The following is a 55,948-nucleotide window of genomic DNA, read 5'->3' on the forward strand; positions in this document are numbered from 1 at the left end:
ACCAGCGCCTGCCCGGCGAGCCCGACCAGGGCCGGATCACCCGGGCGCAGCAGCCCCGCCGCCTGCCCGGCGGCCCGGCTCCCGCCGGGCCGCCGGCCGTCAGGCGGGGCCGCTCACCCGCAGCAGGGCTTGCACTCCGTCACCTGGACGTTGTCGATCACCGGGCCGTACGCCCCGGCGACGGTGCTGGTGAAGCCCAACGTGGTGGACGAGCCCTGCGCGACGAAGGTGAACTGGCGCCCCACGTAGCCCATGGCGGTCCGGGTCCGGCCGGTGACGTCGAAGGAGAAGTCCTGGAAGTTCTGGCCGTCGATCAGCGCCCGGCCGGTCTTCAGGGCCGGCCCGCCGCCGGGGTTGCCGGCCAGCGCGTAGGTGACGGAGTAGGTGGTGCCCGGGACGGTGGTGAAGCTCTGGGTGACGGCGCCGTTGGTGCCGCCGTTGAGGTCCAGCGACTGGTCGCCCTCGGCGGCCTGCCAGAACCCCGCGCCGATCAGGTCGACGCTGCCGGCCGTCACGGTCCACGGCCCGATGGCCTGACCGGCGGTCAGATTGGTGAAGGCGTTGGCCGGGGCCTTGGGCGTCTCGAAGCTGCCGTCGTCGAAGTGGCTCAGGGCGCGGTGGCCGCCGGCGGCCTGGGCCGGGACGGCCAGGGCGGTGGCTCCGGCGACGAGCAGGGCGGCGACGGCGACTCGGGCACGCGGGAACGACATGAAGGGCCCTCCAAAGGCTGGTGGACGGATCAACCGACGATCGGTTGAGCACAGAGCGTCCGCCGTGGCGGTGATCCCTGCCAAGACCGGACGGATGGCGCCCGGTGGCGCGCGGACCGGCGCGCGGGCCCTCGCGCGCCGGTTTGGAAGGTCCCGGGCCCGCCGGACGGGGCCTCGGGGGCGCCCCGGAGGGTTCTCCACGTCCGAATGCGGTCAGGCGCACCCTCCCGCACGGGGAGTGTGACGAGCCGCGCACACCCCCCTCGCACCACGCACCCTGCCGCGCGACCGCCGGGGCCGCCGGGAACGCCGGGAAACGGCGAACACCCGAACCCCAACGCCGGCGCCGCCTCCCCGCCCGCCGTCGAGGGCCGTGGAGTTCACGCCGACGGCGCCCGTTCAGGGCGGACCGCCCACCGCACCGGTCGTTCCCGCGCGGCGCAGCGCGTCCGGCGTGTCGCCGTACCAGCGGCGCACCGCCCGGCGCAGGGCGCGGGCGTCCGCGTAGCCGCTGCGCGCCGCGATCGCGTCGACGGTGAGGTCGGTGGTCCGCAGCAGCCGGACGCAAGCGCGAGCTGGTCGCCCGGTTCGACGACGGCTCGCTGTACCTGCTCCCGGGCAACGGTGACGGCACGGTCGGCGCGAAGGTGAGGATCGCGAGCGGCTGGCAGATCTACGACACCGTCCTCGCCCCCGGTGACGTGAACGGCGACGGCAAGCCCGACCTCCTCGCCCGCGATGCCACCGGCACCCTGTGGATCCACACCGGCACCGGAACGCTCAACGGCAACGCCACCTTCGCGGCGGCGGTGAAGAGCGGCTGGGGCTTCTCCACCACCGACCTCATGATCTGATCCCCTCACGCACCCCCCTGGCGCACCCCCTCGCACGCCCCGCCGCCGCGCTCCGAGCCGCGGCGGCGGGGCGTGCCGTGCAGGCGGAGCCCCGACCGGTATGACGGACCGCCACCAACCCGGTGTGCCGGACCGGGCCGCGGGGCATCATGGACCGCACGACAGGGGCGGGGGCGATGGCGGTGCCGGTGGACCACGAGCCGTACGAGATCCGCGGGGACACAAGGGGCTCCGCCGCGTTCGGCGGCGTCGTCGCCATCGCGCTGGGCCTGGTGGTGCTCAACATGATCCTCTCCTGGGACGATCCGCCGGTCGCGGCGCTGGTGTTCTTCTGGGCCTTCTGCCTGCTCTGCGTGGCGGGCGGCCTGCTGGGCCTGGCCGCCGTCCTGCGCGGCACGCTGGTGCCCGACTTCCGGATGGACGCGGCCGGCTTCCACGCGACGGGCGCCCGCTTCCACGCCCCCTGGCCGGAGATCCAACTGCTCGAGATCGGCACCGTCGAGGTCCACCAGCTGGACTTCGAGCGGCTCCGGGACTCCGGCTACCGGCAGCGCCGGGTCTTCTGGGTGACCCGCGGCGACCTGCGGTACGAGTTCCAGATCGTCCACGAGCGCCCGCTGCCGCTCGACGAGATCCACCGGGGCGTGGCCCGCTTCGCCGGGGAGGTGCCCGTCCGGGCGCTGGAGTCGGTCGAGCGCCGCCCCCAGTGGAGCCGCCGCGCCTGACCGCCGCCCTTGACCGCCCTCGACCGCCCTCGACCGCCCCTGACCGCCGCGCCCGGCGCGGGCGGGGCGGGCGGCGCGGCGGTGCGACGGCTCCGTCGGTCATGGTGTTCTGTCGACGCGGCGCGCCCGTCGCCGGCTGAACACGCCCCGGACACCCGAAGCGAAGGACGAACCGCCGTGAACGAGCTGCACCGTCTCCACGCCGATGCCGTGCTCTTCGATCTCGACGGCACCCTGGTGGCCACCGAACACCGCAGCCGCGCCGCCTGGACCCGGCTGTTCACCGCCCACCACGTGCCCTGTGACGACGCGGTCCTGGCGACCTTCACTGGACGGCGCGGCCACGAAGCCCTCGCCGACCACCTCCACCACTTCCCGGGTCACACCGTCGACGAGCTCTTCGACGAGGCCGTCGGCTACCTCAGGGGCTCCGACAGCCCGCCGCCGTTCGCGGTCCCCGGCGCCGTCGACCTCCTCGCCGACCTGCACGCCCACGGCGTCCCCCTCGCCGTCGTCACCTCCGCCCTGCGCATCCACGCCACCGCGATGCTCGACCACGTCGGCGGCGCCGGCCTGTTCCGGGTCATCGTCACCGCCGAGGACGTCAGCGCGGGCAAGCCCGATCCGCAGGGCTACCTCGCCGCCTGCCGGGCGCTCGGCGTCCACCCGGCCGACGGCCTCGCCTTCGAGGACGCCCCGGCCGGCGTCCTCGCCGCCAAGGGCGCCGGCCTGCGCTGCGTGGCCCTCACCACCACCTACGGTCCGAGCGACCTCGCCCAGGCCGACCTGGTCGTGCCCGACCTCACCGCACTGCGCTGGACCCCGTCCGCCGAAGCGAACTGAGACCGTCCACCCCCGTCGACCACCGCTCCGTCCCGCGTCAGTGGACGGGGACGCAGATCTCGCACAGGTGCCGGGCGAGGAGGCTCGGGCGGTAGCGCTCGAGAACGGGACGCGCGGCGTCGAAGGCGAAGCCCTGGGCGGCGAGGTCGCCGAACAGCCCGCTCCAGGCCTCTGCGAGGGCCTCGGAGGTGTGCGCGACGGTGAGGACGGCGTGGCGGCCGCCGGTGAGACGGCTTTCCCCGATCTCGGGGTCCTGGAGGTCGGTGTCGTCGGAGACCAGGAGGCAGGTGTCGTAGCGGCAGGCGTGGGGCGGGGTGCGGGCGGGGTCGTCGCGGGCGATGCCCAGCACGGCGGTGTCGGTCCGCAGCAGATCGCGCTCGGCGGCCCAGGACTTGAGCTTCTCCATGTGGACCGCGTTCGCCGCGCCGTAGGGGCCGACGCGCCTCAGGTAGGCGATGCGGGATTCCGGCATGTCTTCCAGTGTGAACATTTCCTCGTTCTCCGTTCGTATGGCGCGGAGAGAACGGTAGCAACGTATAAAAATGCCTTTAAGGGCCTTTGAAATACATTTCTGGAATTGCTGCCCGTCGGCCCTGTGCGCCATGGCCCCCGCACCGCACCCACGCCCCTGACCGATCAAGGTCGGCCGTCACACATCTGTCGGACAGTCACATCAGTTGCTACAGTCCCTCCTTGCAGTGACACAGCACGTGCACCGAACCCCCACGCAATCCACCAGAGAATGTGGAGAACAGCCATGGGTTCGCTCCCTCGCCGCATTGCCGCCGTCACCCTCACCACGGCGGCCCTGCTCGGCCTCGCGGGTACCGCCACCAGCGCGTCGGCCACCACGATCAGGTACTTCAAGGCCTACGGCGTCAACCCGTCCGTCGCCGCCCCCCGGGCCTGGGCCGCCGCCCACGCCGCGGGGTTCACCGATGACCAGTGCAGCCAGGAGAACGAGGTGATCTCGCCCGGATACTGGCAGGTCATCGTCACCTGCGTGCGCTGACCGCCCGCACCGCCCGCGCCACCTGCTCCGCCCGCGCCACCTGCTCCGCCCGCACCACCCTGCTCCGCCCGCGAGGCAGCCGACGACCGTCGGCTGCCTCGTCGGCATTTCCCCCCGGCCCGCCCGGCCCGCCCTGCCTGCCGGCGCCGGTCGTGGCCGGTGGCCGGATCTGACAGAACCCCGGCATTGCGGCCATGGCGCGTGCGGCGGAAGGATCGCCGTATGCCCGAACCGCGCGCCGTCGTCATCGCGGCCTTCCCCGGAGTCGAACTCCTTGAGGTGACCGGCCCGGCGGAGGTCTTCTCCGTCGCCTCCCGCCTGCTGGAAGGTCACGCACCCGCCTACCGGGTCGAGATCGCCGCCGTGCGGAGCGGCCCGCTGCCCACCGCCGCCGGGATCAGCCTGGTCGCCGAGCGGTCGCTGGCCGAGCTGCGCCCGGGCGTGGACACCCTCCTGGTGGCCGGCGCCATGGAGAACGACGGCGGCCGCTACCGGGCCGTCGTCGATCCCGAGGTCGTCGCATGGCTGGCCACCGAGGCCCCGGCCGCACGGCGCGTCGGCGGGGTGTGCGCCGGCGTCCACCTCCTCGCCGAGGCCGGACTGCTCACCGGCCTGCCCGCCACCACTCACTGGCTCACCGCCGACCACCTGGCCGCGCGGTACCCGGACATCGCGGTCGACCCAGAGCCGATCTTCATCCGCGCCGGGCGGATCTGGACCTGCGCGGGCGTGACCGCGGCCCTGGACCTCGCCCTCGCCATGGTGGCCGAGGACCACGGACCGGCGATCGCCCTCGACGTCGCCCGCGCCATGGTGATGTACGTCAAACGCCCCGGCGGGCAGACGCAGTTCAGCGTGCCGCTCTCCCTCCAGGCGAGCGCCGACGACCGCATCGACGAACTGCGGCGCTGGATCGACGACAACCTCGCCGAGCGGATCCCGGTCGAGGCGATGGCCGCCCGGGTGCACCTGAGCGTGCGCCACTTCGCCCGGGTCTTCCGCGACTGCACCGGCCGCACCCCGGCCGACTACCTGGAGGCGGTCCGGGTGGAGGCGGCCCGCCGCCTGCTCGAGGAATCCGCCCGCAGCCTGCCCGACATCGCGGCTGCCAGCGGACTCGGGTCGGTGGAGACCCTGCACCGGGCCTTCCGCCGCCGCCTGGGCGCCACCCCGGCCGAGTACCGGCGCCGCTTCCGGCCGCATGCCACCGCCCGCTGAACCATCCCCTTCGCACGTCGAGGAGCCACCCCGTTGTCCCGCACCAGAATCCTGCCCATCCCGGTCCTCGGCCGGCACGCCGTCAACGCCTACCTCCTGCTCGGCCGCCACCCGGTCCTCGTCGACGCCGGAACGCCCGGCAGCGGCCCGCGGATCGTCGAACAGGTCGCCGCCCACGGCGTCGACCCGCGGGACGTGCGCCTGGTCGTCGTCACCCACGGCCACATCGACCACTTCGGCTCCGCCGCCGAACTGCGCCGCCTCACCGGCGCGCCGATCGCCGCGCACGCCGCCGACCTGGGCCCCTACCGCACCGGCCGGGTCCGCGAACCGTACCTGCCCACCGGCCCGATGGGACGGCTGATGGCCCGCAGTCCGAAGCTCCACGAACAGGCCGAACCCTTCGAGCCCGACATCGTCCTCCACGGTGAGACCGGCCTCGCGGACTTCGGCGTCGAGGGCCGCGTCATCCCCACCCCGGGCCACACCGCGGGCTCGGTCTCCGTCCTCACCGACGACGGCGACCTGGTGGCCGGCGACCTCATCGCCAACTCCTTCATGGGACTCATCGAGAGCCGCCCCGCCAACCCGCCCTTCCACGACGACCCGCTCACCAATCTCGCCAGCCTCCGCGCGATGCTCGCCCTCGCGCCCACCCGCCTCCACGTCGGCCACGGCACCCCCCTCGACCCGGCCCGCGCCGCCCACTGGGCGGCGGCCGAACAGCGCCGGCTCCACCGCCGGGCGGCCCGCGCCCGCCTGCGGACCAGGCCGCTGGAGCCGGACGGCACATGACGGTTCCTCAGTCCAGCTCCGATGCGGCGGGTACCTGCTCGTTGATCTGCCCGAACGGGACGTGGGGCCGGGATCGGCAGGGCGGCGCCCCTCGGGCCCGCCCTGCCGACCTCCGGGGGCCGGATCAGGATGCCTGAAGGATCCTGGCCCACTTGTAGGTGAAGACGTCGTCGTCGTGGAGCCAGGTACTGCCGGACCAGAAGTAGGACTTGAAGATTCCCGAGTCTCCCGGCGTGGTCGAGACGTCGAGTCGGGCGCCCACCATCTCCCACTGGTCGGCGAACTCCTGGTCATAGGCCACGGAGAAGGAGTTGTAGCCGGCGTCCCGGGCCTTCTCGCAGGAACCCGTCCGCCAGCCGCTGTGGCCCGTGGCGCCGTTCTGGATCTCGCTCCCGGACCACGTTCCGGTCTTGAACTCCCCGTTGATGGGCGCGATGTTCGGGCTACTGAGCGTCACCCACCAGATCTGGTGGCCACCGGCACCGGAATCGGTGCCCGTGGTCAGCGTCCATCGCCCGTAACAGGTGGTGTCGGCCATGGCCGTGCCCGACTGCAGCGGGACGGCGGCTGCCAGAAGGCAGCCCACCATCGCTGCCACGCCTGCCATACGTCGTGTTCTCATGATCGGATACCTCCCGAAGCGTTGATTCCCACGCCCTGCCGGCACCACGGGTGTGCGGGGGAGAGCCGGCAGTGGCCGAGGGCTTGCCGAGATGGGCCGGACCGCTTCCAGCGGGGCACAGGCGCCCGGGCCGCAGTACCAGCACCTCAAGGTCTCACACCTTCGTGCACGTCGCATCCAGTCGCGGCCCGGGTCGTCCCCGATCCCGCACCGCTCCCGGACGCCGACTGGACCACACCCGCCGCGCATGCGATCAGCCCTGGGCGAGAACACCGCCCACGAACGCCCAGGATCTGGTCGGCCCCGGCCCGGACCTGCGCACCGCACACAACTGACCGAACGCCACCACAGGCTGGCTGCTGCTGCACCGCGCACGTTCGTGGAGGGGCGCCGGAGGGCGAGCCCGGACACGTCGGTCGTGTCAGGCGAACTCGAACTGCGCGGCGGCTTCGGCGGGCGCGGTTGCCTGGCGGCGTCCGGGGACGTCGTGGACGGCGGTTGCGCCCTCGGAGCGCAGTTGGTCGGCGGTGGCGTGTCGGGCCATGATCGCGGCGTAGGAGCGGACGTCTGCGGCGGTGATGTCAGTGCGGGCTCGCTCCGCGTGTTGCTGGAGGAGGTCGGTGGGGTCCGGGTCGAATCGCAGTATGGTCACCGGGGCGTCGAAGCGCCTGGCCAGGGCGATGAGTCGTGCGCGCGCCTGCGGGGTGACGTTCGTGGACTCGGCGACTGCGCTGTGTCCGGTCGCGAGCCTGGCGGCGATCCTGCGGTCGCGTTCCTCGAAGATCCGTCCGTCCGCCGCCTCCGAGTCCGCGTCGGCGGGTGACGTGCCGAAGAGTTCCGCGCGGATCCCGTCGCTGGACACCACGGCTTCCGCGTCGATCTGCCGACGCTCGATCAGTGCCCGAACGAAGCTGGTCTTGCCCGAGGCGGGAGGGCCGACGAGGATGACCAGTCCCGCGGGCACACGGATCGGCCCGGAGCCGCCCGGCGCGAGAGCGTCGAGGTAGAGGTCGCCTGCGCAGTCGAGGGCCTCTTCGGCGGAGCCGGCAGGCAGGCCGCTCGGCAGGACGTTGTCCTTGTAGGTGTTGCTGCCGGCCAGATGGAGGGCGAAGCCCCAGGTGTGCAGCACGCCCGTGAAGCGCAGGCGACACAGCGGGACGATCCGCTCGCCGGGCAACTCGGCCGCCACGTAGGCGAATCCGGAGTGGAAGCGGACCGTGATGGCGTTCACCTGCGGCCATCGCTCACGGGCGCGGTGGTTCAGGCGCTGACGGAGGTGGTGCTGCATCGATTCCGGGGGGTTCTTCGGCACGGGTCCATCCTGCCGTGCGGCGCGTTGGCCCGCCCTGATCATCGACCTCAACTCCCTGTCCACCTACCTGCCCACCCCTCCCGCGAGGTCCGGGCACATGACCACCGAGGCCCGACGGTCGTTCGCCGGTGCCCTCACCCCGTGGCCCGGACCCGGCTACGAGGGGGATTCCGTCAGGGCCGCGAGGTCGACGACCTGGTCGGCGGGTGGAGCGGTCACGAAGACGGGCAGGTCGTAGGCGCTGAAGTCGACCTGGAAGTCGTAGGCCTGTGTCTCCACGCGGACGGGACGCGGCGGGCCCTGCTTGGCGATGTAGGCGATGAACGGCGGCTCGTCGGGGCTCGTGACGAGGAAGCTCATGCTCCTCGTCCCGCCCACCGACTCTCCCGCGCCCGAGAGCGTCTGGGTGGCCGGGGCCGTGGTGCCGACGACGGGGACCGTCGTCAGGTCGCAGAACCCGCCGACACCGTCGAGTGTGCGGCCCGCGGGCAGGCGGACCCAACGGCCGCCGAACCTGGAGGCGATCGCTTCGCCCCACTCGCGGGCGAATGCCTGGGGGTCCATCCTGACGAAGGTCTCGCCCTGGACGCGCGCGATCCGGCTGGGGCCCTGCCCCTCCTGGATCGTGGTGGCGGTGCAGTTGCCCTCGCGATCGGCTGACACGGTGAAGGTGGCACGGTGTTCGTCCTTGAGGGCGAAGCCCGTCATGGTGACCGAGGCGGCCTTGCGGAATTCGGCTTGCGCCGTCTCCAGGAGGAGGGGCCCGGTCATGGACTCCAGCCGCTCGTCCGGGCCTGCCGTGGCCGTGGCGTCGGCCGGTGACCACGCACCGCCGGCGGCCCGTACGGTCGCGGCGGCGACGGCGATGACGAGGGACAGGGCGAGGCCGGTGGTGAGGGCCGCCCGGGTGGCGCGCGGGATCGAAGTCACTCGGTGATGCCGTCCTGCTGATCATGTGTCCGAACAGACGGGAACGATGCCGGTCGGGCCGGCGCCGCGTCAACCGGTACGTCGTACGACATCCGGTCGTTCCTCCGACCGGAGGCGAACGGGGGCTCGCCGAGCGGCGGGCCGGGACGGAGAACCCGTCCCGGCCCGCCGTGCCGCGGTCGGCGGCCAGTCAGCCGACGGCGTCCACCAGGAACCTCTGGCCGGCCGCCTCCGTGCAGCGCTGCTGGGCGATCTCGGCACCGGCCTCGGCACCGGCCTCGGCATCGACGTCGGCGACACCGAGGCACAGGCCGTTGTGCACCACGCGGATCCGGTAGCCCTCCGCCCCGGAGCGGCCGAGAGGCTCGAACAGGAAGTGCTGGCTGGTCCGGTCCGCCGAACAGCTCTCCCAGGGCCAGGGTTCGAGCAGGCCCTCGACCACGTGACCGCTGCCGAGCGCCGTGAGGCAGCCGTCGCCGTGGACCGGATGGCGCCATTGGATGTAGAAGGAGCCGGTGCGGCCCACGGGGACCAGCGAGGTCTCCGGCGGCGTGGCACCGGCGCACTCCCGTTGGACGGCGACCTCGCTGCGGTAGCGCCCCAGGCGGTCGTGGCCGTCGGTGACGCACAGCTGCGGGGCGGACGCCGGCCGGATCCGCGAGAGGCCCGCCGCCGGGGCGGGGCCGGTGCCGGGGGACGCGGTGGCCGGGACGGCGAGGGACGCCGTGGGGCCGGCCCCACGCGCCGGTGAGTCCGGCTCGCTGCCGCCCTCGGGCAGCAGCGCCCAGGCGCCCACGGCTGCCAGCATCAGCACCGCGCCGACGGCGACCGCCAGCGTCCGCCGGCCGCCCCCGCGCCCTCCCCGCCGCCCGTCGGGAGGCAACGGCAGTCGGCCGGACGGCTCCGCGCCAAGCGGCGCGGAGGCCGCGGCGGCGGTGGCCAGCCGGTTCCTGGCGCCCAACCAGACGGCGGCGCTCTCACCTCTGCCGCAGGCCCGCACGAACGCCAGCACCACCTCCGGACGCGGCAGCGAATCCCGGCGCAACATGTCCGCAGCGGTACTGCGCGCCAGCACGTCCCCGGACTGCTCGGCATTGAACTCCAACTGCCGGTAGGTCAGGCCGGTCTGTTCCTTGAGCCGCCGCAGGCAGTCGACGAACTCGGCGGCGGTGTACGCCTCTTGCGGCAACGGATCGTGTGTCTCCATGCCCCGCCATCCTTGTCCCGTCCATGGCGGACAGCAATCCGGGATTCTGCCAATCCCCGTCACCGCGACCCGCCTCCGGGCCGGCCCCGCCCCGCCCCGCAGCGCCACGCGAGCGGCCAGGACGGCGACCAGGCCGCCTTTCCGGATCAAGAGGGCATCCGATCAACGTTTGGGCAGCGATGCCCGATTCGCCAGGTTGGGTGGCGAGGGGCGCTTGCGCGCCATGGGCTCACCTCCTCGGCCTCCGCTGGAGCGCAAGGACTCCCCGCCAGTCCTGTTGCGGGGTGGTCGCGAGACATCGCAGACTGATAACAGGCAGCCCACACAGGCCAGGTGGACCCCTTCTGAAATCCCACCCGCACCTAGTTTCCAGCGGGTGGCATGGCGCGCGCTCCGGCGCGATTCCCAGACGATTCTGGAGATTACCCAGAACTGGAGAAGCAGACACCATGAAGCTGCTGACAGAGATCGACAACATGGTTGCCACCGGAAAGCTGGTGGCTTCGGCGGACGACCAGGCCGTCATAGATATTGTCAAGGCTGTGATCAAAAGTAGTGCTTCGGTTTCGTTCTACCTGACCCGCGCCCAGGCTGAAGCCATCAAGGAGTGGCTCTGGACGCCGGAGCGAACCCGCCGCGCGGGACTCCGCCTGATATCTGAAGAGGAAACCGAAAGGATCAGGGCGGAACTGGGTGTCGAAGTTGCAAACTTCAGGTTCTCCCCGATCGAGTGCGACTGCGGGCACACCTACGATGCATTTGACTTCATCCAGCAAGGGATTCGCGAGCACGGCCTCGATGCCGTCACGTCAGTATTCTCCCTCAAGAATTCGACCCTCCTTCAGGTGAATCCCAAGTTCGTGCCAATCTGCCCCGCCGACAACCAGAACCTATTGGCACGAAGCAATGGTGGCATAACGTATGAATCCCCTGACTACGGTGGTTGCAGCTGTTGTGCAGAAGTCTTGTTCAACGAGTCGTAGAGGGCATCTGACCTACCGTGCGGGCGGTAGCTCTCGGGCGAGTGACCGGAACGCGCGCCGTGTCGCTCGTCCCCGGTCGTCCCAGGAGGTGTCGATCCCGGTGTCGAACAGCATCGCCGCCTGGGGCGGCCTGCGGCCCTCAGAGCCCCTGTCGGGCGACTTGGCTGGCAGGGAGCGTCAATCCGAGCACGCGATATTCGGAGGGCTTCGGCGTCAGCGAGCCGTAGGGTTGGCGCGCCGAGACAGCCTGGTGACCGGGGAGAAGCGTGCGGTCTGAGGAACACGTGGGATGGAAGCGCGACTTCCCAGTCCGGTATCTCCTGGTGCGGGGAGATATCGGCGATGCGGAGGAGGGCGTGTTGTGGGGGCGGTGCGCGGAGGTCGAAGGTCTGTTCGTGGACCCGCCTCCGCTGTCGCGAGAGGTTCTGACGCTTCGTGGCTGCCCGCGTGAGAGCCTGCTGGCCCAGGCCGTCACGGACAGCGCTCAGCCTGTGCGGCTGCTGGGGAACGGGACGCTCTGGATCGAGCCCACGGACCCCTCGAACGGCGGGCCTTTCCGAATCTGGGACCTGGAGGATATGGCCGTCCTGGCCCAGTGGCCCACGCCCGGTGATCCCGCGCGGGTGGACATCGTCGTAGGCACCGGCGTCAGGGAGGACGACCTCTGCGGCAGCAAGCAGCTGCCTGCGAGCCCTCGGTTCGACCTGTGGCTCCCATCGCTGTCGGAGAGCGGTCCCTCGGGCAGCTGCCGCTCCGTTGCCGGCCTGCTCACCCCGCGCCCCCGGCGGCCGAGCGAGCCCGTGCACCTGATCGGCTGCGAACCCGCCGAACCGCTGCTGGCCCTGCTGCGCCGTCCCCTTCCGCGGACGGGCGATTCGATCGCGCTCTGGCGCCTCGACCGCCATGGCCGAACGATGACCAGGCACCGCCTCGACCTGCACATCGTCGAGGCGCGGCCGTCCGTTCTCGGCGGAAGCCTGATCGACGTCACCCTCTCCGACCCCGGGGACGACCGCCCCACCCTGGCCGCCCGCCCCGTCTGGGAGATCTGGTCCGACGGTGTTCCCGCCCGGCGTAACCAGTGGGCACAGTTCGACGCCAAGGGGCAGTCCGAGTGGCTGGACCTCACCCGCACCGGCTCATGCGGGCCGCACGGCCTCTCCGGCGGGACGTACGACCTGGACGGACGGCACATCACCGGCAGGACCGGCATGCTCCTGGCGCTCGGCGAAGCACTGCTCGGCCCCGGTGCGAACTACGGGACATGCCTCGACTCGGTGGCGGACTGCCTGGGCGGCGGCCCCTCCGTCGTCCCCCCGTTCACCCTCGTCTGGCACCACGCCGATATCGCCCGCCACGCCCTCGCCGGGCACATCCTCTACCATCTTGGCGGCCTGTCCTATTTCGAGGCGACCGTGAACCTCCTCCGTAAGTACGGCGTCACCGTCGTACTCCGGTAAGGGAAACGACGGGTGATCCCGCCTGAAGACGGCGCGGCAGAGCTCGTCTTGGACGATGTCCTGCGCGGCGCCGCGCGCGCAGCCCGGCATGGGCCGGCTGCGTCGCTCTGCTTCTGCCGTTCGGGGCCGAGGCCGCCACCTCGGGGAAGGTGCCCACCGGTTGCACCGGGACGGTGTTCTTTGACCCCACCGGGGCGGTTGACGGGCAACGGGTTCGTGACGCTGTCGGGTACGCACCGCTGCTCCGTGCCCGTGCGGATCTCGGCGCCCGCGAGCCCGTGATCCCGCCTCGGGCTGCCGCGCTGCGGGCGTCGCCGGGGGACCTGGACCCGGCATGGCCGACGGCTCACCTTGCGAGGTCATCGTTGGATTGACGCCTCGGACCTGTGAGGGTGTTGCGTGGCCTTGCCCGGGAATGGCGATTTGTCAGCCTGCATCTTCAGCTCCCCTCCTTCCTCCTGGCGCGTCCTCAAACACTGACTTGGCCTCGAACAGCACGGCGGCCCCACCGTCGAAGACGGCCCCTGGCCGGTGGCGGGTGCAGACCGGGTCGGTGTCCGGCAGGCGGCCGGAGGCGAGGTAGGCGTTGACCGTGTCGTCCACGCAGGCGTTGCCGTACAGCCCGTAGAGCCCGTGCTGGTCGGCGCCCTGGAGGGTCAGCAGGCGTGAGGAGGGCAGCATCCGGTGCAGGGCGACGGCGTCGCGGTGGGGGGTGCGCGGGTCGCCGGTGGCGGAGAGGATCAGCGCCGGGGCGTCGCGGCGCACCTCGACGGGCGCCTCGCGCGGCGCGTCCCAGAAGGCGCAGGGACTGATGTTGCCGAGCAGCGGGGCGAACAGCGGGTGTTCGGCGCGGCCGGCCTCGATCCGGCGCCAGTAGTCCTCGGGGTCGCGGGGCGCCGCGCGGTCCGCGCACAGGACGGCCTGCATGGCGGTGCCGATCTGCGCCCCCGGCGGGCCGAACAGGAAGCGCAGCAGGGCGGCGGTCGGGGCGGAGGGGGTGGCCGGCCGGCCCGCCGCGGCGTCGGCGAGCAGCGCCATCTGCTCGGCGAGGGCCGCCCGTTGCGGGTCGGAGTCGCCCTGGAGACCCACGAAGAGCAGCACCGGCGCCCGGGTGTCGTCGAGTGCGAGGGCGTCGGCGCCGGTGCCGACGACGAGCGGGCGGGCCGCGGCCGCCTCGACGGTGCGCAGGATCCCGGCGGCGACCTCCTCACGGGTCCGGCCGAGCCCGTAGGTGTCGTGGCGGGCCGCCGTCCAGCTCGCCCAGTCGGCGAACGCGTCCTCCTGTCCGGCCAGTTGGTGCGGGAGGAGCGCCGGTCCCGAGTGGCGCGGGTCCGGCGCGCTGTCCAGGACCGTCCGGTCGAGGCGGCCGGGGAACAGCTGGGTGTACACCGTGCCGAGGTAGGCGCCGTAGGACAGGCCGAGGAAGGAGATCCTGCGCTCGCCGAGCGCGCCCCGGACCACGTCCAGGTCCCGGGCGGCGTCGCGGGTGCCCGCGTAGGGCAGCAGGTCGCCGGCCGCCGAACGGCACCTGGCCGCGCGGTCCCGCTGGAGGGCGACCTGGCGGTCGAAGGAGGCACGGCCGGTCCCGGCGGAGAAGAAGCCGCCGTCCGGCCAGCCGCAGTCCACCGGGGTGCTCCGGCCGGCGAAGCGCGCGTCCACCCCGATGATGTCGAAGCGGCCGGCGGTCTCCTTGAGCGCGGCGTGCACCCGGGGCGGCGCGCCGAGCGTCGGGGCGCCCGGGCCGCCGTCGTCGAGGAGCAGCGCGCCGATCCGGTGGCGGGTGTCGGCGGCCTCGATCCGGGAGAGCGCCAGGGTGACGGTGCGTCCGCCGGGATCGCCGTAGTCCAGCGGCACGGTGGCCTCCGCACAGCGGGCACCGGCCCGTTCGAGGTCGGCGCCCACCTCGTCGTCCGGGCCGAGGGCGCAGCCGTGCCAGTCCAGGTGCTGCCCGTAGTAGCGGTCGAGCGGCCCGCGGGCGGCGGTGTCCGCGGGGGCGGCCGTGGCGGCGGTCACGGTCAGACAGGCCGCGAGGGCGAGGCCGGCCGTGACGGTACGCCGGCGGGCGCGGGGCGGCCGGGCCGCGCGACCGGTGCGGCCGGGACGGGGGTGGGACATGGCGCCTCCTCGGTGGAGTGGAATTCCAGGGTCCGCGGCTCGACCGGTACGACGGGGAGGAACGACCGGGCGGCCGGCTCCCGGCGGGTCTCGGTCCGGGAGCCGGCCGGTTGCCGGGTTCCCGGCCGGCGGGATCGCGATCGGTCAGCGGCGGGAGACCGAGGACGGCGGTGCGGTGAGGCGCAGGGTCGGCACGGCTTCCGCGGCGAGGCCGGACGCGGCGGCCGGGGTGGGCTGGATGAACTGGACGCAGGCGGTCTTCGGCTCCGTGGTGCTCCGGCCGAAGCGGCAGGCGACCGCGGTGAGCCTGATGGTGATGAAGTCGGTGATCTGGGCGCCGAACTGGATCGGCTTGCCGTTGATGGTGATGTCGCCGACGGTGAACCCCCGCTCCTGCGGGACTTCGTAGACGGCGCGCACGGGGTGGTCGGCGTCGCCGCGCACGTAGGTCCAGTAGTCCTTCGGGTCGGAACCGTCGGGGGCGGCCCAGCCGTCGGTGGAGAGGTCGTTGAAGTAGAGGCCGACCGGGTCGGCGAGTGCGATGTCGGCCTTCTGGCGGGCGATCGCGTTGACCGAGCCGCCGATGTGCGGGTCGCTGTTGCGTTCCGCCTGGCCGTACATGCTGCACTGGACCAACTGCTGCTCGGTGGTGAGTTCCTCGCCGTCGATGACCCGGACGATGGTGGCGGCCGCGGCGAGTTCGATCTCCGCGCCGAGGGTGTTGTTGCGCTGGACCAGGTGCATCGCGCCGTGCGAGGTCGAGTCGTTCCAGCGGTTGCGCGGATTGTAGGTGCCGTCCACCGCGAACAGGTCGCCGTGCTGCACGCCGGGGTCGACGAACTGCCGGTAGAGCGCGAGGACGGCGGCCGGGTCGGTCTGGGCCAGCAGCGACCAGTACTCGGGTCCTTCGCAGGTGAAGGTGACCTTGGTGATCTTCCCGTCGGTGCCGCGGGTGACGCTCCACTCGCAGTACTCGTCCTGGACGTCGCGGCTGGCGTCCGCGCGCTTCCAGCGCTGGAGGTCCCCGAGCGAGGTGAGCTTGATGGTGCGGGGGAACGCCGTCCAGGTGACGGTGGCCTCGGTCGCGTCCGCGTCGGTATCGGTCCGGGTGAGGTTGTAGTACTGGCTGCGAGGGCTGTCGTTGAGGACCTCGCTGGGGTCGGGGCCCTGCGCGGCCCGGTCGACGCTGTCGCTGATGAACGTGTCCCAGGCCTTGAGCCCGGCGCCGTCCAGGTCGGTGAGGTGGCCGGGCGGGTTGTACGAGGGCAGCTTGGTCATGCGCGCTTCCTTTGCGGTGGTCGGGCCCGGGAGCGGGCCCGCGGCCGGACGGGTGGGCCGGGTGTCAGGTCACGGAGCGGGGGCGACGGTGGCGTCCTCCAGCATGGCCAGGCGGGGCGCGTCGGCGGGGATGTCGGTGGCCGGGAGCGTGAGGTCGAACTCGTTGAGCCGCATGGCCCTGAAGTCCCGGCGGCGGGACTCCGCCAGGCGCACGTAGTCCTCGAAGCCCGCCCGTGTGCCGATGCGGGCCGAGACGTGGCCGAGGTAGGTGTCGATCCGGTCGGCGAAGGCCTGCGGCCAGTCGGCGTCGGGCAGCGCCCAGTCGGCGGCGAACCGCGCTTCCGGACTGCCGGCCGGCAGCGTGCCGGCCGCCTCCGTGATCGCCCGGGCGACCTCCTCGGCGAGGCCGGCGGCCGGGGTGGGACCGGTCGGCACGTACGCCATCAGGCGGGCCCGGTCGGCGCTGAAGACGGGGTTGCCGAAGTCGACCATGAGCGCGCACGCGGCGAACTTCGCGGGGAGGAGTCCGCCCTCCACCATCCGGCGGATCACGTCGTTGTCCTCGAAGGCGGCCTCCGGCACCACGAAGGCGAAGAAGGTGTCGCCGGGCCGGGTGAAGCCGCTGGCCCGCTCCTGGAGGCGGAAGCCGAACGTGGTCAGCGCGGCCAGGTAGAGGTCCGCGGGCGCCAGGGGCACGGAGGCGGTGACCGGCAGGGCGAGGTCGTTGATCAGGGCGTCGCCGTTCAGCCAGAAGCCGACCGGCAGCGGGAAGTCCCGGCCGGCCGGGGTGACGGCGGCGCTCTGGACGGCGCTGCTGGCCAGGTTGACCGAGGTGGTGGTGAAGAGCTGTCGCAGGAGGTGGTCCGGCCGCTCCACGGTGCCGGTCCGGGTGACGGCCGCGAGCCGCGCCGCCGTCCACCGGCCGACGAGCGCGCGGACCGTCAGCTCCAGGTTCTCCGCCCCGACCACCTGGGCGAACAGCGGGTCGGCCCGCACGGGGCTGTCGGCGGGGAGGTTGATCGTGGCGGCCTGGGACTGCCAGTTGCTCCACGGCAGGGCCAGTTCCTTCATCACGACGCTGCCGTTGATATGGCTGTCGAAGCAGCCCCGGCCGCGGGAACCCTCCGCCAGCGCCGCCCAGGAGTCCCCCGACCACACCCAGCTGGGGTCGATGCGCGAGTAGTAGTTGAACACGCCGGCGTCCGGGTCCCAGGCCGCGACCTGGAGGAACGTGGTGGCGGGGTCGTCGCCCGCACCGGTGCTGATCAGCAGGTCGACGTCGTTGCCCTGCAGGGCCGTGCGGGTGATGGCGAACCGGAAGTCGCGGAACGGGGACGGCGAGGCGTTCAACGGGACCTGCCCGGCCTCGCCGATCAGGTAGACCGCGTTCGGCAGGCCCCCGGGCGGCTGCGGCAGGCCGGCGAGCAGCTCCTGGACGGTCATGGGGAACACGCCCCGCCGGAAGAACAGCACCGCCATGGGATCGCCCAGCGCCGCCAGTTCCGCGTCGGTCACCGCAACCGCCTGCGGATCGACGCCGCTGACCCGGCGGTGGAGCCGACCGGGCTCCAGACTCGTGGGGCCCGCGCCGCACCCGTCGTCGGGCACCTCCTCGCCGCCGAGCTGCGGGGCTTCGGCCCGCGCCGCGGTGACGCCGGGTGCCGTCCGCATCCAGGCCGTGGCGCGCCGATGCTCGTGGAACTCCATCAAGTGACCGGGCCCTTCCGGCGAACACGCACAACAGGACGCCCGCGAAGCTATCGGCCTCCGCTACGCGCCCGCGCCCTTTCCCACACGCGCGCCGCCGCCTGCCACCCGCCCGGCGGAGCGCGTGCTCCAGGCGCTCAAGCCGGCTCGCGGGCACTTCTTCGCGCCCGGCGCGCGCACTGGGGCTGTTCCCCGTCCCCCGGGAGCCTTCCCGGCCCGGCCACGGACGGCGCGAACACCGACAACAGGACGACCGTTGCCGGGGCGGTGATCTCGACGTCCGGGTGCTGCTGCTCGGTGCCGTGCGGTGTACGCCCTCCGATCACCCCACACGGCTGCCAGGCCGCACGCGCACACTCCCGTGCTGTCCCGCCGCCGGGCCGCAGGTCCAGCGCGAGCGGCTTCCGAAGGTCTCGGCGGATCTCCTCCTCGGCGCTGACTCTCACCGGCTCGGCGGCCGTGAACCCGGGAAACGGCCCGCAGCCCGACGCCTCCGTCCGTCGGACTCCGGCTTGGCCTGAGCCGTCCTGGTCGTCGACCGCCGGCGAACGGCAACGCCTCCGAGAACTCCCGCCGCCCCGCTGCCCGCTCGGGCTTGGCCCGCCCCCTCCCTCCCCGTTCGGTTCCGCGTGCTCCGTCTCCCCGTTCGCCCCGCCTCACGACCGGATGCTGCCGCCGACCGTACCGCCGTCCGTGCCGCCCGCCGTCCGTGCCGCCCGCCGTCCGTGCCGCCCGCCGTGCGGGCCGCGGTCTTCGCGCGTCCGCCGGTGGAGGGCTGACCGGTCGTCGACCCTGATGTGCGGTTCGGGGTCGGGGCGGGGCGCCAACCCCGCTCCGGCCGGGCGGAGTTCGCCGCCGGGCCGGCCTGCGGAACCACCCTCCGGCGGCCGTCGACCCCGACCCGGGGGTCGGGGTCGAGTGAGACCACGGCCCTGTACGGGCCGGGCTCTCTCCGCCACACGTCGGACCACGGATCCGTCCCCGGGCAGGAGGGGGAACGGCAGGCCGGACCGGAGACTGGAGGTGATCTTGAGACACCGATTCCGGCACCGAGGGCGGGCATGGCACTGCGACACGGACGAACGACTTCCCTGCTGACGGTGGGCGCGGTGACGACCGTGCTCACGGCGCTCACCCCGGTGACGGCCTTCGCGGCGGGCGGGGACCCGCTGCAGCCGTACGCGCAGCAGAAGCTCCGCTGGGAGCGCTGCGACGTGGACGGTCCGGCCGGGTTCGAGTGCGCGAAGGTCACGGTGCCGCTGGACTACGCCGACCCCGCCGGCCGCACCATCGACCTCGCGATCTCGCGGATCCGGCCGGGCAGCGCCAAGCAGCGGCACGGCGCGCTGCTGATGAACCCCGGGGGCCCGGGCGTCCCCGGCCTGAGCCTGCCCGTGGAGATCCAGCCGCTGCTGTCGGCGGAGGTGCGGGACCGGTTCGACCTGGTCGGCTTCGACCCGCGCGGGGTCGGGCGGAGCGCGCCGATCGGCTGCGGACTGACGGCTGACGAGCGCGTCCCGTACCACCCCTACAAGGCGGAGACGTTCGACGCGGACGTGGCCCGGGCCCGGTCGGTGGCCGACAAGTGCTGGGCCAAGGCGGGGGACACGCTGCCGCACATCACCACCCGCAACACGGCCCGGGACATGGACGTCGTCCGGGCGGCGCTGGGGGAGCGGAAGATCTCCTACTTCGGCTACTCGTACGGCACTTACCTGGGCGCCGTCTACACGCAGATGTTCCCCCGGCGGGCGGACCGGTTCGTGCTGGACAGCGCGCTCGACCCGGCCCTCGCGTGGCGGGGGACGCTCCGGGCGGCTGCGCCGGGTGCCGAACTCGCCTTCGCCCGGTGGACCGAGTGGGCCGCCGCCCGCGACGCCGTGTACGGGCTGGGCGCGACTCCGGCGGAGGTCCGGAAGACGTTCTGGGACCTGGTCGCGCACGCCGACCGGACGCCCGTGCCGACGGAGGGCGGGGCGCTCAGCGGCGACGACATCCGGATCAGGTACGCCGACTTCGTCCGGGTCGAGGCCGTCACGCCATGGATCGTCGCGCTCAAGGCGGCGGCCGAGGGCGGGCCGGCCGGTCCGACGGCCTTCGACGCGGGCGCGCGCGGGGACGCCGTGCGGCCCGCCGACGCGATCGACGCGGCCGACAACCAGGCCGCCATGACGTGGGCCGTCTTCTGCGGTGACACCCGCGACTGGCCGCGCGGCCCCGAGCAGTACCGCCGGGACGCCGTCCGGGACCGGGCCCGGTACCCGCTGGCCGGCGACCTGGGCGCCAACGTCCAGCCGTGCGCGTTCTGGAAGCGGCCGGCCGCCGAACCGGCCACCGTGGTGAACAACGACGTCGACGCGCTGATCGTGCAGAACCAGTGGGACCCGCAGGCGACCCTCGCCATGGCCCAGGGCATGCGCCGGGCGCTGCACGGTGCGCGGATGATCACGGTGGCCGGCGGCGAGGGCCACGGCGTGGTGGTGGCCGGCCCGTCCTGCGCGAGCGCCGACGTCGACCGCTACCTGACCACCGGCCGGCTGCCCGCCAAGGACCGCACCTGCACCGGCTAGCGCCCGAACCCCGAGGGGACCTGGCCGTCGACGTGGAGCACCCGGCGCTCGGCCCACCTGAACCGCGCGACGGGACGCCCGGTTCGGCGCACAACGCCGTCGACGACCACTCCCGCCTGGCCTGCAGCGAGATGCCGCCGGACGAGCCCGAGGAGACCGCCGCCGCCTTCCGGGCCCGGGCGAACGCGTTCTCAGCTGGCGGCGGTGGTCGGCGCGGGGAAGGTCTCGCGGGGTCCGAAGTCGGAGTAGGCCACGGTGATGACGGAGGTGACGGTCGTGCCGCCGCGGGGGACCTTCATGGACTGCGTCTGGGCGAGGACGCGGCCGGCCCGGTCGATCCAGATGTCGTGGTCCACCGCGCTGACGCCCTGACGGGCCAGCTTCTTGTGGTCCTCGGGGTCGACGTCCTTGATCTGGCCGGCCGTCAGGCGGGCGCCGAGGTGGTAGGCGGGGACGCCGTTCTTCTGCTCCATCCCCTTGCGGGCGGCGGGGCCGGCGTCGGCGAGGGCCTTGGCGTAGGCGGTGGCGAGCCCGTCGGCCGGGGCGGCCTCGTCGTCGTCGGTGTCCGCCGGGCTCCAGGCGCTGCCCGGCTTCGTCCGGTCGCGCATGAAGGTCGCCTTGCCGGTGCTGACCGACTCCATCCAGAGCACGGGCGCATCGCTGTCGCCGATCGTCATCTTGGTCTCGATCCTGCACTCCCGGGTCGGGGTGTAGAAGTTGACCCGGCCGCTCTGGGTGATCACGGTTCCCTGGCCGTCCGCCATCGCGGTCGTCTTCATGGTCTCGGTGGCGGCGTACGGCGTCCGGTCGGCGTTCGCCAGCGCCAGGGCGGGGTCGAACGCCCCGGAGGCGTCGACCGGCGCGCCGGTGGCGGTGGCAGTCGGCGTCGGCGTCGGCGTCGGTGTGACGGTCGCGGTGGGCGTCGGGGTCTGCGAGATCGCGGTCGCGGTCGTGCTGGGCGTGCTGCTCGCGGTCGTCGTCGCGGTCGCCGCGGTGGTGGCCGGGGCGCCGGCGGCTGTCGAGGCCGGCGCCGCGTCGCCGTCGTTGCAGGCCGCCACGGCGGAGAGGGCGAGCACCGTGGCAGCGGTGATCAGGAAGGTACGGCGGATCGTCAAGGTTTCTCCGTCAGATGGGGTGAGCAGGGAGAACACTGTCACGAACCACCGACATTCTCGAAGGCGTTTTCGACGGCCGTGGGCCGCTTCCCCGCGGAGCACCGCCGCCCGGCCCGCCGTAACCGCCGACCGCCGCACAAAAACGGAACCCCGGTGATCAACATCTCGGAGAGCATGCCGTTCCCACGGCCGCCCGGACTCATACGATCGTTCCGCATTCTTCGACGGACGGTGGCGGCCGCTCGGCCGGGCGCTCGCCGTCCACCACCCAGCACGACCCTCGGCTCCGCCGCACTGCGATGGAGCCGTGCATCGAGGAGGAACGATCATGCAAGCCCGGAAGATCGGCGCGGCCGCCGCGACCGCGGTGGCGGTCCTGGCCGCCCGCGACCTCATCCAGAAGCGGCACGCCCTGCTGCGCAACTTCCCGGTGGTCGGGCACGCCCGGTACCTGTTGGAGAGGATCGGGCCGGAGCTGCGGCAGTACATCGTGACCTCCAACGGGGAGGAGCGTCCGTTCAGCCGTGACCAGCGCACCTGGATCTACGCGTCGGCGAAAGAGGAGAACAACTACTTCGGGTTCGGCACCGAGGTCGATGTCGAGCAGGTCCAGGGGCACGCCTACCTGAAGCAGCGCACCTTCGCCGGCACGCTGCCCGACATGCACGACCCGCAGGCGCCGCTGCCCTCGGCCAAGGTGCTGGGAGGCCCGCGCGGGCGGGCCAAGGCGTTCCGGCCGGCGAGCGTGGTGAACATCTCGGCGATGAGCTTCGGCTCGCTCTCCGGCGCGGCCATCACGGCGCTCAACCAGGGCGCGGCGCAGGCGGGCGCGATGCACAACACGGGGGAGGGCGGCCTCTCGCCGCACCACCGCAACGGCGGTGACCTGGTGCTCCAGCTCGGTACGGCGTACTTCGGCTGCCGCAACGAGGACGGCAGCTTCAACCTGGACAAGCTCAAGGACGTGGTCGCCGGCGCTCCGGTCAAGGCGATAGAGATCAAGCTCTCCCAGGGCGCCAAGCCCGGCCTGGGCGGGATGCTGCCGGGCGCGAAGGTGACCCCGGAGATCGCCGAGATCCGCGGCATCCCGGTCGGCAAGGACTGTGCCTCGCCGTCGCGGCACACCGCGTTCCATGACGTCGACTCGATGCTCGACTTCGTCGAACAGCTCGCCACCGAGACCGGCCTTCCGGTCGGGGTGAAGAGCGCGGTGGGGGAGATGGGCTTCTGGCAGGAGCTGGCCACGCTGATGGCGCGCGGCGACCGCGGGGTCGACTTCGTGACCATCGACGGAGGCGAGGGCGGCACCGGGGCGGCGCCGCGGATGTTCGCGGACTCGGTGTCCCTGCCGTTCCGAATGGGCTTCTCCCGGGTCTACGGCACCTTCGCCGAGCTGGGGCTGACCGACCGGCTGACCTTCATCGGCTCCGGCAAGCTCGGCCTGCCCGAGAACGCCGCGGTCGCCTTCGCCCTGGGCGCGGACATGATCAACGTGGCCCGTGAGGCGATGCTGTCGATCGGCTGCATCCAGGCGCAGAAGTGCCACACCGACAGGTGCCCCACCGGCATCGCCACCCAGAACCCGTGGCTGGCCCGGGGCGTCGACCCGGCCTCGAAGTCCACCCGGGCCGCGGTCTACCTGCGCACCCTGCGCAAGGAACTGCTGAAGGTCTCCTCGGCCGTCGGGGTCGCCCACCCGGCGCTCATCACGGCGGACGACATCGAGGTCATGAACGGGGACTACGAGGCCCGAACGCTGGCCGGCGTCTACGGCTACAAGGAGGGCTGGGGCGAGCTGGGACCGCAGCTCGCCGAGGAGATCACGGCGCTGATGACCGCGAAGCCCGCCGTCTGACGCCCCCTCGCCGACCTCGGTCGGCATCCGCGGCCGGCCCGGATCCAATGCCGATCCGGGCCGGGCGTCGTGCCCGCAGGTGCACCGTCACCGAGTTTCGGCGCCGGTCTCTACGAGGTTGCCGCGGAAGGTGAGGCGGTCGACGATGGCCGCGCAGAGCTGCGGGTCGGGGACGGGTCCTCCGGTCTGGACTCATGCCTGTGCACATCCCGCACCTTTTGACCGGAGGCCATCTCAGGCCGGTCCAGAGGACTCTGTCCACCTGGCCGCCCGGCAGAGCACGGCTGTCCTGCGACAGATGATCTCGGCTGTCTGCCGAATGATCTTCACCGGGGATTCTGTGCCGGCCGGCCGGACTTCGCGCTGCCGGCTTCGTGTCTCGGTCGGGCGCCTACGAGGCCTCCCAGTAGAAGCGGCCTTCGCGGTGGTCGGGGCTGACGAAGCCGAATCCGTAGCCGTATCCGAAGTTGAGGAAGTACGGATCCTCGTCGTCGGACGCGTCGCTGATCTTGAACAGGAACTGCCAGGGGGCGTCGACCCGCGCGTAGTGGTGGTGGTAGCAGGCGGTGCCGCCGACGTAGTCGTGCAGGTCCTCGCCGCCCGGCAGCTTGACATGGGGCCCCTCGCCCCGCATGCCTCGCTCCCATGCGGCCTGCTCATCAATCGAACGATCGACCTCGGGGGGTGTCGGCTGCAGGTCGACCTGCCACTCGACCGGGATCTCGGAATCGTCCGGGCCCAGGCGCCAGAGCGTCCGGCCTTGTGTGCCGGGTGGCCCGATGACGGCGAAAAGGTCAACCGACCAAATAGAGCCGGTCAAAGCGACACTTTGTTGCTTTGACCGGCTTTGTTGTTGTGGTGAAAGTGAGTCTGGCCCTCTGCGGGTTCGCAGAGGGCCAGTTCTGTTTGTGCTGGTCAGGTGGGGTGCGGGGGTTGGGGTGGGTCAGGGTTCCGGGGTGGTGTCGGGGAGGTAGCCGTTCGGGGTCCAGTGGTGGGGGTGTTTGAGTGTGTGGCGGTTGGAGGGGCGGCGGGCGGGTTGGCCGTTGGTCTGGAGGGTGTCGAGCCAGCTGGCGAGTTTGCGGTGGTTGGCGTGGGCGATTTGGAAGGAGAGCAGGAGGGACTGGGGGGCGATGCCGCGGATGCGGCGGGTGCGGGAGCGTTCGATGGCTTCGTGGTCCTTGGCGTAGCCGTTGAAGTGCTCCACGCGGTTGCGCAGGCGGAAGTAGTGGTGGACCCAGGGGGCGAGGCCGTGGTCGAGTTCCTGCCAGTAGCGGATGCCGATGTCCCGGTGGAAGGTGAGAGACTCGCGGCGGCAGACCTCGGGGTGCCGTGCCGGGGTGGGGGTGACATCGACGAGGGGCAGGTGGGGGTCACGGCCGAGGCTGCGGCGTTTGACGGGGCAGGCGACCGTGGGGTGGGTGCCTGCTGCGGGGCAGAGCATGCGCCGGGCGCCGCGGTGGTCGGGTGCGGCTTTGGGGCGCAGGCGGTAGGAGGCGCGGGCGTCGATGCGGGCGCGCCAGGTGGTGCGGTCGATCTTTTTGGTGAGGAGGTCGGCGGTGGCGGTGGTCAGGGACTGGGGGAGGTTGGGGCAGTACCAGGTGCCGTCGATGAGGAGGGCGCCGGCGTGGGAGCCCTGGATGCCGAGCTGGTCGATGCGGTAGTCCCAGATGGGACGGTAGCCGAGGTCGCGGACGGGGATGTGGAAGGTTTCGGGCAGGGCGGTGAGTTCTTCAAGGTCAGCGGGAGCCGCCTCTCCGCCGAGGTCGGGGGGAGCCACCTCCGTCGGTAGCGTCCCGCAGCCTGCAACGGCCTGAGCAGGGCAGCCCCTTTCAGTTGCCGCCTTGAGGCTCGGAAGATGGCTCCCGGTCTCGCCGAAGTTCTGGCTCTGGATCGTGTCGATGAACTCACCGGGCGTCAACCAGTCGGATTGAAGCCATGACCCCGGCCGCTCCCGCGCGCTAGTGTCTGATGCCGTGTCATCCATCCTTCACGGGGGTGTGAGCAGGACGTGACTCGTTGGCAGAAAATTGTGCTCGTCACGGCCGGGTCGGTGGTCACCGTCTCGACACCGCTGGTCTGGCTCCTGGGTGATCCGGACGCCGGGCAGTTGGTCGGCGCCTCGGTCCAGGCCGGGGCCGGAATCGCGGCGCTGCTCCTGCCCATGCTGTGGCGGCAGGACCGGCAGGACCGCCCCGGTCTGCGGGCTGAGGCCGTCGACACGGGCAAGGCCGTCGCGAACGGTGGCGGCTCCGCGAACAGCGGCGTACGACTGGGCGGGAACGCGGGCGGCGTCGCGTCCGCGCGGGCCGAACGGACCGGTGACGCCACCGCCGAGGGCGGCGGCACCGCCAACTCCGGAGTCACCGATGCCTGATCCGGTGGTCGACGGCGAAGGCCACCCCAAGGAACCGATGGCGTCCGCGTCCGATACGGGTGCCGCGCGGGCGAACGACGGCGGTACGGCCATCAGCGGGACCGTCGTCGGCAGCAATTTCAACAGCCGCATCTACACCCTCCACTTCTGGGGTCGCGCCGCCGGCTGGAGCCTCCCGACGGTGCTCGTCGGGCTGATCGCCGTCGTGACGCTGGTGCGCCAACCAGAAGGCCGCCTAGGGCAGTTCACGCCGGTGTACGTGCTGCTGGGCGCCGCGCTGCTGGCATCCGTACTCCTGACGATGCTCGCGGGAGAGCAGGCCGGCCGGGGCGACTTCTTCCGGTCCGGACTCAGGCTGCCCGCCGCATTCTTGTTGTGCCTGGTCGCGGCCGGGGCCGGACTGCTGTGGATGGGATATCTCCGGGACCACGGCGAAGTGGATGTCGCCGGTGGGCACTTCCGGGTCGAGAATGCCACCGAAGTGGGGGACGGCAAAGGGGCGACCCTGGTGGTCGACGCCGCCGGGATGAAACGCGACGGCATGAAGGTCACGGTCTCCATCGCGCAACCCGTGCGGAACGGGGGATCCTGCGCGGCCGCGACCACGCTCGGCGTGGCACTCGAAGGTAAAGACGTGCAGAGCGCCAACCGCTCTCTCGAAGACGGGGATACCGCCGACCTGCGGCTTGACGGCGGAAGCGAGATCCGGGTCCGCCTCACCGTCCACACGCAAAAGGGATGTCAGGTGAACCTCGGAGTCACCAAAGTTCTTCTGTATGGGTGATCTGTACGAGTGAGGAGTCATGGGATGAGCGCGTGGCGAACTGCCAGGCGGGTGGTGGCGGGACTCGGGGCGCTGGCATTCCTCGCGACGGCCACGGCATGCGGTGAAGAGCCCAAGAAGTTTCTCGGCCTCACGCGTGTCAATGTCGCGTACAAGGATGACCAGCCGGGCACCTCCTACTGGGACAAAACGAAACCTTCCGGATTCGACTCGTATGTGGGAGCCTATGTCACCCAGCAGTTGAAGGTCACCCACTCTCCTAAGCTGGTCACGTCCGACGTGCGCGAGACCGAGATCACCAAGGGATTGGCCGACCTGGTGATTGCCACCTACTCGATCACTCCGGAGCGCGAGGAGGACGTCGCCTTCGTCGGCCCGTACGCCGTGACGGAACAGGGCTACATGGTCATGGCGGGGGTGATCGAGTCGGAGAGTGACCTCAAGGACAAGAACATCTGCACGATGACGAGCACGACCGCCGCCGAAAACCTGAAGCGCCAGGGCTTGAAAAAGATCAAGCAGGTGCCGAATGCCTCGACATGTGTGGATCTGCTGCTCCGCGGAGAGACGGACGCCTTCTTCATGGACGAGATGATTCTCTATGGATTCCAAGCGGCGAATCCAGGAGAGGACCTACGTATCTTCAAAGGCAAGGCCGGGGAGCCGCAGTTCTACGGCATCGGCATGCCCAAGAGGCATCTAAGCGACTGCGAGGACCTGAAGAAGATCGTCAAGGCATACGTGCAGAGCGGCCAATGGACAATGGACTTCGCGGCGGCACTACGGGAGTTCGCGAACGGACACCCGACCGAGGTGGAGGGTCACCGGCCCAACCCTGACCTTCTCGACAAGCTCTCATGCAAGGGGTGAGGGCCTGACCGCCGAGGCCGTACCCCGCCAGGTCGGCAGGGTGTGGGTGGTGCGGCCGGAGCGGTAGGTCACATCTGCCAGGTGGAGGAAGCGTCGGCCGGTCTCGCGGCCGCGCCGGCCGGGCCGACGGCGGTTCAGGGTGACATGCCCACTCATGGAGCAAATCGGGGGACAGTTGACGCGACCCGCCAGACTCGGCTCGATCGTCCGGGGAGACGCCCGCACGGTGTGACGCGTGCACAGGCCGTCGTGACCGCTCGTCCAGAAGAGGAGTTCAGTGATGCCCGAACAGCCCTGCGGGAAGGTCGTCACCCGTTCGATCCCCTCCTGCGGGGGAGTCCGGAGGCCTGGAACTCGCTCTACCGGGCTCGTCCCGAGGAGATCGTCCTTCCGGCGGACGCGCAGGAGGTGGGGGCTGCTGTGGTGTACGCACGTGAACGGGGCCTTCCCTTCCGCATCTGCGCAGGCGGCCTGCTTCCTCTACGAGGTGCGGCGCCCCGACTGAGGGGCGGCGGAATGCGGAGAGCGTCGCGACGCTCTCGGGTGTCGTCGGCCGGCTGGTCAGCGGACGTCGAACGAGGTCACCTGGTAGGCGTTCGTGGGCGTGCAGGTGTGGAGATAGACGCCGGAGTTGGCGCCTGTCGAGGCGAGCTGGAAGCACTTGCCGAGAGCGTCGTTCTTGATGCTGTAGCGGCCGGGCTTGCTCGAGTCCTTCAGGCTGAAGATCTGCTCGTCCCACCGGGAGTCGCACGGGCGCTGCTGAATCTCACCGTTGGCGCCGGTTCCCACGACGTTCATGCACATGTCGCTGTTGAGGTTGTGCACCAGGAAGGTCGTGGTGGTGACCGGGTCGATCGCCCACTTCTGGGCAAGCTGATCGGTGTCCGTCTGGTACTGGATCACGGTGCCGCCGACGGTGGAGTTCGAAGCGGCGCCGAGGACGAACCCGGTCTGCCAGCTCCGGATCTTGGTGCCGCTCAGCGGTCCGGTGGCGTCGGCGACACCCGCGCTGAGCACGGTCGTGCCGAGGGCCAGGGCGAGGGCGAAACAGGTGGAGCGCTTACGCAAGAGAGCCGTCTTAATGCTCACGAGGCCGCTGGGGAATGCGGCCCTCATAGTACGCACCGTAGGTCCGCCTCGTGGGAGCCGCGCCAGCCGAACGCCGCCATCCGGTGGGGCGATTCACCGGGTCGGACTCGTGGCGTCCCGACGGGCGACGGGTCCGTACCCGCCGTCCCGGACGTCACCCTGCGGGCGGGGGACCGGCTGCCATCCCGCCCCTGCGGCCGACCGCGCCACCCACTTGGGAAAGGATCATCTTCCGCCTGGGAGTGTTGTCCATCGGACCTCTCATTGCCTCTGGTCAGCGAATTCTGTCGGTACACCCGAAAGAGGGGATCCGGCCGTCGGGCTGCACGAGGAGGACGGCCTCGCCGGTCTCCGGGGCGTCCCCTCCCATGATGAGGTCTTCCTCGTCGAGGAAGAGGTAGGCCAGGCGGAGTTCGTCCCCGGGGATCGGAAACTGGCCGATGAAGACCAGCGGTCGTCCGCTGGCCGGGTCCACCGGCCAAGCGGGCTCGTCCAGCCAGACGGGTTGCCCGCCGAGCTTGGCCACCGGATCGGAGACCGGCTGCTCGGCCGCCCTGAGGGTCATCTGCTGCCGCGGCAGGAAGGCGACATCGTACGGCCCGTCCGCCTGCCCCGTGGGACGCATGATCATGGGCGGACCCTACGACATGCCGCCCGGCCGACACTCTCCGACCCTGGCCGTGCCGAGCCGCTCGAGCGCCGACAGCACCGGGTCGTCGTACACCGCCGAGGCGCCCACCACCGATCGAGATCGATTGACGGAAGTCCGCTGTCCGGCAGGGGCATCTGCCAATCGGTCAAGACCATTGGACGCAAGACGCAGGGCGCCACCGAGTGCGGGGAGATGGAGTTGTCCTGCGACAGGTGATCCTGGTCTCTGGACCGTCAGTGGCAGATCCAGTAGCTGTCGGCGGCTGGGTGGCTACGTCGTTCACCGGTCGGCTGGGCCACCACGACGGCGCCGGCCTCGTACGAGACCCTGTCGCCCGCCGCGACGAACACCGGCTTGTCCAGTCGGACATGGAAGTCGGAGTGGAGCAGGAACTCACTGAGCAGCAGCATTCGCGGCATTGGAGTGAGCCCGTCGAAGTTCAAGCGCGACAGGTTTCCGGGTCCTCTGTGTCCACCCGCTCCAGGCGGCGGGACCCGGAGCGGCCAAGCCCTGATCAAGATCGCCTGGCAGGGACCTGCCGGCTTTCGGGATCGTTTGGCAATTGGTCGAGGTCTCTGTGACGGAGCACCGTAGTTTGCGAGTTCGCGGCTGTTGTGCCCGTCTCATGGGACGGCCACAGCAATCAACTGTCCCACGAGCGCCGTGCCGAGGCAGAATCAGCGCATGGCAACTTGAAGAGCACCGGCCGGCCGAAAGTCCTGGCGCAAGAGGGGAAACGGCTGGTCCGTCCGCGACGGTGACCGCTGGATCTGCCTGGTGTGCCACGAGCCCGTCCGCTCCTACCAGTACCGATTCCATCCGCCCGAGTCCTCCAGCTTCGAGCGTTGCATCGGGTTTGCTTGGTGCTCGGGGTGCCGGATCTACTCGGGCGACATGGTCCATGTTCCTCGCAAGCGCGTTCTGCTCGACGCCCTTGCCTCGCTACCTGCCGATGACCGCGACCGGCTGCTCCGGAAGGAGGCCGCACTGGTCGAACATCTCGACAGCCGAGGCCTCGGCCGGCACTGACCCGCGCCCCCGCCCGTCGTGCTCGGCGCCATCTCGCACAGTCGGACCGGATCGCCGCCTCCGTCGAAGAACCCGTGCGTTCACAGGAGCAGCACCGCGTACGCGCGGTACCCCGTTCGCCGGAACTGTTCGTAACTCATCGTGGCCTGACCAGGATTCGCAGATCACCGTGCACCGCTCGCAATCAAGGTGTGTGATGTCCGAGATCTTCGCGGCGGTGGACGCGCTGATGGCCAAGGCCCGGGACGGTCGGGACCTGCTGGAGCAGGTCGAGCGGGAGCGGTTGCGCAAGGCCGCGGGCCTGACGCAGGTCGAGGTGGCCGAGGCGTTGCAGACGCGACGGGAGACGTTCGCGAAGTGGGAGGCCGGTACCGCGCAGCCCAGGTCGCCCAAGCGCGGCGCGTACGCGTTCCTCCTCGCCGGCCTGGCCGACATCCACGGCACCCGGGGCCCGGACGGCTGGCTCGTCCTCGCCCGCTGGGCCCGCCCCCTCGACACCGGCACCAGCACCCCGGAAGGGGAGTGAGGCGCTGATGGACCGCCAGACGTACACCGCCGAGCTCGCCTCACTGCGCGAGCTGCGCACCGAGATCACGGCCGCTGAGAAGCAGGTCGCCGCCGCGCAGAAGGAGCTGGACAGGCTCACCTGGGCCTGCTCGCCATCCTCACCACCGCGCTGCCCGGCCGCGTCGTACGCGACCTCCCCCTCGACCCGCGGACCGAGCACCGCGTGCACGAACTCGCCGGCCAGGCCCTCGCCCGGTGGCACAGCCACCCCGAGCCCGCCGGCGACCGGACACGCGAACGCCTCGGGCGGTCGGCCGCGCGGCAGGCCTCCGAAGCCGAGCGCTGCGCGGAGCAGACCGCCCGCCACCTCACCGAGGCACAGCGCGCCCTGGTACTGCAGGTGGCCCGCGATCTGCCGCACCTGGTCGACAGCCTTGCCGATCGTCTTCCGGCACGGGGACTTCTCGCCCAGCAACTGGCTCTGGAACGGCGGGACGGGCACCGTCGGCCTGATCGACTTCCAGATGGCCGTCCACGGCCTGGCCGTCGAAGACCTCGTGTGGCTTCGCGGCGTCCTGTGGCCCCCCGGCCGGACCTGGAGACCGGGTGGAGACGTTCACGGGGCAGCGGATGTGGCAGTTCGAGGCCTTGGTGCGTGTGGGGCGTGCGTGGGGCGGCGGCGGGCCGTGCGGCGCCAGGCTGTGGCGTCTGCGCCTGCCCGACCAGGCCCTGCTGGCCGCCGTGTACCACCGGACCAACCTGACCATGCGACGGCTCGCCCCGGCGTTCGGGGTCTCGACCGTGACGGTGTGCCGCATCGTCCGGCGCCTCGGCCCGCTCCTGGCTCTGGAGGCCGCTCCGCGCCCTCGGCCGGGCGTGGAGCAGGTCACTGGCCCAGCTCGGGTGCGGGTGGTTTGCGGTGGCGGATCGGGGTCACAAGAGGGTCGGCGGGCGAGAACGCGGTCCGGACGGTGGACATCCCCCCTTCCACCGTCCGGACCGTGTGCCGTCGAAGGGCCGGGTACCGTCGCCGCGTACCGCGGGCCCCGGCGGTTGCCGGCCGGTGCGCTGTGGGTGGTTCCCGAGGGGTGCGGCCGGGGTGGTCGAGGGCCGGGCATCACCGTGGTGGTGGCCGGTGTCCGCGCCTCCCGTGCCGGTGGAACCTCCGGTGACGCGGCGCGCGGCGCTGCTTCACCGGAGGATCAGGTGTGCCGGGGCCGCGGAGGTGTCGCGGCCCCGTCCTCAGGACCGCCTGATCCGCACCGCTGCTGCTCCCGACCCTGACCGGCCCTGACCGGTGACGGTGTTCGGTGGGGCCGGCCACCGGGTCCGGCCCGCCCCGGGCGGGGCTTTCGACGGTGGGTGTGTTTGCCGGGTGGTATCGGGGTGAGAAGAGGGGGGGCTGGTGGGTAGAGCCGGTCCGGGCGGGGGGTGTCTCCCCGCTCACCGCCCGGACCGTGGCGGCCGTGTGTCACAGGCCGCCGAGGCCGGGCGGGTCTTCGAAGGGCGGTGGGGTGTAGGGGCGCGGGCTGATCGCCTTTCTCAAGGCGCCGAGCCTGCCGTGGAGTTCGTCCTGGGTGGCCTTGCCGAGGAGTTCGGCGTCCTCGTCGTCGAGTGCGTCGTGGATGCGGGGACGCCACTGCTGGTGGTGCTCCTTGTGGGCGGCCAGGGCCGCGCGGCCCGTCTCCGTTGTTCCGCCGGACCGGTAGGTCCAGTGCGTGGTCGAGCGCCAGCCCGCCACGACGAGAAGGAAGGTCGCCACCCCCGGCACCAGGGGGTCGGGGAAGCCGCGCGCGGCGACCATCCAGACAGCCGCGACGCCGAGGGCGAAGGAGGCCATCCGGATCACGGTCAGCTGGTCGGCGGCCAGTTCGGCCGCCCGGCGCCGGGCAGGGTGGACGACCAGCCCCTGGTCGCCGAGCCGCCGGCCGACGGCAGTGAGGCCGGGGGCCCGGCTCAGCCGTTCCATCCGGCGCCAGGCACGGCGCCAGGCAAGGCGCCGCGGCACCCGCTCGAACACCCGCACGACCTCCGCCTCGACCGTGTCCCGCGCGAGGGGGTCCACCACGGTGACCGCCCCGTCGGCCACCGACACCCGGCCGCCGAGCACCATCGAGGCCAGCACCGTGCGGGCCACCGTCCGCTCTCCCCGGTGCAGGTATGCGACCTCGTAGACCGTCAGCTCCTCTCCGGGCGCCCGCGGGACCACCGGCGCGTCCACGAACGCGCGGTGCGCCCGCCGCAGCCGGAACGCGCCGACCGCTGTCAGCGCGCCGGCCACGGCCAGCACGACGATCCACCCCACGACAAGCCCCCCTTCCCACACCCACCGGCGCCACCCGGGTACATGCCCGGGCCGCCTGCCCGCCAAGCAGCGGCCTACGGGCCCGGCCGCGCCTCCTGCCCTTCCGCGGGCTCGCCCGCAGTATCACCGCAGGCATCACCGTGCCGGCGTACTGCGTGGTCAGGCCGGCAACCGACGGCGGATTGGCCGCCACCCGGATCGGGCAGCGGCCTCCACCGAGACGACGTCAGGTCCACAGGTCCAGGACACCCGCCTCGACGTGCGCCCAGTGGTTCGCACTCTCCCCGCTGGGGTAGTGGTCGTCCCCAGCCTGCACGACCCCGCCGTAGCCGGTTCGGCCGACCCCGCTCGCGCGGGCAGGACCTCTCGAAGCGGGCCATTGCGGCGGCGCGGGCCGGCCGACCCCCGCGACCACTCGCCCGACGGGACATCCGACGACTGCGTGGCGATCTGGGCTGTTCACCCGCGCTGAGCAGGGCCGAACATGACGGCGGCTCTCTCGACCGCCCCCGACGACTGAGCGCTATCCGGACGGCACGGCGGTCGTGGGGCCGGGGCCAGGATCGGTCTCGGCCCGGATCCTGCACAAGCTTGCCGACGACGCCCGGGTCAGCGGCGGGGCGCAAATGCGGGACGTGGTGATCACCGGGCCCGCTTACTTCGGGCTCGCGGAGCGCGACGCGACCCGCAAGGCCGGGGCCGCCAGGCGTGCGGGCGACCAGCAGCGTCAGCAGGACCTGCGAGATCAGCCGCATCACCGAGCTGTACACCGAGCGCCTGGAGTTCCTGGAAGCCGCGGGGAACGACCAGAGGGCTGACGAAGGTCTTGGCGGGCCCGGTGCCGGCCGAGTTCCGCTGCGGGAGTCCGGGCTGCGCGGTCGAGCGGCTGGACGCCCCGGCAGCGGCGGCTCGCCGTGCGAGCCGTGTCTTTCCGCCGCCGGCTGGCCGGAGCGGAGCGCCGGAGGGTCCATGAAATGGTTTGCCGGTCCGGTGGCTGTGTGCCAGCGTTCGGCCTGGGCCGGCAGTTGATCATCGGCGGCCGGTCGATGCCGACATGTCGGCGGCCTCTCGGGGATTCACCGGAGAGGTGCCGAGCGATGGGAAGTGGTGCCGTGGAGAACAGTTACGAGGACGTGTGCCGCAGGGCGTTGGCCCAGGAGCAGGCGAAGAGCCTTGCCGGGACCAACGGCTGGGAACATGTGGACAGGGAGCGGGTCCACCAGGACTGGGACGTCCTGTACCGGGAGATCACGGCCTTCCTGGATGGCGGCTCCCTGCCAGGGGACCAGCAGATCCAAGAGCTCGTCCGCAGGCATTTCGACATCGTCAGCCGGTTCTACACCCCCTCCAGGGAGGCGTACGTCGGCATGTCGCTCTTCTACGCCGAGGACGAGGCCATGAGGGCGTTCCACGATTCCTACCACCCCGGGATGGTGGAGTTCCTGGGCGCCGCGATCAAGGTGTTCGCCGAGCAGGGGAGCGGGTTCGCCCCCAGTACGCGGGCTGAGGCCTCGGCGTAGCTTGGCGGCAGGGCCGGGACATGCAGGTGCACTGGCACTGAGCCGGACCGCGCCCGTTGAACGTCGATCAGACCGGTGATTCGGAGCCGGGCCCTGTTTGCCCGGATTTCGTCGTGGTCGCCACCGCGCTCGGCCTGACCGCAATCCGCGTCACCGGCCCCTGCGAGCTCGTGGGCGGCGTGCGGCGGCTTTTCGAGAGTCCCGGGTCCGGTCGTGCTCGACGTCCTGACCAACCCCCGGGATCTGGCGGTGCCGGGCGAGCCGACCGTCCAGCACGGCCGGGAGTTCGCGATCGCCAGGGGCAGGGACGCCCTCTGCGGTCACGACGGCCGACATCCCTCGGCGCCCCTTCGGTCGGGTACGGCCCGCAGGTTTGCCGCTCCGGCCGCCGGGCACGCGCCCGGCACCGGAGCGGTGAACACCGATAGGCAGGCCCCGCGACGGCCTGCGGCGCTACCGGGTTCAGCGGCGTGGCGTACGACCTGCCTCTCCGCGCGCTACCGCGCCCGGAACAACACGGCGAGGAGGGCATCGCCGGGTTCTTCGGCCCCGTGACACAAGAGGACTCCGCCCGCGCCGGCAGGGTCACGAGACCCCGCGCCGCCCCCGGCGGGCTGGGGGCGGGCGCGTCGAAGCGACGGCCCGCCGGGGACGAGGTCGCGTACCCCGGGTCCGGGCCGCCGTGCGGGAGGAGGTGGGTACCGTGAAGTCTGCAGACGTGGCGTTCAAGGCGTTCGGCCTGGTACCGGGCCCGTGGAACGGTGTGGCGGCTGGGTGGGTCCTCCGGTGGCTGTGGCGCGGACGCGGCCGTCCTGGGTCGGGCCGACACGTCCCCGGCCGCACGCGCACCTGGCGCCGCCGTCTGGCCGCGGCCGCCGTCTCGGCGGCGGCGTTGGCGCTGATGAGCGCGGTGGTGCGCGGCCGGTCGACAGGGGCGCCCCAGGTGCCGGGCAGGGGACAGCCCCCGCCCGGCGGGTGAGAGCCGGGGCGGGGCGCCCGAGCCGCCGCCTGGAGTCCGGGTCCGCGCGGGAGGAAGCCCGGCGCGGCCCCGACGGGCGCGGATCCGGTATCCCCGTGACGGCCCGTGGTGCAGTGGCCTGTCGGTCAGGCCCGGCCCAGGCGTAGCGGCCTGGCTTGGTTCGGTTCGGTTTGGTGTGGTTCAGTCCGGTGGTTCGGGGGCGTGGGGCTTGCTCGGTGCCGGTGTGGCGGGTTCGGGGTTCGGTGGGGCCGGGGCGGGAGGTTGTGGTTCGGGGGGTGGTACGGGTGCGCCGGGTGGTGGCGGCGGGTCCGGTACGACCGGGGGGTGGGAGGGGCCGGGGGCAGGAGGAGGTGGCGCCTGGAGGGGCTGGGTCTGCTCGGTCACCGGGGGTCGCGCCCTTTCGTTGTCGGGCCGGGCTCTGGACGCGCCGGCCGCTCTGCGCGTTCGCCTGCCCCTGATCTGGGGATTCATGCGTGAAGGGGCAGGGGCGGGCGGCGGGCGTCCGCTCGCGCTGGGCGCCCGCGCCTTCCTTCGGTCGTCTGCCCCGTGCCCGGGGGAGAGCGTGGGTTGCGGGGAGTGTTCCGCCGGACGGGGGAAGGCGGTGGCCGCACCGGGAAGACGGGGACTCCGCTTCGACGTGGAGGCAGTTGCGGCCAGGGGACTGGGGGAGCATGGCACGCCGATGGTTGCGCCCCGGGGCACCGGCCGGACGGGCTACCGGGCCGAGGTCGAGGCCGGGGGTGGTCGTATCGGGGCGCGCCCGACCGGTCGCGGGCCGGCGGAGGGTGGGGTGGATTGCATGCGGTCACCGGTTGCGGGCAGGCGCTGGAAGCACGCATCCGGAGGTTCTCGAGGGACCCGAAGGTCGGAGGGAGGTCTGCATGGCGAGGATCCGCGGAGTGGGGTGGGCCCGACGCCTTCCGCTCGGCACGGGAGTATGGGCCGGCCGGGAGTGGGCGCGGACGCATCTGGAGGCCCTGGGCTGGGACCGGGACGCGCCGGCGGTCGCGGACGCGGTGGTACTGGCCGTGTCCGAGCTGACCACCAACGCCCACGTCCACGCGGGCAGTGACGCGGACCTGGTGCTGACGTGGGACGGGCGCTGTCTGCACCTGAGCGTCCACGACCGCAGCCCTCGGCTTCCCCGTCCGCGATCGGCCGCCCCCGACGCCGTCGGCGGGCGGGGCCTGACGCTGGTCGACGCGCTCGCCGACCACTGGCACACCCGCCGGCAGAAGAACGGCAAGACGGTCACCGCCTGTTTCCACCCGCCGGGCGCGGGGCCTTCCCACTGAGCGTTCCGGCCAGGCGAGCGTTCCGGCCCACTGAGCGTTCCGGCCAGGTGAACGTTTCGGCCTCCCGAGCGTTCCGGCCCGGGGGCGGCCCGGCCCGGTGCGGCGCCCGGCTCAGCCGCCGCCGGTACTGTCCGCGTGGATGGTGAAGACCCGGTCGAGACCGACGACCGCGAGCACGCGCAGCGTCTTGGCCGGTACAGCGCTCAGGGCCAGGTCCGCGCCGACGGCGTGGGCGAGACGGCGGGCCGCCAGGAGCGCGGTGATGCCGCTGGAGTCGCAGAAGTCGAGACCGGCCAGGTCGATGACCAGGCGCTGGCCCTCGTCCAGGGCGAGTTCGTCGAGGTACCGGCGCAGGTCGGGGGCGTGATCGTAGTCGAGGTCGCCGGTCACCCGCAGGACGGGACCGGCGGCGGCGTCGTGCCGGTTGATGGTCAGGCTCATGGTGTGCAGTGGGTCGACGGGACGGGAGCGGGGCGGACGGCAGGGACGCCCAGGGCCAGCAGGGCGGTGTCGTCGTCCAGACCGTCGCCGAAACCCTTGAGCAGGACGGTCAGGGCCTCGATGATCTCCCGGGGGCCGGCGGGCGCGTGGTCGGCGGCGAAGGCGAGCAGGGCGTCGTCACCGAAGAGGCTCTCGCGGGTGGGGCCGGTACGGGCCTCGGTCAGCCCGTCGGTGTACAGCAGCAGGCAGTCCCCGGGGCCGAGGACCGTCCTGGCGGTGGTGAACGACGCCTCGGGCAGGATGCCGACCAGCAGGCCCCCGGGGGTGGGCAGGAACGCGCTGCTGCCGTCGGCGCGCAGGACCAGGCTCGGCGGGTGTCCGCCGGAGGCGACGCGCACGTTCACCCGGCCGTCGTCGCCCTCGCGTTCCAGGAGGCCGAAGACGGCGGTGCAGTAGCGCGGGTCGCCGGCGGCGGCGTAGTGCTCGTGCAGGACCGCGTTCAGGACGGTCAGCGCGGCGGCGGGCTCCGGGTCGTGGAGGGCCGCGGCCCGCAGCGTGTAGCGGGTCAGCGAGGTGAGGGAGGCCGCCTCGGGCCCCTTGCCGCACACGTCGCCGAGGAAGAACGCCCACCGCCCCCCGCCGACGGGGAAGAGGTCGTAGAAGTCGCCGCCGAGCCGGTCGGGGGAGGCGGTGTGGTAGTACACAGCCGCCTCCAGCCCCGGGACGGCGGGCAGCGAGGAGGGGACGAGCGACTTCTGCAGCGCGGCGAGGGCTTCGGCCAGCCGTTGCCGGTCGCGCTGCGCCTGCCGCAGGGCGGCCTCGGCGGCGGCGCGGGCCTGCTCGGCCTCGGCGCGGGCGCGTTCGGCCTCCTCGCGCCGACGCAGCAGCTCGGTCTCATAGGACCGCCGGTCGGAGGCGTCGGTGACGGTGGTGCGGATCAGCAGCGGCTCCCCGCCGCTGCCGTGCCTGATCACGGAGGACACCAGCACCGGAAGCCGGCCGTCGTTCCCGTCCTGCGCCCTCATCTCCAGGGCGATCCCGCGCACCTCGCCCTGCATGCGCAGCAGCGGCGCGAAGTGCGTCTCGTGGTAGAGCTTCCCGCCGACGGTGAGCAGGTCGGCGAAGCGCATCCGGCCCACCACCGCGGCGCGTTCCAGGCCCAGCCAGCCCAGCAGCGTGGCGTTGATCCTGGCGATGGTGCCGTCCATCAGCGTCGACAGGTAGCCGCAGGGCGCTTGCTCGTACAGGTCCTCGGCGCTGTCCTCGAGCAGCGCGGTGAACGCGGCGTGGGTGCTCGTGCTGTCGTCGAAGGGGCCCGGCTCCTCGCCGACCCTGCGCATCAGCGCAGCCCTGCGAGGAAGTCGAGGACGGCGTCGGCGGTGGCCCCGGGCGCGCTGAGCTGCGGGCAGTGGCCGGTGGCATCGAGGGTGACCAGCCGGGAGGAGGGGATGGCGGCGTGCACGTACGCGCCGACCTCGCGGGGCGCGATCACGTCCTGGGAGCACTCCAGCACCAGCGTGGGGACCGCCACCCGCTTCAGGTCCTCGCGGCTGTCGGACAGGAACGTGGTCCGGGCGAAGACCCGCGCGATGTCCGGGTCCGTGGCGCAGAAGCTGTTCGTCAGTTCCTGCCCGAGCTCCGGCCGCTGCGGGTTGCCCATGATGACGGGGGCCATGGCGGAGGACCAGCCCAGGTAGTTCGACTCCAGCGCGGCCAGGAGCTCCTCGATGTCCTCGGTGCTGAACCCGCCGCGGTACCCCTCGTCGTCGACGTAGCAGGGCGAGGGGGCGACCATCACCAGCGCACCGATCCGCTCCGGCACCGACTCCGCCGCCAGCACCCCCACCATCGCGCTCACCGAATGCCCCACGAACACCGCGTCGCGCAGGTCCAGCTCCCGGCAGACCTCCGCCACGTCCTGCGCGTAGCCGTGGAGCGAGGAGTACCGCTGCGCGTTCCACGACGCCAGGTCCGATCCGCCGCAGCCCACGTAGTCGAACAGCACCACCCGGTGCCGCTGCGCGAGGGCGGGCACGACCAGGCGCCACATGTTCTGGTCGCACCCGAACCCGTGTGCCAGCACGACGGTGGGCCCGCCGACAGGTCCGACGAGCGTCACGTTGTTCCTGCGGCGAATGTCCATGCGGGCCATCCTCCCATCAGGCCCGTGCCCGCCGGCCACCGCGCCCGTGCCCGCCGGTCCCCGCGCCTCGTGCCCGTCGGCCACCGCGCCCGTGCCCGCCGGTCCCCGCGCCCCGCCCCGTCCCGGGGACGTCCCGTCCCCGCCGCCACGAGGGACCGGCGCCGGCGCGCAGTGCGTCGGCGCCAGGCCTTGTCGCGTCGGGCCTTGTCGCGTCGGGCGGCGACGGCGAGGCCGCTGCGGCCCCGGCCGCCGCCAACGGCCCGCCGGCCTGCCGCCTGGACCGTCCGGCGCTGCCCACTCGCGGCTACAGCTACGGCTACGGCTGCGGATCGCCGGCCGCTCGTGGCCGGTGCTCGTCCTGCGCGGCGAGTTCGGGCTCCAGTCCCCGCGACAGCCCCGCCGGCCGCAGCCCGTTCTCCCGCCGCCACGCCTCGAACGCCGGCCCGGGCCCACCTTGAGGGCGGCACCTCGTGTGCGGTGTCCGGCATCGCCCGCCCCCGCCCGCCTCCCGCTCCCGCCCGCCTCCCGGCCCACCGGGGGAGCCGTCGCCGTCCTCGAGGCACACGGCCGGACGAACCGTCACGACCTGGGCGGCCGCCGCCTCATCGACCTCGGCCGCGTCGAGGGGTCAGCTGTCGGGTGAGGTGCCGGGCCCGACGCCGGACAGCGCGTCGGCGTAGATGCCCGTCATCGCCGCAACGGCCCGTCGGCGGTCGAGGTCCGGGTCCAGGCGGTGCTGGATGTTGATGCCCAGGGTGCCGCCGAGCAGCGCCGCCGCGACGGCCTCGGGGTCGGCGACGCGCGGGCAGGTCGCCCGCAGGTGGTCGGCGTACAGGGCGCGGATCCCGGCGTACTGCTCCGCGTAGGTCGTGCGCAGGGCCGACTCGCGGCTGACCGCCTCGATCAGGAGCGTCGAGAAGATGTGCGCCTCGGGCCGGGACATCAGCGCGAAGTTCGCCTCGACCAGCGCCTCGACCCCGGCGTGCGGCCCGGCCTCGGCGAGGCGTTCGCGCAGGAAGTCCGCACCCCACCGGAACGCTTCCTCCACGACCGCCTTCAGCAGCCCGTCCTTCGAGCCGAAGTGCCAGGCCACGGAGCCCCGGCTGATGCCCGAGCGCTCCGCGACGGCCTGGACGGACGCCGCGGCGGCCCCGCCGTCCGCGGCGAGTTCCCACGCGGCGGCCACCAGCCGGCGCCTGGTCTCGGCGGAGATCTCCTGCTTCCGGGTCCCACCCACGCGCTGTCCTTCCCAAGGTCGCGGCTGTCTGACGTGGCCGATCCTGTCACGCCGACCGGTCGGAACCGCAGTGCCGGCCCTTGTCTATGTCAGACGTCCAGTTCTATGCTGAGCGTCCAATAACCAAGGAGGCCGTGATGGAACTGATCGACCTGACCAGGACGCTGGACCCCGCCGACCGTGAGTTGCTCCCCGAACAGCTGCGCCCGCTCGCCCCGGTGATCGCGCCCTCCATCGCCTACGCCCATCCCGCCGGCGGGGGCCGCGAGCAGTTCGCCGCCGCGATGCACTGCGGTGTCGAGGACCTGCCGGACGGCGAGGGCTGGGGCGCGGAACTGCTCACCGACTTCAACTCCCACCTCGGCACCCACGTCGACGCCCCGCTGCACTACGGCTCGACCTGCGAAGGCAGGCCGGCCCGCACCATCACCGACATCGCCCTGGACGAGCTGTGGTGCGAGGCCCTGGTGCTGGACCTGCGCGAGCGGTGCGAGCCCGACGCCCCGATCACCGTCGAGGCCCTGGAGTCCGCCCTCGCCGCCAACGGCGCCCCGGTCCCGGCCGGTGGTGCGGTCCTGCTGCGCACCGGCCAGGAGCGGTACGGGCTGTGCGACCCGGAGTTCTTCCGCTACCCGGGGATGAGCCGCGAGTCGACGCTGTTCCTGGCCGGCCTCGGGGCCAAGGTCCTGGGCACCGACGCCGCGGGCTGGGACCTGAGCTTCCCCGTGATGGCCGCCAGATTCCGCGACAGCGGAGACAACGCCGTGCTGTGGGACGGCCACCGGGCCGGCCGCGAGCGGGAGGTCTTCATCGTCCAGCAGCTGACGAACCTCGCCGCGCTGCCCCCGTCGGGGTTCCGGGTGGCGTTCTTCCCGATCAAGCTCGCCCGCGCGAGCGCCGCCCCGGCCCGTGTCGTGGCGTTCGTCTGACTCAGTCCCGCCCGCCGACCCGACCCGACCCCACCCCACCCCGCCGACCCGACCCGACCCCACCCCACCCCGCCGACCCGACCCGACCCCACCCCACCCCGCCGACCCGACCCCACCCCACCCCGCCGACCCAGTCCCGCCCGCCGGCCCCGTCACCCCGCCCCACCCCACCCCGCCGGCCGGCCTCTCCCGGGCCGACCGATCCCTCCCGAGAAGGGGAACCGACCGTGAAACTCGCAACCGTGGAGCACGAGGGTGCCGAGCGCACCGCACTCGTCCTCGACCAGGGCGAGCGCCTCCTGCTGCTCGACCGCGCCCACCACCTGACCACCGGCGAGCACGCCCCCGCGCTGGCCACCATGCAGGCCCTCATCGAGGGCGGGGAACCCGTGCGGCGGACCCTGGAGCGGCTCGCCGACCAGGCACCGCCCGAAGCGGTCGCCGCCGCGTGCGAGGTGCGATGGCTGTCCCCGCTGCCCCGACCCGTGCAGATCCGCGACTTCGGCGCCTTCCCGGACCACTTCCGCAACGCCCGCTCCCGGATCCAGGGCATCCCGGCCGACCAGGTCGAACTGCCCGCCGTCATGCTCGAACGGCCGCTCTACTACCTGACCAACCGGCTCGCGGTGACCGGCCACGACAGCGACATCCACTGGCCCGCGTACTCCTCGGTGCGGGACTACGAACTGGAGTTCGCCTGCGTCCTGGGCCGCGGCGGCACGGACATCCCCGCCGCCGACGCCCCCTCCCACATCTTCGGCTACACGATCTTCAACGACTTCAGCGCCCGCGACACCCAGCTGGAGGAGATCGCCACCGGGCTGGGCCTGAGCAAGAGCAAGGACTTCACCGGCGCGAACGTCCTCGGCCCGTGGATCGTCACCGCCGACGAGGTCGGCGACCCCTACCGGCTCACCATGACCGCCCGCATCAACGGCGAGGAGGTCAGCCGGGGCACCTCCGCCGACATGCACCACACCTTCGCCGACATGATCGCCTTCGCCTCCCGCTCGACCCGGCTGTACCCGGGAGAGGTCCTGGGCTCGGGCACCGTGGCGAGCGGCTGCGGGCTGGAGCACGGCCGCTTCCTGGAACCCGGCGACACCGTGGAACTCGAAATCTCCGGCCTCGGCATCCTGCGCAACCGGGTGGTGTCGTGAACCGCGAAGCACTCGTCCTCGGCGTCGGCGCCACCCCCTTCGGCCGCCACCTCGACCGCACCGCCGGCGACCTCGCCGGCCTCGCCGCGCACGAGGCGCTGCGCGACGCCGGGCTCAGCCCGGCCGACGTCGGCGCCGTCTTCCACGCCACGGTCAGCCAGAAGGCCATCGACGGCCAGCACATGATCCCCGGCCAGGTCGCCCTGCGCCCGCACGGCTTCGCCGGCGTGCCGGTGGTGAACGTGGAGAACGCCTGCGCGGGCGGCGCGACCGCCCTGTGGCTGGCGATCGCCCACGTCCGGGCGGGTCTGTCGGACGTCGCCCTCGCCGTCGGCGTGGACAAGCTCGTCTGCGCCGACCCCGCCCAGGGCCTGGCGGTGTTCGACGGCGCCATGGACGTCGCCAACCGCGAGCCGACCCTCGCCGCGCTGGCCGCCCTGTCCGGCCCGCTGCCGCCCGAACTGGCCGTGGACGGCGACCGGTCGGTGTTCATGGAGATCTACGCCTCCCTGGCCCGCGCCCACATGCAACGCTTCGCCACCACCGAGGCCCACCTGGCCGCGGTCGCGGCGAAGAACCACGCCCACTCCGTCCACAACCCCCGGGCCCACTTCCGCCGGCCGTTCACCGCCGAGGAGGTCCTGGCGGCGCGCCGGGTGGCGTGGCCGCTGACGGTGCCGATGTGCTCACCCGTCAGCGACGGAGCCGCCGCCGTCGTCGTGACGAGGGCCGACTTCCCCCACGACGACTCGGCCGTGGCGGTCCTGGGCAGTGTCCTGCTGTCCGGCACCGACCGGGCGCCGGACGACGCCGAACAGCACATCGGCCGCTGCGCCGCGCTCGCCGCCTACGAGAAGGCCGGCCTCGGCCCGCGGGACGTCGACGTGGCGGAGGTCCACGACGCCACCGCCTTCGGCGAGATCCAGCAGGTGGAGAACCTGGGATTCTGCCCGATCGGCGACGGCGGCCCGTGGTCGGCCTCGGGCGCGAGCGCCCTCGGCGGCACCCTCCCGGTGAACCCGTCGGGAGGACTCGAATCGCGCGGCCACCCGGTGTCCGCCACCGGACTGGCCCAGATCTTCGAACTGGTCACGCAACTGCGCGGCCGGGCAGGCGGGCGCCAGGTCCCCGGCGCGCGCATCGCCGTCGCCGAGAACGGCGGCGGCCTCTACGGAATCGAGGAGGCGGTGGCCGCCGTGACCATCCTGGGGAGGAGCCGATGAGCCCCGGCTACGCGGACCTGATCCTCACCGCGCTGCGCAGACGGCCCGAACACACCGCCTTCCGCTTCACCGGCGACGACGGGGCGAAACACACCTGGACCTACCGCGAGACCGCCGAGCGGATCGAACGCACCGCGGCCGCGTTCGGACGCCTGGGGCTCGCGCCCGGCGACGGGATCGCCCTGCTGTGCGGCCCGGACCCGAGGGCGTTCACCGTCATGGCCGCCGCCTGCCTGGCCGGACTTCGCTACACGGCCCTGCACCCGCTGGCCACCGCGGACACCGACCGCACCGTCCTGCGCGACAGCGCCTCGACCTGCCTGGTCGTGGACGACACCCGGTTCGCCTCCCGGGCCCGCCCCGAGCACACCCGCACGGTCACCCTCGCCGAACTCGACCGCCTCGCCGCCGACACGCCCTGCGGCCCCGACGACCCGCGCGGCCCGGCCCTCTACCTCTTCTACACCGGCGGCACCACCGGCGAGCCCAAGGGCGTGATGCTGAGCGACCGCTCCCTGCTCGCCAACGCCTGGGCCTGCTCCACCTGGGCCTGGCCGCCGGACACCCACTTCCTGATCACCACCCCCATGTCGCACGCCGCCGGTCTCCTCGTCGCACCCGGCCTGCTGCGCGGCGCCGGCTTCGAACTGCACCCCTCCTTCGACCCCGACCGCGTCATCGACGCGATCGAACACGACGGCGTGAGCGCCACGTTCGTCGTCCCCACCATGCTCTACGCCCTGCTCGACCACCCCCGGCTCCCCACCGCCGACCTGTCGGCGCTGAACTGGGTCCTCTACGGCGCCGCACCCGCCGACCCCGCCCGGCTCGCCCGGGCCCGCCGACTCCTCGGCCCCGTGCTCAGCCAGCACTACGGCCAGGCCGAGGCCCCCAACGCGCTGACCGTCCTGGACCCGGCCGAACACCGCGACGACCCGCACGTCCTGGGCAGCTGCGGCCGGCCGATGCCCGGCGTGGAGATCACCCTGCTCGACCCGCACGGCCGGCCGGTCCCGGACGGTGAACCCGGCGAACTGTGCGTCCGGGGACCACTCGTGATGGACGGCTACTGGAACAAGCCCGAGCAGACCGCGACCGCGCTCGACGGCGGCTGGTTGCACACGGGGGACGTCGCCCGCCGGGACGACACCGGCCTGATCACGATCATCGACCGGATCAAGGACACCATCATCACCGGCGGCTTCAACGTCTACCCGCGCGAGGTCGAGGACGCCCTCGCCACCCACCCGGCGGTCGCCGCCGCCGCCGTCTACGGCACCGCCGACCCGCACTGGGGCGAAGCCGTCACCGCCACCGTGGTCCTGCGCCCCGGACAGCACGCCACCCCCGCCGAACTGACGGAGCACGTCCGCGCCCGCAAGGGCACCCTCTGGGCCCCGAAGGCGATCCACCTCGCCGACGCGCTACCCCTCACCGCCCTCGGCAAGATCGACAAGAAGAAACTCCGCAACCGGCCCCCCGGGAAGGACCGGCACGACCGGTAGCGGGACCGGCCCGGCCCCTGGGGGACGGCGGTCCGCTCCGGCACGGCCGGCCCGCCCGTGGCCGGCGGCCCCCGCCGGTGGCCCGCGCCGGGGTCCTCACCCGGCGGGGAGGATGGCCGACGGCTCCCGTACGTCGCCCACGAGCTCCCGTACCAGCGCCGCGACCTGCGCCGTCTCGACGAGGAACCCGTCGTGGCCGTACGGCGAGGAGATCACCCGGGCCCGGTCGGCGGAGGGGATTCCGGCGGCGAGCTCCTCCTGCTGGGCGAGCGGGTAGAGGCGGTCGGTGTCGACGCCCGCCACCAGGGTCCGGGCGGTCACCCGGGCCAGGGCGGCGCGCGTGCCGCCGCGTCCCCGGCCCGTGTCGTGGGCGTTCATCGCCTCGGCCAGCACCGCGTAGCTGGCCGCGTCGAAGCGCCGGACCAGCTTGGCGGCGTGGTGGTCCAGGTAGGACTCGACCTGGTAGCGGCCGCCCGCCCGGAGGTCCTCACCGTCCTGGGCGCGGTTGCCGAACCGGGCGTCGAGCTCCTCGGCACCGCGGTAGGTGATGTGGGCGAGGCGCCGGGCGACGCCGAGACCGGCGTGCGGACCCTGCCCGGGAGCGGCGTCGTGGTAGTCGCCGCCGCGCCAGTGCGGGTCAGCTCGGATCGCGTGGAGCTGGGCGCTGGTCCAGGCGATCTGGTCCGCGCTCGCCACCGCCGTGGAGGCGAGCAGGAACAGCGAGGCGACCCGCTCCGGGCGGGAGACGGCCCACTCCAGCGCCCGCATCCCGCCCATCGAGCCGCCGACCACGAGTGCCCAGCGCTCGATGCCCAGCGCGTCGGCGAGCCCGACCTCGGCCAGCACCTGGTCGCGCTGGGTCAGACGAGGGAAGGACCCGCCCCAGTGCCGCCCGTCGGGGCGCAGCGAGGCCGGGCCGGTGCTGCCCTGGCAGCCGCCCAGGACGTTGGGTGCCACCACGAACCAGCGGTCGGTGTCGAGGGCGCGGCCCGGCCCGACCAGCGCGTCCCACCAGCCGGGGGTCGGGTGACCGGGCCCGGCCGGTCCGGCGACATGGCTGTCGCCGGTGAGCGCGTGCAGGACCAGGACCGCGTTGGAACGGTCGGGCGCGAGCCGCCCCCAGGTCTCGTACGCCAGCCGCACGCCGGAGAGTTGACCGCCCGCCTCCAGCGGCAGGGGCTGCGCACGGTCGTACCAGTGGCGGCGCCCGGGCGGGTCCCCCTCCCGCCACGCGCCGGTGGCGGGAGGGAGGGGCGCCTGCGGGGTGGTCCCGTGGGCGGTGTTCAGGACGCCGCCTTCGCGGCGCGGAAGCCGGCTTCGAGGTCGGCCTTGAGGTCCTCCAGGTTCTCGATGCCCACCGACAGCCGCAGCAGGCCCGGGGAGGTGCCGGTGGCGGCGAGCTGCTCCTCGTCGAGCTGGCTGTGCGTGGTGGAGGCCGGGTGGATGATGAGGCTGCGCACGTCGCCGATGTTGGCGAGGTGGCTGAAGAGCTCGACGGCGTCCACGAACCGCTTGCCCGCCTCGACGCCGCCGCGCAGCTCGAAGCAGAACACGGCCCCGGCTCCGCGCGGGAGGTAGCGGCGCCCGGCCTCGAACCAGCGGTTGGAGGGCAGGCCGGCGTAGTGGACGGCGGCGACCTCGTCGCGCTGTTCCAGCCACTCGGCGAGCGCCCGGGCGTTGGACGAGTGGCGCTCCATGCGCAGGCTCAGCGTCTCCACGCCCTGCAGCAGGAGGAAGGCGGAGTGCGGCGCGATGGCCGGCCCGAGGTCGCGCAGCAGCTGGACGCGCAGCTTGACGGCGTACGCGCCGGGCCCGAGGGCGGGCCAGTAGCGCAGGCCGTGGTAGCTGGGGTCCGGCTCGTTGTAGTCGGGGAAGCGCTCCGCGTGGGCGCCGAAGTCGAAGGTCCCGGCATCGACGACGACACCTCCGAGGGTGGTGCCGTGGCCGCCGAGGAATTTGGTCGCCGAGTGGACGACGACGTCGGCCCCGTGCTCGATGGGACGCAGCAGGTAGGGGGTGGGGACGGTGTTGTCGACGATCAGCGGGATCCCGGCCTCGTGGGCGACGTCGGCGACGGCGCGGATGTCGAGGACGTTGCCGCGCGGGTTGCCGAGGGTCTCCGAGAACAGCGCCTTCGTCCCGGGCCGGATGGCGGCCCGCCAGGCGTCGAGGTCGTCCGGGTCCTCGACGAAGGACACCTCGATCCCGAACTTCGGCAGGGTGTGCCGGAAGAGGTTGTACGTGCCGCCGTAGAGGGAGGCGCTGGAGACGATGTGGTCGCCGGCGCCCGCGAGGTTGAGGACGGCGAGGGTCTCGGCGGCCTGGCCGGAGGCGACCGCCACGGCGGCGACCCCTCCTTCCAGGGTGGCGATCCGCTGCTCGAAGACCTCCTGGGTGGGGTTGTGGAGGCGGGTGTAGATGTTCCCGGGCTCGGCGAGCGAGAAGAGATCGGCCGCGTGCTGGGTGTCGCGGAAGACGAACGAGCTGGTCTGGTAGATCGGGACCGCCCGGGCCCCGGTGGTGGGATCGGGCACGGCACCGGCGTGCAGCTGCTGGGTCTCGAAGGACCAGGCGGGGGCGGTGGATCCGGCGGATTCGCCGTCGGGCGTGCGGTCGGCGGCGACGGTGTCGGTCGGCTGGCTCATGCTTCTCCTCGTACACATGTGGAGCCCGGCGGGCCGGGCCGGCAGTGCTGTGAGCGGCGGTGCGGGGAACGGGCGTACGGGCGCTCCGGGGGAGCGGGGTACGCGGATCGCGGCTACGGCGCGGAAAGCGGAAGGATCACCACGGCGCCGCGTCAGCGGGCGGTGGGACAACTCATGGTCGTGACCCGCGTGTAGTCCACGTGGCGGCGGGTCACGAGCATGATCATGCGCACAGACAACCACAGTCGCGCGGCGGACACCACCGCGTTCCGCAGTTCGGACAGTACGGCGGTCCGGCCACCCCGACAGCGCTCCGGGCGGACGGCCGAACCAGCAGCTCAGCGGCCTGCCTGGCGGGCCGCTCCGGTGGATGCCGCGATGTGGAACCGCTCCCGCCCGTCGGCCCCTGTGCGGGACAAGGAGTACGCGGAGATCTCGCCGTGCCGGGCACGGCCGGTCGGGGGAACCACCCACGGGCGGCGGGTCGGTCGAGGTCTTGTGTCTTCCCGGTGGCATGTTTCGTGGACGGAAAATTCCAGTTTCGGGGGCCTTCCAGTGTCGGCCGTGGGGTCTAGCATTCCCGGCACGGCGGCCCCCCACCACAGCACCACCGGGCCGCCGGGCAGTGCAGCCGCGTCACGTCCTCGCGGGGCTGCTGGCCTCCCACCGGCCGGGCCCCGCGGAACACTCCCTTGCCTCCTCGGGACCCGGCCGCCTGCATCCCGCGCCCGTCCGGCCACGGCGGCCGCCGCCGGGTCTTCGACGCCTCGTCGAGAGCGGCGTCGAGAGCGGCGTCGATGCCCTGCCGGAGCTGTTGGGCGGACCGGTCGGTCGGGTCGCTGGTGCGCTACCCGCCGGGCCCGGCTGTCTTGAGCGCGGGCGGTGGTGTCACAGCCTGGCTGAGACACCACCGCCCAGAGGGGTTCCTCACGGAAGAGCGCCGCGCGACCGCTCAGCGGTCCTGCGAGGGTCAGTCACCCGCAGTCTGGAGTTCGGGGTCGGCCGGCTGTTCCCAGGGCTGTTCCCAGTCGTCGGCGGCCGGAGGCTGACTGTCGGTGCGCCAGGTCAGGAGCAGGACCAGGGCCGCGCCGACGATGGCGAGGGCACCCGCGGTCAGTGCGAGGGCGTTGTGCCCGTCGGCGAACACCGCGCGCAACGTGTGCTCCAGGGCGTCGCGCTGCCCGGCCGGGGCAGCGGCGATCAGGCTGTCGGCTCCGCCACCGGACAGGGCTTGGGCGGCCCGGTGCGGGTCGGTGACCTCGTCCTCCAGGGACCGGCCCATGGTGGAAACGGCCAGGGTTCCGAAGACAGCGACGCCGCAGGCGTAGCCGAGCTGTTCGACGGTGCTGTAGGTGCCGCTGGCCATGCCGGCGCGGTCGTAGGGCACCGAGCCCAGGGCGAGGGCCGCGGCGACCTGGAAGACCAGGCCCATGCCGAGGCCGCTCAGCACGAGGCCGCCGATCAGGGCGGGCCACCCGGAGTCGGGGCCCAGGAAGCCTTCCACCGACAGTCCGAGGCCCGCGAGGAACAGGCCCAGGGTGGCACCTGCGCGGGGAGAGGGCTTGGGCATCCACCGGCCGCTCACGATCGCGACCAGGGCCGCGGCCAGGGCGTGCGGCAGGACGACCAGGCCGGCACCGATCGGGGAGAGGTGCTGAACGGACTGCAGCCACATCGAGGTGTAGGGAAGGATCCCGTACACCGCTGCCTCCCCGACGGCGATGGTGATCATCGCCGCGGTGAACGCGGGCCGGCGGAACAGCGAGAGGTCCAGCAGCGGGTGGGCGCTGCGCTTCTGCACGCCGACGAAGGCCGCGAACGCGAGCAGGGCCGCGCCGACGGGCGCCAGAGTGGCCGCCGACGTCCAGCCGTGGGAGTGCGACTCGGTCAGGGCGTAGACCAGGCCGCCCGCGCCGAGGGCGAAGAGCAGCAGACCGGGCACGTCCAGGCGCCGGGTGGCATCTTTCACCGGGGTGGAACGGGGAACGCAGCGGAAGGTCATCCACAGGGCGAGCGCGGTGACGGGCACGTTGACGTAGAAGATCCACCGCCAGTCCAGGGCGTCGGTGAGGAGGCCGCCCAGGACCGGGCCGAGCGCGGCGGCACTGGCGGCCACCGCTGCCCAGACGCCGAAGGCCGTCCCCAGCCGGCGCCCCGAGTACAGGGTGCTGATCAGGGAGAGGGTGGTGGCGAACATGGCGGCCGCGCCGACCCCCTGCACCAGGCGGGCGGTGATCAGCCAGCCCATGTCCGGCGACAGCGCGCACGCGACGGAGGCGACAGCGAAGACGAACAGGCCCGCCACGTACACGCGGCGCCGCCCGTACAGGTCCGCGAGCATGCCCGCGCCCAGCAGAGCGGCGGCAACCGCCAGTGCGTAGCCGTCGGCCACCCACTGGAGTTGGGACAAGGACGCGTCCAACGATCCGGACATGGACGGCAAAGCGACCAGCACGATGGTGACATCGACCAGCAGCATGAATGTGCCCAGGCAGATCGCTGCCAAGGGCCCCCAGATACGCATGAAGCGAAACTCCCGAAGTGGGTGGGACGAGACCCCCACACCCTCCGCGCCCTCCGCGGGCACCCCAAGCCGTACCCTGCGGGACGGAAGGATCCGGCACACAGGTGAGGCATCGCGGTGGATTCAGACAGGCTCGACGAGCTCGACCAACGGCTCTTGCAGCTCCTCCAGTTGGACGGCCGGGCTCCCTTCAGCCGTCTCGCCCGGGACCTGGACGTCTCCGAGCGGACCGTCGCCCGCCGCTACCGGCGGCTACGCGCGATGGGCCTGCGCATCGTGGGCCAACCGGTGCCCGACCGCCTGGGTTTGGTGCGCTGGCTACTGCGTCTGCGCTGCACGCCGGACGCGGCCGGGGCCATCGCCGACGCGCTGGCCCGCCGTCCCGACACCAGCTGGGTCACCCTGGCCTCCGGCGGCACCGAGCTCTACTGCGCCCTCAACACCCGCACCGCCGACGAACGCAACGCCCTCCTGCTGCAGAAGCTCCCCCGCACCCCGCACGTGCTGACCGTCAGCGCCCACTGCATGATGCGGATCTTCGTCGGCACCACCAGCACCTGGCACGCCACCCGGTTCGATGCCCCGGCCCCGACGGGATCGTCGCCCTCGCTGGAACCACTGCTCCTGGACCCCACCGACCGGGTACTGTTCGCCGTACTGGCCCGCGACGGCCGGGCCACCCTTGCCGAGCTCGGCACCGCGGCCGGCCGGTCTCCCTCCAGCGTCCAGCGCCATCTCGACCGGCTCCGGGACGAAGGCGCCCTCGGCTTCTCCGTCGACTTCGACCCCGAACTCCTGGGCTACCGGATGACCACCCAGCTGTGGTTGAACGTCGTCCCCGTCCATCTGCGCACCGTCGGTGAGGCCCTCGCCACCCACCCCGAGATCGCGTTCGCCGCCGCCGTCACCGGCACGTCCAACCTCGTCGCCAGCGGCGTCTTCCGGACGCCCGCCGACCTCTACGACTACCTCGACCGGCGCATCGGCCCTCTCCCCGGCATCCAGAACATCGAGACCGCGCCGACCCTTCGCGAGGTCAAACGCCTCGTCCACGTCCTGCCCTGACCGAATCCGAAGTCCGGAACTCAGCAGTCGAACTCCCTGCCGCCGGCGCCCGGACCGCCGGACGTCCAGCGATGGATCCGCGCGGTGCACGCCTTCGCCACGGCCGTGAGCGCCCCCGCGCCCCTGCTGGTCATGCTGCTCACCGTCAGCGTCGGCCGCGGCCGGAGCCGACACCGCCAGCACCGTGTCGCCATCGACGTCCACCTGCACCAGCGTGCGATGCTGCGCGCCGAGCAGCAGGTGTTCGACCGCCGCCGTGCCGAGCGGCGGGCGCTGCCGTGTGAGGACTGCGGCACCGAGCACGCGGGTGGGCTGTGCGGCTCGTGCTGGGCCGCCCGCTCCATCCGCACCGTGGTGGACGAGTGCGTGGACCCGGCCCTCGCCGCCTCCGCCGACCTCGCCGACCACCGCAACGTCAACGCCGTCGCCCTCCGCACCGAGGCCGAACTGCGTGCGGCGATGGCCGCCGCCCGCCCCGGCCGCGAGGACGCCCTCGGATCCGACCTCGAGACCGCCCGGGACGCCGTCAACACCTACGGGCCGACGCCCTCGCACGGCTGGCCCGCCAGACCGCGCTCGACGAAGCCGCCGCTCGGCCGGAAGCGATCCTGACCCAGCACTACAATTGGCTGCGCCGCGAACCCGAACACGCCCACCGCGCCGCGCTCGAATTCCCCGTCAACTTCTATTGTTCAGGTTTGTCGGCGACGTGGTTGTAGCCGGTCGTTAGCCACTGCCAGCGGAAACTTCTCGGCCTGGTCCAGGGCGGTGAGCAGAGAGGTCCACTGCTGGGCCTGGACGGGGGCCATCTTCGGGTCCGCGGGGTTCGACCAGAGGCCGTCTGCGGGGACTCGGTTGGGTTTGAGGTCGGTACGGAACTGGGCCCAGGTCCGGTCCCGCCCGGGCAGCACCGGGGAAAGGCCCAGCCGCTGCATCGCCTCGGCGTGCACCGGGTCCGCCCCCACCTCGCCGGCGCTCTCGTTCTCCTCCTCGGGCGCCTCCATCGCCTTGCGGGCCTCGATCGCGACCAGCTCGGCACTGCACGACTTTGCCCGCAGCACCGTCTCCATCCCGGCGACCACCGCGCCCGCGGGCAGCTGGCGATGCAGCAGCAGGACCTCGATCAGCGCCCGCGTGCCCTCCCGCTCGCCGTGTGCCTCCCGTGCGGCGGCCCAGAACGCCTCGTGAACCGACGTGAACGTCCCCTCCGAACGGGCCTGGGCAAGAGCGGCGGCGCCGGCGAACGCGCCCGGCTCGACCTCCCGCCCGCAGACCTGCTCGACCGCGTCGGCCGCCCGCCCCAGCACCGCGCGGTGCGCCTCCTCGGTCTGCCGCCCGGTGGGATCGCGCACCCACCCGGCCGCCCGCCGGCCCGTCTCGCCCACCTCGGCGAGCAACCCGTTCACCACGTGCCGCTGCTCGGCTCCTGCTGCTCCTGGTCCTCGTCCTCGAGGTCCACCTCGTCCACCCGGACGGTCACGTTCGTCATGACCGGCGCGCCCCTGCATGGGCCTCCATGGCCGACCTGGCCGCGGCCGAGACCTCCGCCGACGGCTGCGACCCCGCAGCGCCGTGCGCCGGCTTCCTCGCCTGCGACCGGCACCAGCCCGCTGTCACTGCGCCGTCTTGTCGTCACCGGGTACGACGCGGTCCGGGGCAGCCGTCGGGCGCCGCCGACCCTGCGCGGCCTGGGCGACCCGCACCGCGACTACGCGCTCGGCGACGGCCTGGTCCACCTCACCTGGCCCGGCCGCTGCGAGGTCCAGGCCCTCGAACAGCGAGGCCGCCTGGCGGGCTGGACCGAGGTCTACGACGACGCGGGCAGCTGGATCGCCCTCGTCCCCGGCCGCCCGGTCGCCGTCACCGCCGACGGCATCCCGCTCCTGTCCGCGCACCCGAACGACGCCTCACCCTGCTGCGCCTGGCGCTCGATCAGGGCCTCGCCGCCGCCGGTCCGGCCCGGCCGCTTCCTCCTGTCCACGGGTGATCCCGGTCACGGACAAACCTGGAGGACAAGGCCCTTGACCAGGGCAAACCGGGCAGGACAAGGGGGCCTGGTCAAGGGGTGCGGTCAGACCGCGGACAAGCGGGCGGTGTGCATTGTCGGGGGCACCCGGGTGCTGGTCCGGGTGCGGCCGGGGCCGGCCACCGTGCCGGTCTCGGCCTGCTGCTGATGGAAGGCCACCTCGATGACCACCACCGTGCTCGCCCAGCCCGACCCCGGCCACCAGTGCGGAACCGGCCCGGCTGTTCCAACCCCGTCCCTACGCCGCGCACCGGGCGGCCGCGCACCTACTCGCGGTCCTGCGAGGCCGTCTGCCTGGGAACGCGGCTACGCCTATGCCACCGCCTTCCACCGCCGGCACGGCCACCTGGCGATCCCGGCGACTGCGAAGCTCGACGACTACGCGGTGGGCGCGTGGACGTGCCGCCAGCGCAAGGCCGCGGGCCTCACCACCGGCCAGGCCTCGAAGCTGAACGCCCTGGACGACCCTCTACACCGCCCTCGACCGCGCGGGCCTGGCCGCGCTCACCGACGACGACCACCAGGCCGTCCGCGACCTCACCCGGACCCTCGACCCGCCCGCGCTGCGCCAGGTCATGAGCTGGCTGGAACGCACCCGCAGCGCGGCCCTCACCCTGCACCGCGCCGAGCCGGTTCAGCCCGCCCGGCCCGATGTGCGGCGCAGCCGGTTCTGACAGCCCGCTCCCTGGTGAAAGGTGTTGACCTTGTAGGTCGGCGGGGGTTCGCAGCGGGCCCGGGGGCATTCTCGCCGATGACGGCCGGTGGTTCTGGTGCCCGCGTGGGTGGGGCACCGGCCTGTTCGGACCGGACCGGCTGGGCCGCCACTACTTGAAGCCTCCGTGTGACCGGCGGGGCGTCTTCGTGTCGGGATCCGGCGGGATCGGTCGGCTTGACATCGGGTGGGCTTCTGAACCTCGGAATGTGACCCTCCGGAACTCTCGGGCCCGGTAGGTGGCCGCGGCCCGGCTCGCGGGGACCAGGCCGTCCCAGAAGAAGCATGTCATGACCCGGCCCGCGCTGGCGCATCCGCGGACGGCCGCCCCGCCGCGTCCGCTGCGGCGTCCTCGGGTGTCCCGGACACGGGTGGTGACCTGCCCGGACATCGACAGGGTGTCCGGGACAGGCGCCGGGCCTTGCCCTCCGGCCGGAGGGCGCGAAACATCGACGCCGACCCGCTGAAGCCGCCCCCGCAGAGAGGTACACCGTGCGTTCCTGAGGAGATTGGGGCGCCGGGGGGACTGCTTCTGAAGCCGACCTTCAAAACCTCAGGAGGATTCTGTGAAGCGAGTACTCACCGTGCTGGCGGCCGTCGCTCTGTCGCTCGCAGCGTTGGCCGCGCCGACGGCTACGGCGAGCGCCAGCAACCCGGCGTCCGACGTGCAGCGCATCGTGCAGAGCGACGGAGTGGTCCTCTATCGCGGCGTGGAGACGCCCCAGCAACTGGCCAGCCTGTGTGACGGCAGGTTCTGTGCATGGAGTGCTGACGTGGCCACGATGGCTTACATCCCCGCCACATGCGGCGTGACGTTCAACGTGCCCGCATCGTGGAAGGCCACGGGTCAGGGCGAGTGGTACAACAACATGGCCTACCCGAAGCGCGTGAAGATGTATCAGGGCTCCGCTCCCGTCTACACCACGGGGCACGCGCCCGCTTACGACACCCACGCGGACTGGCTGAAGGTGTCGACGCTCCAGGTGATCTGCTGACCTACCAGCTCCGCCGATATGCGGCGAGGGCTCCAGCTCAAGGACGGTCCACCCACCACCTCTCGCGTCCGGGAGCTGGAGCCCGGCGCCGCCTGCTGGTCCTGGAGCACCCTCGCGCGGAGACGCTGGAGGACGGCATCCCGCTGACGCGATCCCGCCGATCCGAGGACTGCGGGGTGGTGCCGACCGAGATCGACCCGGTCCTCGCCGCGTTCGCCCGGGAGCGGCTGACCCGCCCCGGGCCCGGCGCGCCAGGCGGCGAGGGCCGTCGCGTGAGTGCGGGAGCCGCCGAGCGGCTGCTCGCCGTGCGGGCGGACTGGCTCCGATCACCATCCCGCGATGTCGGGGCTGACCCTGGGCAGGGCCCAGGGCTCCACCGCGCCCGTGACCAGGTCGGCAAGGAACTGGACGGCTCCGCCGGTGTAGTGCCACCAGGCGGAGCTCCGCGAGGCGACCGTGACCGTCCACTCCTGCGGCCCGGCAGGACTGGTGGCCCACAGGAAGAGATCGCCCTGGTTCGAACCGGCCCAGGGAAGCAGCCCGCCCGGCGCGGGGAAGGGGTGGAACGGCGCGGCGAGGTTCGCCTCCGAGCACAACTCCTCCAGATCCTCCAGCGATCCGCGCGCAC

The 55,948-nt window shown here is 72.7% G+C and carries 52 protein-coding genes, 2 pseudogenes and 1 riboswitch (1 of these 55 cut by a window edge); of the genes and pseudogenes, 27 read left to right on the forward strand and 27 right to left on the reverse strand.

The genetic code is table 11. The annotated features are described in order from the left end of the window. Nucleotides 1-113: 113 nt before the first annotated feature. Both ABTX81_RS32785 and ABTX81_RS32790 read right to left on the reverse strand, forming a co-directional pair. Entirely contained in the window at nucleotides 114-710 is a 597-nt protein-coding gene (locus ABTX81_RS32785) for a choice-of-anchor C family protein (protein ID WP_350553276.1), read from the reverse strand. 399 nt (nucleotides 711-1,109) lie between these two features. Beyond that, complete coding sequence (locus tag ABTX81_RS32790; protein ID WP_350553400.1) at nucleotides 1,110-1,268, reverse strand: helix-turn-helix domain-containing protein; 159 nt, start codon at nucleotides 1,266-1,268, stop codon at nucleotides 1,110-1,112. A 17-nt stretch (nucleotides 1,269-1,285) separates the two neighbouring features. Here ABTX81_RS32790 and ABTX81_RS32795 point away from each other — a divergent pair, with 17 nt between their 5' ends. From ABTX81_RS32795 to ABTX81_RS32805, 3 genes are all read left to right on the forward strand, one after another. Further along, nucleotides 1,286-1,564, forward strand: a complete 279-nt coding sequence (locus ABTX81_RS32795) for an FG-GAP repeat domain-containing protein (RefSeq protein ID WP_350553402.1) — start codon at nucleotides 1,286-1,288, stop codon at nucleotides 1,562-1,564. A gap of 149 nt (nucleotides 1,565-1,713) precedes the next feature. Next, nucleotides 1,714-2,289, forward strand: coding sequence for a hypothetical protein (locus ABTX81_RS32800; protein ID WP_350553278.1), 576 nt, complete (start codon nucleotides 1,714-1,716; stop codon nucleotides 2,287-2,289). Between the two features lie 177 nt (nucleotides 2,290-2,466). Next, on the forward strand, nucleotides 2,467-3,132 hold the full coding sequence (locus tag ABTX81_RS32805; protein WP_350553280.1) for an HAD family hydrolase: 666 nt from the start codon (nucleotides 2,467-2,469) through the stop codon (nucleotides 3,130-3,132). Nucleotides 3,133-3,169: 37 nt separating this feature from the next. Here ABTX81_RS32805 and ABTX81_RS32810 read toward each other — a convergent pair whose 3' ends face one another. After that, nucleotides 3,170-3,736: an AraC family transcriptional regulator gene (locus tag ABTX81_RS32810; RefSeq protein WP_350553282.1), complete on the reverse strand. Its 567-nt coding sequence runs from the start codon at nucleotides 3,734-3,736 to the stop codon at nucleotides 3,170-3,172. Between the two features lie 153 nt (nucleotides 3,737-3,889). On the opposite strand from ABTX81_RS32810, the gene ABTX81_RS32815 reads away from it, so the two are divergent. From ABTX81_RS32815 to ABTX81_RS32825, 3 genes are all read left to right on the forward strand, one after another. Beyond that, a complete protein-coding gene (locus tag ABTX81_RS32815; protein WP_350553284.1) occupies nucleotides 3,890-4,144 on the forward strand; it encodes a hypothetical protein in 255 nt (84 codons plus the stop codon). Between the two features lie 222 nt (nucleotides 4,145-4,366). Further along, entirely contained in the window at nucleotides 4,367-5,362 is a 996-nt protein-coding gene (locus ABTX81_RS32820; RefSeq protein ID WP_350553286.1) for a GlxA family transcriptional regulator, read from the forward strand. Between the two features lie 33 nt (nucleotides 5,363-5,395). After that, on the forward strand, nucleotides 5,396-6,157 hold the full coding sequence (locus ABTX81_RS32825; protein WP_350553288.1) for an MBL fold metallo-hydrolase: 762 nt from the start codon (nucleotides 5,396-5,398) through the stop codon (nucleotides 6,155-6,157). Between the two features lie 124 nt (nucleotides 6,158-6,281). Here the strand turns inward: ABTX81_RS32825 and ABTX81_RS32830 are convergent, their stop codons facing one another. The 4 genes from ABTX81_RS32830 to ABTX81_RS32845 form a co-directional block, all read right to left on the reverse strand. Beyond that, complete coding sequence (locus ABTX81_RS32830) at nucleotides 6,282-6,764, reverse strand: hypothetical protein (RefSeq protein ID WP_350553290.1); 483 nt, start codon at nucleotides 6,762-6,764, stop codon at nucleotides 6,282-6,284. A gap of 436 nt (nucleotides 6,765-7,200) precedes the next feature. After that, nucleotides 7,201-8,091: an AAA family ATPase gene (locus ABTX81_RS32835; protein WP_350553292.1), complete on the reverse strand. Its 891-nt coding sequence runs from the start codon at nucleotides 8,089-8,091 to the stop codon at nucleotides 7,201-7,203. A 156-nt stretch (nucleotides 8,092-8,247) separates the two neighbouring features. Further along, a complete protein-coding gene (locus tag ABTX81_RS32840; RefSeq protein WP_350553294.1) occupies nucleotides 8,248-9,021 on the reverse strand; it encodes a hypothetical protein in 774 nt (257 codons plus the stop codon). A gap of 190 nt (nucleotides 9,022-9,211) precedes the next feature. Further along, nucleotides 9,212-10,228, reverse strand: a complete 1,017-nt coding sequence (locus tag ABTX81_RS32845; protein WP_350553296.1) for an RICIN domain-containing protein — start codon at nucleotides 10,226-10,228, stop codon at nucleotides 9,212-9,214. A gap of 449 nt (nucleotides 10,229-10,677) precedes the next feature. Here ABTX81_RS32845 and ABTX81_RS32850 point away from each other — a divergent pair, with 449 nt between their 5' ends. Beyond that, nucleotides 10,678-11,211: a hypothetical protein gene (locus tag ABTX81_RS32850; protein WP_350553298.1), complete on the forward strand. Its 534-nt coding sequence runs from the start codon at nucleotides 10,678-10,680 to the stop codon at nucleotides 11,209-11,211. Between the two features lie 623 nt (nucleotides 11,212-11,834). Beyond that, on the forward strand, nucleotides 11,835-12,671 hold the full coding sequence (locus ABTX81_RS32855; RefSeq protein WP_350553300.1) for a barstar family protein: 837 nt from the start codon (nucleotides 11,835-11,837) through the stop codon (nucleotides 12,669-12,671). 426 nt (nucleotides 12,672-13,097) lie between these two features. Here the strand turns inward: ABTX81_RS32855 and ABTX81_RS32860 are convergent, their stop codons facing one another. From ABTX81_RS32860 to ABTX81_RS32870, 3 genes are all read right to left on the reverse strand, one after another. Further along, nucleotides 13,098-14,786: an alpha/beta fold hydrolase gene (locus ABTX81_RS32860; RefSeq protein ID WP_350553302.1), complete on the reverse strand. Its 1,689-nt coding sequence runs from the start codon at nucleotides 14,784-14,786 to the stop codon at nucleotides 13,098-13,100. 144 nt (nucleotides 14,787-14,930) lie between these two features. Next, nucleotides 14,931-16,064 carry a DUF8225 domain-containing protein gene (locus tag ABTX81_RS32865; protein WP_350553304.1) on the reverse strand — a complete coding sequence of 378 codons (1,134 nt, stop codon included), beginning with the start codon at nucleotides 16,062-16,064 and terminating at the stop codon, nucleotides 14,931-14,933. Nucleotides 16,065-16,133: 69 nt separating this feature from the next. Next, a complete protein-coding gene (locus ABTX81_RS32870) occupies nucleotides 16,134-17,771 on the reverse strand; it encodes a hypothetical protein (RefSeq protein ID WP_350553306.1) in 1,638 nt (545 codons plus the stop codon). Nucleotides 17,772-18,880: 1,109 nt separating this feature from the next. Here ABTX81_RS32870 and ABTX81_RS32875 point away from each other — a divergent pair. Beyond that, complete coding sequence (locus ABTX81_RS32875; protein WP_350553308.1) at nucleotides 18,881-20,341, forward strand: alpha/beta hydrolase; 1,461 nt, start codon at nucleotides 18,881-18,883, stop codon at nucleotides 20,339-20,341. A gap of 191 nt (nucleotides 20,342-20,532) precedes the next feature. On the opposite strand, the gene ABTX81_RS32885 is transcribed toward ABTX81_RS32875, so the two are convergent. Next, nucleotides 20,533-21,456 (reverse strand): hypothetical protein, encoded by a 924-nt coding sequence (locus ABTX81_RS32885; protein ID WP_350553310.1) that lies wholly within the window; start codon nucleotides 21,454-21,456, stop codon nucleotides 20,533-20,535. A gap of 328 nt (nucleotides 21,457-21,784) precedes the next feature. On the opposite strand from ABTX81_RS32885, the gene ABTX81_RS32890 reads away from it, so the two are divergent. After that, a complete protein-coding gene (locus ABTX81_RS32890; RefSeq protein WP_350553312.1) occupies nucleotides 21,785-23,311 on the forward strand; it encodes an FMN-binding glutamate synthase family protein in 1,527 nt (508 codons plus the stop codon). Nucleotides 23,312-23,702: 391 nt separating this feature from the next. On the opposite strand, the gene ABTX81_RS32895 is transcribed toward ABTX81_RS32890, so the two are convergent. Together ABTX81_RS32895 and ABTX81_RS32900 are read right to left on the reverse strand one after the other, a co-directional pair. After that, a complete protein-coding gene (locus tag ABTX81_RS32895) occupies nucleotides 23,703-23,945 on the reverse strand; it encodes a hypothetical protein (protein WP_350553314.1) in 243 nt (80 codons plus the stop codon). Between the two features lie 309 nt (nucleotides 23,946-24,254). Further along, on the reverse strand, nucleotides 24,255-25,088 hold the full coding sequence (locus ABTX81_RS32900; protein WP_350553316.1) for a hypothetical protein: 834 nt from the start codon (nucleotides 25,086-25,088) through the stop codon (nucleotides 24,255-24,257). 231 nt (nucleotides 25,089-25,319) lie between these two features. On the opposite strand from ABTX81_RS32900, the gene ABTX81_RS32905 reads away from it, so the two are divergent. The 3 genes from ABTX81_RS32905 to ABTX81_RS32915 are packed head-to-tail and all read left to right on the forward strand — an operon-like array spanning nucleotide 25,320 to nucleotide 27,339. Further along, nucleotides 25,320-25,685 carry a hypothetical protein gene (locus ABTX81_RS32905; RefSeq protein WP_350553318.1) on the forward strand — a complete coding sequence of 122 codons (366 nt, stop codon included), beginning with the start codon at nucleotides 25,320-25,322 and terminating at the stop codon, nucleotides 25,683-25,685. Further along, nucleotides 25,678-26,469 (forward strand): hypothetical protein, encoded by a 792-nt coding sequence (locus ABTX81_RS32910; protein ID WP_350553320.1) that lies wholly within the window; start codon nucleotides 25,678-25,680, stop codon nucleotides 26,467-26,469. Before ABTX81_RS32905 ends, ABTX81_RS32910 begins: the two co-directional genes overlap by 8 nt. A 24-nt stretch (nucleotides 26,470-26,493) precedes the next feature. After that, nucleotides 26,494-27,339, forward strand: coding sequence for a transporter substrate-binding domain-containing protein (locus ABTX81_RS32915; protein WP_350553322.1), 846 nt, complete (start codon nucleotides 26,494-26,496; stop codon nucleotides 27,337-27,339). Between the two features lie 561 nt (nucleotides 27,340-27,900). On the opposite strand, the gene ABTX81_RS32920 is transcribed toward ABTX81_RS32915, so the two are convergent. From ABTX81_RS32920 to ABTX81_RS32930, 3 genes are all read right to left on the reverse strand, one after another. Beyond that, entirely contained in the window at nucleotides 27,901-28,407 is a 507-nt protein-coding gene (locus tag ABTX81_RS32920) for an RICIN domain-containing protein (RefSeq protein ID WP_350553324.1), read from the reverse strand. Nucleotides 28,408-28,702: 295 nt separating this feature from the next. Continuing rightward, nucleotides 28,703-29,059 (reverse strand): hypothetical protein, encoded by a 357-nt coding sequence (locus tag ABTX81_RS32925; protein WP_350553326.1) that lies wholly within the window; start codon nucleotides 29,057-29,059, stop codon nucleotides 28,703-28,705. A 254-nt stretch (nucleotides 29,060-29,313) separates the two neighbouring features. Then, entirely contained in the window at nucleotides 29,314-29,490 is a 177-nt protein-coding gene (locus ABTX81_RS32930) for a hypothetical protein (protein WP_350553328.1), read from the reverse strand. An 815-nt stretch (nucleotides 29,491-30,305) separates the two neighbouring features. Here ABTX81_RS32930 and ABTX81_RS32935 point away from each other — a divergent pair. The 3 genes and pseudogenes from ABTX81_RS32935 (at nucleotide 30,306) to ABTX81_RS39745 (ending at nucleotide 31,900) form a co-directional block, all read left to right on the forward strand. After that, the gene (locus ABTX81_RS32935) at nucleotides 30,306-30,635 is read left to right on the forward strand and encodes a helix-turn-helix domain-containing protein (protein WP_350553330.1); all 330 of its coding nucleotides are present in this window, start codon (nucleotides 30,306-30,308) and stop codon (nucleotides 30,633-30,635) included. Between the two features lie 108 nt (nucleotides 30,636-30,743). Beyond that, nucleotides 30,744-31,194, forward strand: a pseudogene (locus ABTX81_RS32940) (aminoglycoside phosphotransferase family protein); the annotation flags it as partial. Nucleotides 31,195-31,246: 52 nt separating this feature from the next. Further along, on the forward strand, nucleotides 31,247-31,900 hold the full coding sequence (locus ABTX81_RS39745) for a helix-turn-helix domain-containing protein (RefSeq protein WP_502892911.1): 654 nt from the start codon (nucleotides 31,247-31,249) through the stop codon (nucleotides 31,898-31,900). 187 nt (nucleotides 31,901-32,087) lie between these two features. On the opposite strand, the gene ABTX81_RS32950 is transcribed toward ABTX81_RS39745, so the two are convergent. Then, nucleotides 32,088-32,921: a TIGR04222 domain-containing membrane protein gene (locus tag ABTX81_RS32950; RefSeq protein ID WP_350553331.1), complete on the reverse strand. Its 834-nt coding sequence runs from the start codon at nucleotides 32,919-32,921 to the stop codon at nucleotides 32,088-32,090. Between the two features lie 545 nt (nucleotides 32,922-33,466). Here ABTX81_RS32950 and ABTX81_RS32955 point away from each other — a divergent pair. The 3 genes from ABTX81_RS32955 (at nucleotide 33,467) to ABTX81_RS32965 (ending at nucleotide 36,715) form a co-directional block, all read left to right on the forward strand. Then, nucleotides 33,467-33,739, forward strand: a complete 273-nt coding sequence (locus ABTX81_RS32955) for an Hsp70 family protein (protein ID WP_350553333.1) — start codon at nucleotides 33,467-33,469, stop codon at nucleotides 33,737-33,739. A gap of 294 nt (nucleotides 33,740-34,033) precedes the next feature. Next, entirely contained in the window at nucleotides 34,034-34,441 is a 408-nt protein-coding gene (locus ABTX81_RS32960) for a TipAS antibiotic-recognition domain-containing protein (RefSeq protein WP_350553335.1), read from the forward strand. Nucleotides 34,442-36,301: 1,860 nt separating this feature from the next. Next, nucleotides 36,302-36,715 (forward strand): ATP-binding protein, encoded by a 414-nt coding sequence (locus ABTX81_RS32965; protein ID WP_350553337.1) that lies wholly within the window; start codon nucleotides 36,302-36,304, stop codon nucleotides 36,713-36,715. 111 nt (nucleotides 36,716-36,826) lie between these two features. Here the strand turns inward: ABTX81_RS32965 and ABTX81_RS32970 are convergent, their stop codons facing one another. The 4 genes from ABTX81_RS32970 to ABTX81_RS32985 form a co-directional block, all read right to left on the reverse strand. Next, the gene (locus ABTX81_RS32970) at nucleotides 36,827-37,156 is read right to left on the reverse strand and encodes an STAS domain-containing protein (RefSeq protein WP_350553339.1); all 330 of its coding nucleotides are present in this window, start codon (nucleotides 37,154-37,156) and stop codon (nucleotides 36,827-36,829) included. Next, nucleotides 37,153-38,496, reverse strand: a complete 1,344-nt coding sequence (locus ABTX81_RS32975; protein WP_350553341.1) for a PP2C family protein-serine/threonine phosphatase — start codon at nucleotides 38,494-38,496, stop codon at nucleotides 37,153-37,155. The genes ABTX81_RS32970 and ABTX81_RS32975 overlap by 4 nt, the downstream gene beginning before the upstream one ends. After that, nucleotides 38,496-39,299: an alpha/beta fold hydrolase gene (locus ABTX81_RS32980; RefSeq protein ID WP_350553343.1), complete on the reverse strand. Its 804-nt coding sequence runs from the start codon at nucleotides 39,297-39,299 to the stop codon at nucleotides 38,496-38,498. Before ABTX81_RS32980 ends, ABTX81_RS32975 begins: the two co-directional genes overlap by 1 nt. Nucleotides 39,300-39,927: 628 nt before the next feature. Continuing rightward, the gene (locus ABTX81_RS32985) at nucleotides 39,928-40,536 is read right to left on the reverse strand and encodes a TetR/AcrR family transcriptional regulator (RefSeq protein WP_350553345.1); all 609 of its coding nucleotides are present in this window, start codon (nucleotides 40,534-40,536) and stop codon (nucleotides 39,928-39,930) included. A gap of 137 nt (nucleotides 40,537-40,673) precedes the next feature. On the opposite strand from ABTX81_RS32985, the gene ABTX81_RS32990 reads away from it, so the two are divergent. The 4 genes from ABTX81_RS32990 to ABTX81_RS33005 all read left to right on the forward strand — a co-directional run bounded on the left by ABTX81_RS32990 (nucleotide 40,674) and on the right by ABTX81_RS33005 (nucleotide 45,353). Next, nucleotides 40,674-41,465, forward strand: a complete 792-nt coding sequence (locus ABTX81_RS32990) for a cyclase family protein (RefSeq protein ID WP_350553347.1) — start codon at nucleotides 40,674-40,676, stop codon at nucleotides 41,463-41,465. A gap of 227 nt (nucleotides 41,466-41,692) precedes the next feature. Further along, a complete protein-coding gene (locus ABTX81_RS32995; RefSeq protein WP_350553349.1) occupies nucleotides 41,693-42,625 on the forward strand; it encodes a fumarylacetoacetate hydrolase family protein in 933 nt (310 codons plus the stop codon). Next, on the forward strand, nucleotides 42,622-43,848 hold the full coding sequence (locus ABTX81_RS33000) for a thiolase family protein (protein ID WP_350553351.1): 1,227 nt from the start codon (nucleotides 42,622-42,624) through the stop codon (nucleotides 43,846-43,848). Before ABTX81_RS32995 ends, ABTX81_RS33000 begins: the two co-directional genes overlap by 4 nt. Beyond that, the gene (locus ABTX81_RS33005; RefSeq protein WP_350553353.1) at nucleotides 43,845-45,353 is read left to right on the forward strand and encodes an AMP-binding protein; all 1,509 of its coding nucleotides are present in this window, start codon (nucleotides 43,845-43,847) and stop codon (nucleotides 45,351-45,353) included. The genes ABTX81_RS33000 and ABTX81_RS33005 overlap by 4 nt, the downstream gene beginning before the upstream one ends. A gap of 96 nt (nucleotides 45,354-45,449) precedes the next feature. Here the strand turns inward: ABTX81_RS33005 and metX are convergent, their stop codons facing one another. From metX to ABTX81_RS33020, 3 genes are all read right to left on the reverse strand, one after another. Continuing rightward, nucleotides 45,450-46,640 (reverse strand): homoserine O-acetyltransferase MetX, encoded by a 1,191-nt coding sequence (gene metX, locus ABTX81_RS33010; protein WP_350553404.1) that lies wholly within the window; start codon nucleotides 46,638-46,640, stop codon nucleotides 45,450-45,452. Next, nucleotides 46,637-47,998, reverse strand: coding sequence for a bifunctional o-acetylhomoserine/o-acetylserine sulfhydrylase (locus ABTX81_RS33015; protein ID WP_350553355.1), 1,362 nt, complete (start codon nucleotides 47,996-47,998; stop codon nucleotides 46,637-46,639). Before ABTX81_RS33015 ends, metX begins: the two co-directional genes overlap by 4 nt. Nucleotides 47,999-48,968: 970 nt before the next feature. Next, nucleotides 48,969-50,504 (reverse strand): MFS transporter, encoded by a 1,536-nt coding sequence (locus ABTX81_RS33020; protein ID WP_350553357.1) that lies wholly within the window; start codon nucleotides 50,502-50,504, stop codon nucleotides 48,969-48,971. 135 nt (nucleotides 50,505-50,639) lie between these two features. Here ABTX81_RS33020 and ABTX81_RS33025 point away from each other — a divergent pair, with 135 nt between their 5' ends. Beyond that, nucleotides 50,640-51,587, forward strand: coding sequence for an Lrp/AsnC family transcriptional regulator (locus ABTX81_RS33025; RefSeq protein ID WP_350553359.1), 948 nt, complete (start codon nucleotides 50,640-50,642; stop codon nucleotides 51,585-51,587). An 84-nt stretch (nucleotides 51,588-51,671) separates the two neighbouring features. Then, nucleotides 51,672-52,199: a hypothetical protein gene (locus ABTX81_RS33030; protein ID WP_350553361.1), complete on the forward strand. Its 528-nt coding sequence runs from the start codon at nucleotides 51,672-51,674 to the stop codon at nucleotides 52,197-52,199. Nucleotides 52,200-52,279: 80 nt separating this feature from the next. Here ABTX81_RS33030 and ABTX81_RS33035 read toward each other — a convergent pair whose 3' ends face one another. Then, complete coding sequence (locus ABTX81_RS33035) at nucleotides 52,280-52,984, reverse strand: hypothetical protein (protein ID WP_350553363.1); 705 nt, start codon at nucleotides 52,982-52,984, stop codon at nucleotides 52,280-52,282. Nucleotides 52,985-53,202: 218 nt separating this feature from the next. Then, nucleotides 53,203-53,261: riboswitch (guanidine-III (ykkC-III) riboswitch) on the reverse strand. A 397-nt stretch (nucleotides 53,262-53,658) separates the two neighbouring features. After that, nucleotides 53,659-53,787: a hypothetical protein gene (locus tag ABTX81_RS33040; protein ID WP_350553406.1), complete on the reverse strand. Its 129-nt coding sequence runs from the start codon at nucleotides 53,785-53,787 to the stop codon at nucleotides 53,659-53,661. On the opposite strand from ABTX81_RS33040, the pseudogene ABTX81_RS33045 reads away from it, so the two are divergent. Both ABTX81_RS33045 and ABTX81_RS33050 read left to right on the forward strand, forming a co-directional pair. Next, nucleotides 53,777-54,064: pseudogene (locus ABTX81_RS33045) on the forward strand (helicase associated domain-containing protein); the annotation flags it as partial. The gene ABTX81_RS33040 and the pseudogene ABTX81_RS33045 overlap by 11 nt on opposite strands. 827 nt (nucleotides 54,065-54,891) lie before the next feature. Continuing rightward, complete coding sequence (locus ABTX81_RS33050) at nucleotides 54,892-55,320, forward strand: hypothetical protein (RefSeq protein WP_350553365.1); 429 nt, start codon at nucleotides 54,892-54,894, stop codon at nucleotides 55,318-55,320. 326 nt (nucleotides 55,321-55,646) lie between these two features. Here the strand turns inward: ABTX81_RS33050 and ABTX81_RS33055 are convergent, their stop codons facing one another. Continuing rightward, nucleotides 55,647-55,948 carry the final stretch of a hypothetical protein gene (locus ABTX81_RS33055; RefSeq protein ID WP_350553367.1) on the reverse strand. The gene runs 625 nt beyond the window's last position, so only the last 302 of its 927 coding nucleotides appear in the window; its start codon lies off the right edge, out of view; its stop codon occupies nucleotides 55,647-55,649.

Source organism: Kitasatospora sp. NPDC097605 (assembly GCF_040302725.1).
GTDB lineage: Bacteria > Actinomycetota > Actinomycetes > Streptomycetales > Streptomycetaceae > Kitasatospora.

What these genes read in the sequence shown, in the direction of transcription:
- ABTX81_RS32785 (WP_350553276.1), bottom strand. Translation starts at nt 710, where the DNA reads ATGTCGTTCCCGCGTGCCCGAGTCGCCGTCGCCGCCCTGCTCGTCGCC.
- ABTX81_RS32800 (WP_350553278.1), top strand. Translation starts at nt 1,714, where the DNA reads ATGGACCGCACGACAGGGGCGGGGGCGATGGCGGTGCCGGTGGACCAC.
- ABTX81_RS32810 (WP_350553282.1), bottom strand. Translation starts at nt 3,736, where the DNA reads ATGGCGCACAGGGCCGACGGGCAGCAATTCCAGAAATGTATTTCAAAG.
- ABTX81_RS32815 (WP_350553284.1), top strand. Translation starts at nt 3,890, where the DNA reads ATGGGTTCGCTCCCTCGCCGCATTGCCGCCGTCACCCTCACCACGGCG.
- ABTX81_RS32820 (WP_350553286.1), top strand. Translation starts at nt 4,367, where the DNA reads ATGCCCGAACCGCGCGCCGTCGTCATCGCGGCCTTCCCCGGAGTCGAA.
- ABTX81_RS32830 (WP_350553290.1), bottom strand. Translation starts at nt 6,764, where the DNA reads ATGGCAGGCGTGGCAGCGATGGTGGGCTGCCTTCTGGCAGCCGCCGTC.
- ABTX81_RS32845 (WP_350553296.1), bottom strand. Translation starts at nt 10,228, where the DNA reads ATGGAGACACACGATCCGTTGCCGCAAGAGGCGTACACCGCCGCCGAG.
- ABTX81_RS32850 (WP_350553298.1), top strand. Translation starts at nt 10,678, where the DNA reads ATGAAGCTGCTGACAGAGATCGACAACATGGTTGCCACCGGAAAGCTG.
- ABTX81_RS32860 (WP_350553302.1), bottom strand. Translation starts at nt 14,786, where the DNA reads ATGTCCCACCCCCGTCCCGGCCGCACCGGTCGCGCGGCCCGGCCGCCC.
- ABTX81_RS32865 (WP_350553304.1), bottom strand. Translation starts at nt 16,064, where the DNA reads ATGACCAAGCTGCCCTCGTACAACCCGCCCGGCCACCTCACCGACCTG.
- ABTX81_RS32870 (WP_350553306.1), bottom strand. Translation starts at nt 17,771, where the DNA reads ATGGAGTTCCACGAGCATCGGCGCGCCACGGCCTGGATGCGGACGGCA.
- ABTX81_RS32890 (WP_350553312.1), top strand. Translation starts at nt 21,785, where the DNA reads ATGCAAGCCCGGAAGATCGGCGCGGCCGCCGCGACCGCGGTGGCGGTC.
- ABTX81_RS32895 (WP_350553314.1), bottom strand. Translation starts at nt 23,945, where the DNA reads ATGCGGGGCGAGGGGCCCCATGTCAAGCTGCCGGGCGGCGAGGACCTG.
- ABTX81_RS32910 (WP_350553320.1), top strand. Translation starts at nt 25,678, where the DNA reads ATGCCTGATCCGGTGGTCGACGGCGAAGGCCACCCCAAGGAACCGATG.
- ABTX81_RS32915 (WP_350553322.1), top strand. Translation starts at nt 26,494, where the DNA reads ATGAGCGCGTGGCGAACTGCCAGGCGGGTGGTGGCGGGACTCGGGGCG.
- ABTX81_RS32925 (WP_350553326.1), bottom strand. Translation starts at nt 29,059, where the DNA reads ATGATCATGCGTCCCACGGGGCAGGCGGACGGGCCGTACGATGTCGCC.
- ABTX81_RS32930 (WP_350553328.1), bottom strand. Translation starts at nt 29,490, where the DNA reads ATGCTGCTGCTCAGTGAGTTCCTGCTCCACTCCGACTTCCATGTCCGA.
- ABTX81_RS32935 (WP_350553330.1), top strand. Translation starts at nt 30,306, where the DNA reads ATGTCCGAGATCTTCGCGGCGGTGGACGCGCTGATGGCCAAGGCCCGG.
- ABTX81_RS39745 (WP_502892911.1), top strand. Translation starts at nt 31,247, where the DNA reads ATGTGGCAGTTCGAGGCCTTGGTGCGTGTGGGGCGTGCGTGGGGCGGC.
- ABTX81_RS32965 (WP_350553337.1), top strand. Translation starts at nt 36,302, where the DNA reads ATGGCGAGGATCCGCGGAGTGGGGTGGGCCCGACGCCTTCCGCTCGGC.
- ABTX81_RS32970 (WP_350553339.1), bottom strand. Translation starts at nt 37,156, where the DNA reads ATGAGCCTGACCATCAACCGGCACGACGCCGCCGCCGGTCCCGTCCTG.
- ABTX81_RS32975 (WP_350553341.1), bottom strand. Translation starts at nt 38,496, where the DNA reads ATGCGCAGGGTCGGCGAGGAGCCGGGCCCCTTCGACGACAGCACGAGC.
- ABTX81_RS32980 (WP_350553343.1), bottom strand. Translation starts at nt 39,299, where the DNA reads ATGGACATTCGCCGCAGGAACAACGTGACGCTCGTCGGACCTGTCGGC.
- ABTX81_RS32990 (WP_350553347.1), top strand. Translation starts at nt 40,674, where the DNA reads ATGGAACTGATCGACCTGACCAGGACGCTGGACCCCGCCGACCGTGAG.
- ABTX81_RS33005 (WP_350553353.1), top strand. Translation starts at nt 43,845, where the DNA reads ATGAGCCCCGGCTACGCGGACCTGATCCTCACCGCGCTGCGCAGACGG.
- ABTX81_RS33015 (WP_350553355.1), bottom strand. Translation starts at nt 47,998, where the DNA reads ATGAGCCAGCCGACCGACACCGTCGCCGCCGACCGCACGCCCGACGGC.